The sequence below is a fragment of the Streptomyces sp. NPDC030893 genome (genome assembly GCF_055571535.1).
In genome coordinates, this window is sequence record NZ_JBVIFC010000024.1 from 1 (window position 1) to 57,671 (window position 57,671).

General features: G+C 72.3%; 44 protein-coding genes, 9 tRNA genes and 1 riboswitch (1 of these 54 running past the window's edge). Of the genes, 24 read left to right on the forward strand and 29 right to left on the reverse strand.

Annotation, left to right across the window (positions count from 1 at the left end; genetic code table 11):
- Positions 1–371: 371 nt before the first annotated feature.
- Complete coding sequence (locus ACZ434_RS30440; protein ID WP_468461533.1) at positions 372–920, reverse strand: MarR family winged helix-turn-helix transcriptional regulator; 549 nt, start codon at positions 918–920, stop codon at positions 372–374.
- Positions 921–1,042: 122 nt separating this feature from the next.
- On the opposite strand from ACZ434_RS30440, the gene ACZ434_RS30445 reads away from it, so the two are divergent.
- Positions 1,043–2,323 carry an MFS transporter gene (locus tag ACZ434_RS30445; protein WP_468461626.1) on the forward strand — a complete coding sequence of 427 codons (1,281 nt, stop codon included), beginning with the start codon at positions 1,043–1,045 and terminating at the stop codon, positions 2,321–2,323.
- Positions 2,324–2,356: 33 nt separating this feature from the next.
- Here ACZ434_RS30445 and ACZ434_RS30450 read toward each other — a convergent pair whose 3' ends face one another.
- Complete coding sequence (locus tag ACZ434_RS30450; RefSeq protein ID WP_468461535.1) at positions 2,357–4,006, reverse strand: ATP-binding SpoIIE family protein phosphatase; 1,650 nt, start codon at positions 4,004–4,006, stop codon at positions 2,357–2,359.
- A 172-nt stretch (positions 4,007–4,178) separates the two neighbouring features.
- Entirely contained in the window at positions 4,179–5,558 is a 1,380-nt protein-coding gene (locus tag ACZ434_RS30455; protein WP_468461537.1) for an NAD(P)/FAD-dependent oxidoreductase, read from the reverse strand.
- Positions 5,559–5,936: 378 nt separating this feature from the next.
- Here ACZ434_RS30455 and ACZ434_RS30460 point away from each other — a divergent pair, with 378 nt between their 5' ends.
- The gene (locus ACZ434_RS30460; RefSeq protein ID WP_468461539.1) at positions 5,937–6,683 is read left to right on the forward strand and encodes a TetR/AcrR family transcriptional regulator; all 747 of its coding nucleotides are present in this window, start codon (positions 5,937–5,939) and stop codon (positions 6,681–6,683) included.
- Positions 6,684–7,274: 591 nt separating this feature from the next.
- Here the strand turns inward: ACZ434_RS30460 and ACZ434_RS30465 are convergent.
- Positions 7,275–9,395 carry an asparagine synthase-related protein gene (locus tag ACZ434_RS30465; protein ID WP_468461541.1) on the reverse strand — a complete coding sequence of 707 codons (2,121 nt, stop codon included), beginning with the start codon at positions 9,393–9,395 and terminating at the stop codon, positions 7,275–7,277.
- Positions 9,396–10,134: 739 nt separating this feature from the next.
- On the opposite strand from ACZ434_RS30465, the gene ACZ434_RS30470 reads away from it, so the two are divergent.
- The 4 genes from ACZ434_RS30470 to ACZ434_RS30485 are packed head-to-tail and all read left to right on the forward strand — an operon-like array spanning position 10,135 to position 15,159.
- Entirely contained in the window at positions 10,135–11,559 is a 1,425-nt protein-coding gene (locus tag ACZ434_RS30470; RefSeq protein ID WP_468461542.1) for an MFS transporter, read from the forward strand.
- Positions 11,560–11,610: 51 nt separating this feature from the next.
- Complete coding sequence (gene lhgO, locus ACZ434_RS30475; protein WP_468461544.1) at positions 11,611–12,846, forward strand: L-2-hydroxyglutarate oxidase; 1,236 nt, start codon at positions 11,611–11,613, stop codon at positions 12,844–12,846.
- A 57-nt stretch (positions 12,847–12,903) separates the two neighbouring features.
- Positions 12,904–13,728, forward strand: a complete 825-nt coding sequence (gene trmB, locus ACZ434_RS30480) for a tRNA (guanosine(46)-N7)-methyltransferase TrmB (RefSeq protein ID WP_468461546.1) — start codon at positions 12,904–12,906, stop codon at positions 13,726–13,728.
- Between the two features lie 42 nt (positions 13,729–13,770).
- The gene (locus ACZ434_RS30485) at positions 13,771–15,159 is read left to right on the forward strand and encodes a PrsW family intramembrane metalloprotease (RefSeq protein WP_468461548.1); all 1,389 of its coding nucleotides are present in this window, start codon (positions 13,771–13,773) and stop codon (positions 15,157–15,159) included.
- 113 nt (positions 15,160–15,272) lie between these two features.
- Here the strand turns inward: ACZ434_RS30485 and ACZ434_RS30490 are convergent, their stop codons facing one another.
- The 5 genes from ACZ434_RS30490 to ACZ434_RS30510 all read right to left on the reverse strand — a co-directional run bounded on the left by ACZ434_RS30490 (position 15,273) and on the right by ACZ434_RS30510 (position 19,833).
- A complete protein-coding gene (locus ACZ434_RS30490) occupies positions 15,273–16,292 on the reverse strand; it encodes a M23 family metallopeptidase (RefSeq protein ID WP_468461550.1) in 1,020 nt (339 codons plus the stop codon).
- Positions 16,293–16,303: 11 nt separating this feature from the next.
- Positions 16,304–16,461, reverse strand: a riboswitch (cyclic di-AMP (ydaO/yuaA leader).
- A gap of 305 nt (positions 16,462–16,766) precedes the next feature.
- Positions 16,767–16,840, reverse strand: a tRNA-Met gene (locus ACZ434_RS30495).
- A 64-nt stretch (positions 16,841–16,904) separates the two neighbouring features.
- On the reverse strand, positions 16,905–18,038 hold the full coding sequence (locus ACZ434_RS30500) for a dihydrofolate reductase family protein (protein ID WP_468461552.1): 1,134 nt from the start codon (positions 18,036–18,038) through the stop codon (positions 16,905–16,907).
- 102 nt (positions 18,039–18,140) lie between these two features.
- A complete protein-coding gene (locus ACZ434_RS30505) occupies positions 18,141–18,800 on the reverse strand; it encodes a response regulator (protein ID WP_468461554.1) in 660 nt (219 codons plus the stop codon).
- A gap of 28 nt (positions 18,801–18,828) precedes the next feature.
- Positions 18,829–19,833 carry a HAMP domain-containing sensor histidine kinase gene (locus ACZ434_RS30510; RefSeq protein ID WP_468461556.1) on the reverse strand — a complete coding sequence of 335 codons (1,005 nt, stop codon included), beginning with the start codon at positions 19,831–19,833 and terminating at the stop codon, positions 18,829–18,831.
- Positions 19,834–20,250: 417 nt separating this feature from the next.
- On the opposite strand from ACZ434_RS30510, the gene ACZ434_RS30515 reads away from it, so the two are divergent.
- The gene (locus tag ACZ434_RS30515) at positions 20,251–20,559 is read left to right on the forward strand and encodes a DUF3040 domain-containing protein (protein WP_468461558.1); all 309 of its coding nucleotides are present in this window, start codon (positions 20,251–20,253) and stop codon (positions 20,557–20,559) included.
- Between the two features lie 83 nt (positions 20,560–20,642).
- On the opposite strand, the gene ACZ434_RS30520 is transcribed toward ACZ434_RS30515, so the two are convergent.
- The 4 genes from ACZ434_RS30520 to ACZ434_RS30535 all read right to left on the reverse strand — a co-directional run bounded on the left by ACZ434_RS30520 (position 20,643) and on the right by ACZ434_RS30535 (position 24,266).
- A tRNA-Lys gene (locus tag ACZ434_RS30520) sits at positions 20,643–20,715 on the reverse strand.
- A 167-nt stretch (positions 20,716–20,882) separates the two neighbouring features.
- A complete protein-coding gene (locus tag ACZ434_RS30525) occupies positions 20,883–23,060 on the reverse strand; it encodes a DEAD/DEAH box helicase (RefSeq protein WP_468461560.1) in 2,178 nt (725 codons plus the stop codon).
- Between the two features lie 248 nt (positions 23,061–23,308).
- On the reverse strand, positions 23,309–23,842 hold the full coding sequence (locus ACZ434_RS30530) for a hypothetical protein (protein ID WP_468461562.1): 534 nt from the start codon (positions 23,840–23,842) through the stop codon (positions 23,309–23,311).
- Positions 23,843–23,915: 73 nt separating this feature from the next.
- Positions 23,916–24,266, reverse strand: coding sequence for a metallopeptidase family protein (locus tag ACZ434_RS30535; protein WP_189557072.1), 351 nt, complete (start codon positions 24,264–24,266; stop codon positions 23,916–23,918).
- A gap of 84 nt (positions 24,267–24,350) precedes the next feature.
- Here ACZ434_RS30535 and ACZ434_RS30540 point away from each other — a divergent pair, with 84 nt between their 5' ends.
- From ACZ434_RS30540 to ACZ434_RS30570, 7 genes are all read left to right on the forward strand, one after another.
- The gene (locus ACZ434_RS30540) at positions 24,351–25,955 is read left to right on the forward strand and encodes a metallophosphoesterase family protein (RefSeq protein WP_468461565.1); all 1,605 of its coding nucleotides are present in this window, start codon (positions 24,351–24,353) and stop codon (positions 25,953–25,955) included.
- Positions 25,956–26,152: 197 nt separating this feature from the next.
- Positions 26,153–26,225, forward strand: a tRNA-Glu gene (locus ACZ434_RS30545).
- A gap of 37 nt (positions 26,226–26,262) precedes the next feature.
- Positions 26,263–26,337, forward strand: a tRNA-Asp gene (locus ACZ434_RS30550).
- A 24-nt stretch (positions 26,338–26,361) separates the two neighbouring features.
- Positions 26,362–26,435: transfer RNA gene (locus ACZ434_RS30555), tRNA-Phe, on the forward strand.
- Between the two features lie 121 nt (positions 26,436–26,556).
- Positions 26,557–30,537, forward strand: a complete 3,981-nt coding sequence (gene hrpA, locus ACZ434_RS30560; protein WP_468461567.1) for an ATP-dependent RNA helicase HrpA — start codon at positions 26,557–26,559, stop codon at positions 30,535–30,537.
- Positions 30,538–30,630: 93 nt separating this feature from the next.
- Positions 30,631–30,705: transfer RNA gene (locus ACZ434_RS30565), tRNA-Asp, on the forward strand.
- A 381-nt stretch (positions 30,706–31,086) separates the two neighbouring features.
- On the forward strand, positions 31,087–31,275 hold the full coding sequence (locus ACZ434_RS30570) for a DUF6274 family protein (protein WP_468461569.1): 189 nt from the start codon (positions 31,087–31,089) through the stop codon (positions 31,273–31,275).
- Positions 31,276–31,703: 428 nt separating this feature from the next.
- On the opposite strand, the gene bldC is transcribed toward ACZ434_RS30570, so the two are convergent.
- Positions 31,704–31,910: a developmental transcriptional regulator BldC gene (gene bldC / locus ACZ434_RS30575; RefSeq protein WP_003949541.1), complete on the reverse strand. Its 207-nt coding sequence runs from the start codon at positions 31,908–31,910 to the stop codon at positions 31,704–31,706.
- 539 nt (positions 31,911–32,449) lie between these two features.
- The gene (locus ACZ434_RS30580; protein ID WP_468461571.1) at positions 32,450–33,292 is read right to left on the reverse strand and encodes a DUF8083 family protein; all 843 of its coding nucleotides are present in this window, start codon (positions 33,290–33,292) and stop codon (positions 32,450–32,452) included.
- A gap of 219 nt (positions 33,293–33,511) precedes the next feature.
- Between ACZ434_RS30580 and ACZ434_RS30585 the strand changes: the two genes are divergently transcribed.
- Together ACZ434_RS30585 and ACZ434_RS30590 are read left to right on the forward strand one after the other, a co-directional pair.
- A complete protein-coding gene (locus ACZ434_RS30585) occupies positions 33,512–34,600 on the forward strand; it encodes a Leu/Phe/Val dehydrogenase (RefSeq protein WP_468461573.1) in 1,089 nt (362 codons plus the stop codon).
- Between the two features lie 319 nt (positions 34,601–34,919).
- On the forward strand, positions 34,920–35,165 hold the full coding sequence (locus ACZ434_RS30590) for a DUF3073 domain-containing protein (protein WP_078541017.1): 246 nt from the start codon (positions 34,920–34,922) through the stop codon (positions 35,163–35,165).
- Positions 35,166–35,297: 132 nt separating this feature from the next.
- Here the strand turns inward: ACZ434_RS30590 and purM are convergent, their stop codons facing one another.
- From purM to purS, 9 genes are all read right to left on the reverse strand, one after another.
- A complete protein-coding gene (purM, locus tag ACZ434_RS30595) occupies positions 35,298–36,365 on the reverse strand; it encodes a phosphoribosylformylglycinamidine cyclo-ligase (protein WP_468461576.1) in 1,068 nt (355 codons plus the stop codon).
- Between the two features lie 33 nt (positions 36,366–36,398).
- Entirely contained in the window at positions 36,399–37,925 is a 1,527-nt protein-coding gene (purF, locus tag ACZ434_RS30600) for an amidophosphoribosyltransferase (protein WP_468461578.1), read from the reverse strand.
- 62 nt (positions 37,926–37,987) lie between these two features.
- Entirely contained in the window at positions 37,988–38,773 is a 786-nt protein-coding gene (locus tag ACZ434_RS30605) for an META domain-containing protein (RefSeq protein ID WP_468461580.1), read from the reverse strand.
- Positions 38,774–38,832: 59 nt separating this feature from the next.
- Positions 38,833–39,630 (reverse strand): maleylpyruvate isomerase family mycothiol-dependent enzyme, encoded by a 798-nt coding sequence (locus ACZ434_RS30610; protein WP_468461582.1) that lies wholly within the window; start codon positions 39,628–39,630, stop codon positions 38,833–38,835.
- Between the two features lie 9 nt (positions 39,631–39,639).
- On the reverse strand, positions 39,640–40,476 hold the full coding sequence (locus tag ACZ434_RS30615; protein WP_468461584.1) for a M23 family metallopeptidase: 837 nt from the start codon (positions 40,474–40,476) through the stop codon (positions 39,640–39,642).
- A gap of 39 nt (positions 40,477–40,515) precedes the next feature.
- Entirely contained in the window at positions 40,516–40,998 is a 483-nt protein-coding gene (locus ACZ434_RS30620; protein ID WP_468461628.1) for an ArsR/SmtB family transcription factor, read from the reverse strand.
- A 136-nt stretch (positions 40,999–41,134) separates the two neighbouring features.
- Entirely contained in the window at positions 41,135–43,393 is a 2,259-nt protein-coding gene (gene purL, locus ACZ434_RS30625; RefSeq protein ID WP_468461586.1) for a phosphoribosylformylglycinamidine synthase subunit PurL, read from the reverse strand.
- Positions 43,390–44,070, reverse strand: coding sequence for a phosphoribosylformylglycinamidine synthase subunit PurQ (gene purQ, locus ACZ434_RS30630; protein WP_468461588.1), 681 nt, complete (start codon positions 44,068–44,070; stop codon positions 43,390–43,392). Before purQ ends, purL begins: the two co-directional genes overlap by 4 nt.
- A complete protein-coding gene (purS, locus tag ACZ434_RS30635; RefSeq protein ID WP_010045045.1) occupies positions 44,067–44,330 on the reverse strand; it encodes a phosphoribosylformylglycinamidine synthase subunit PurS in 264 nt (87 codons plus the stop codon). Before purS ends, purQ begins: the two co-directional genes overlap by 4 nt.
- A gap of 353 nt (positions 44,331–44,683) precedes the next feature.
- Between purS and ACZ434_RS30640 the strand changes: the two genes are divergently transcribed.
- From ACZ434_RS30640 to ACZ434_RS30675, 8 genes are all read left to right on the forward strand, one after another.
- Positions 44,684–45,001: a histone-like nucleoid-structuring protein Lsr2 gene (locus tag ACZ434_RS30640; protein WP_468461590.1), complete on the forward strand. Its 318-nt coding sequence runs from the start codon at positions 44,684–44,686 to the stop codon at positions 44,999–45,001.
- 258 nt (positions 45,002–45,259) lie between these two features.
- Positions 45,260–45,331 (forward strand) — tRNA-Gly (locus ACZ434_RS30645).
- 80 nt (positions 45,332–45,411) lie between these two features.
- Positions 45,412–45,484 (forward strand) — tRNA-Gly (locus tag ACZ434_RS30650).
- A 126-nt stretch (positions 45,485–45,610) separates the two neighbouring features.
- A complete protein-coding gene (locus ACZ434_RS30655; protein WP_468461592.1) occupies positions 45,611–46,573 on the forward strand; it encodes an ABC transporter ATP-binding protein in 963 nt (320 codons plus the stop codon).
- On the forward strand, positions 46,570–47,346 hold the full coding sequence (locus tag ACZ434_RS30660; RefSeq protein ID WP_468461594.1) for an ABC transporter permease: 777 nt from the start codon (positions 46,570–46,572) through the stop codon (positions 47,344–47,346). Before ACZ434_RS30655 ends, ACZ434_RS30660 begins: the two co-directional genes overlap by 4 nt.
- 32 nt (positions 47,347–47,378) lie before the next feature.
- On the forward strand, positions 47,379–48,644 hold the full coding sequence (locus ACZ434_RS30665; RefSeq protein WP_468461596.1) for a sensor histidine kinase: 1,266 nt from the start codon (positions 47,379–47,381) through the stop codon (positions 48,642–48,644).
- Entirely contained in the window at positions 48,641–49,261 is a 621-nt protein-coding gene (locus ACZ434_RS30670) for a response regulator (RefSeq protein ID WP_468461598.1), read from the forward strand. Before ACZ434_RS30665 ends, ACZ434_RS30670 begins: the two co-directional genes overlap by 4 nt.
- 22 nt (positions 49,262–49,283) lie before the next feature.
- A tRNA-Gly gene (locus ACZ434_RS30675) sits at positions 49,284–49,356 on the forward strand.
- A 78-nt stretch (positions 49,357–49,434) separates the two neighbouring features.
- Here ACZ434_RS30675 and ACZ434_RS30680 read toward each other — a convergent pair.
- The 5 genes from ACZ434_RS30680 to ACZ434_RS30700 form a co-directional block, all read right to left on the reverse strand.
- Positions 49,435–50,334 (reverse strand): phosphoribosylaminoimidazolesuccinocarboxamide synthase, encoded by a 900-nt coding sequence (locus ACZ434_RS30680; protein WP_468461600.1) that lies wholly within the window; start codon positions 50,332–50,334, stop codon positions 49,435–49,437.
- Positions 50,335–50,403: 69 nt separating this feature from the next.
- Positions 50,404–51,930, reverse strand: a complete 1,527-nt coding sequence (locus ACZ434_RS30685; protein WP_468461602.1) for a N,N-dimethylformamidase beta subunit family domain-containing protein — start codon at positions 51,928–51,930, stop codon at positions 50,404–50,406.
- Between the two features lie 282 nt (positions 51,931–52,212).
- Positions 52,213–54,036, reverse strand: a complete 1,824-nt coding sequence (locus ACZ434_RS30690; protein ID WP_468461604.1) for a M48 family metalloprotease — start codon at positions 54,034–54,036, stop codon at positions 52,213–52,215.
- Between the two features lie 446 nt (positions 54,037–54,482).
- The gene (gene purD, locus ACZ434_RS30695; RefSeq protein ID WP_468461606.1) at positions 54,483–55,745 is read right to left on the reverse strand and encodes a phosphoribosylamine--glycine ligase; all 1,263 of its coding nucleotides are present in this window, start codon (positions 55,743–55,745) and stop codon (positions 54,483–54,485) included.
- A gap of 135 nt (positions 55,746–55,880) precedes the next feature.
- Positions 55,881–57,671 carry the 3' portion of a DNA polymerase III subunit gamma and tau gene (locus tag ACZ434_RS30700; RefSeq protein ID WP_468461608.1) on the reverse strand. The gene runs 474 nt beyond the window's last position, so 1,791 of the gene's 2,265 nt are visible here — the last part of the coding sequence; the start codon falls outside the window, past its right edge; its stop codon occupies positions 55,881–55,883.

Here is a 57,671-nt window from a genome sequence, read left to right on the forward strand (position 1 = left end):
GAGTTCTCAAGGAACGGACGCTTCCTTCGTACTCACCCTCTCGGGCTTTCCTCCGGGCGCTTCCCTTCGGTGTTTCCGACTCTATCAGATCTTTTTCTCGACCTGACCCCCAGTCAGCGGGGTTTGTCTTCCCGGCCGTTGGGCCGTTCCGACGTCTCAAACCTTAGCGGCTTCCTCCGTGTTTCCCAAATCGGGGGCGGGAATTCGAATTCGGGCATGCCGAAATCGTTCCCGCTGGGAGGTCGTGCTGGGGTTTTGAGTGCCGCAGTCGCGGCGGAAGGTGCTACCGAAGAACCGTTACGGCTCCGTGGCAACCCGAAGAACTTTACGGACCGACCGAGCGGCTGTCAACCGGCCCAGGTCAAGATCTTTCAGTCCAGGTCCGTGAGGCGTCCGCCGGCGTCCGGCTGGGCGTCCTCCACCCTGCGCAGCAGGCGGGTGAGGACCTCGCCGAGCGCTGCCCGCTCGTCCTGGTCGAGGTCCTGGAGGAGGTCGCTCTCGAAGACGGTGGCCATCCGCATGACCTCCTGCCACTTCTCACGACCGGCCGGGGTGAGCTCCACGATCACGCGGACCCGGTTGCTCTCGTCCCGCTCCCGGGTCACCAGGCCCTCGGCGACCATCCGGTCGATCCGGTGCGTCATGGCGGCCGGGGTCAGGCCGAGTCGCTTGGCGAGGTCACTGGGGCCCATGCGGTACGGGGCGCCGGAGAGGACGAGGGCCTTGAGGACCTCCCAGTCGGCGTTGGTGATGCCGAGCTCGGCGGTCTGCCGGCCGTAGGCGACGTTCATGCGCCGGTTCAGCCGGGACAGCGCGTTGACGATCTGCTCGACCTGGGGGTCGAGGTCCTGGAACTCACGCTGGTAGGCGGCGATCTGCTCTTCGAGTGTCGGCTCGCCGATGCCGGAGGTGTCGCCCATGCCCGCAGTATGGCACGTCTCTTCTTTGCCTTGAAGTCCTTCGCTGTGTACTCTTTAGCCTCGAACTTTAGCTTCTAAGTCTTCAGGTCTAACTAGTGAGTGAGGTGAACGTGACCAGGGCGATGGGCGCTGCGATGCGCCGGATCCATGTGGGCAACGCACTCAGCGCATTCGGGCTGGGCTTCACGGTCCCGTATCTGTACGTCTACGTGGCCGAGGTGCGGGGACTGGGGTCCATGACGGCGGGTCTGGTACTCGCCGCCTTCGCCGTGGCCGCGTTGATCGTGCTGCCGTTCGCCGGGCGGGCCATCGTCCGGCGGGGTCCGCTGCCGGTGCTGCTCGTCGCCCTGGTCACGGCCGCGGTCGGCGCGCTGAGCCTGGGGCTGTCGAGCGGTGCGGCGACCGTACTGCTGTCTGCTTCGGTGCTCGGTGCCGGGCAGGCGGTGATGCAGCCGGCGCTCGCCACGATGATCGTGGACTGCTCCACCACGGAGACCCGCTCGCGCGCGTTCGCCATGCAGTTCTTCCTGCAGAACCTCGGTCTCGGTGTCGGCGGCCTCATCGGCGGTCATCTCGTGGACACGACGAAGGTCGGCTCGTTCACTCTCCTCTTCTCGATCGAAGCGGCGATGTTCCTGCTGCTGGTCGGGGTGATGGCGACCGTGCGGATGCCGCGCGCACCGCGCATCGCGGACACGCCGCAGCAGTCGGCCGGGACGGGCTGGAAGCAGCTGCTGGGCAACCGGGCCATGGTGCAGCTCTGCGTCCTGGGCTTCGTGCTGTTCTTCGCCTGCTACGGCCAGTTCGAGTCGGGGCTGAGCGCTTACGGCGTCGAGGCGGCCGGGATCTCCACCTCCGCGCTGGGGACGGCGCTGGCGGCGAACACGCTGGCGATCGTGGTGGCGCAGTTCGCGGTGCTGCGGTTCGTGGAGCGGCGCAAGCGCTCGCGCGTGATCGCGTCCGTGGGACTGATCTGGGCCGTGGCGTGGGCCGTGGCCGGATACGCGGGACTGGGCAACGGGAGCCAGGCGATGGCGACCGCCGCGTTCATATCGACGTACGCGCTGTTCGGGCTCGGGGAGTCGCTGCTGTCGCCGACGCTCGCGCCGCTGGTCGCCGATCTCGCGCCGGCCGGGATGGCCGGTCAGTACAACTCGGCGTTCGCCCTGGTCAAGCAGCTCGCGCTGGCCGTGGGTCCGGCGGTGGGCGGACCGATGGGTGCCTCGCTGCACGCGCCGTACATCGTCGTCTTCCTGCTGTTCTCGCTCGGCATCACCGTTCTGGCGGTGCGGCTGGGGCGGCAGCTCACCGACGTGCAGAACCATCCCTCCGCCGCGCGGAGCCGGGTGGTGGCGCAGGGCGGCGGCGCGGCCGCGCCGGGACAGGCCCCGGCACACGCCTGAGCCGGCTTCCGCCCACCGGCCGTCCGCCAGGGCCTAGGAGTCGGCGGCCTTCGGCAGGAGGAACTCGCACCAGACCGCCTTGCCGCCGCCGGGGGTGCGCCGGCTGCCCCAGGTGGAGGCGATCGTCGCGACGATGGCGATGCCCCGGCCCGACTCGTCGCCGGGCTCCGCGCGGCGGCGCCGGGGCAGGTGGTCGTCGCCGTCGGTGACCTCGATGATCAGGCGGCGGTCGGTGCGGCGCAGGCGCAGCCGCATGGGCGGCGTGCCGTGCTGGAGGGAGTTGGCGACCAGTTCGCTGGTCGCCAGGACGCCCAGGTCGTGCAGCTCGGCGGGGAAGCGCCAGCTGGTCAGCACTCCCGACGCGAAGGCACGCGCGCGTGGTGCCGCTTCGACGCCGCCGATCAGCTCCAGCGCGGCGTTGCGGAAGAGTTCGCTCTCCGCTCCCTTGCGGGCGGGGTGCTGGAGGACCAGGACGGCGACGTCGTCGTCGTGGTCCGGGGTCACCCCGGCCGAGCGGACCAGGCGGTCGCAGACGACCTGGGGGGTGCCGGTGGCTCCGGCCAGGGCGCGCTCCAGGGCCGCGATGCCCTCGTCCAGGTCCTCGTTCCGCCGTTCGACCAGGCCGTCCGTGTAGAGGACGGCGGTGGAGCCGGGGGCGAGGGGGACGGATCCCGAGGAGTGCATCCAGCCGCCGGTGCCGAGCGGGGGGCCGGTCGGTTCGTCGGCGCGCCGGACGGTGCCGGTCTCGTCCCGGACGAGGATGGGCAGGTGGCCGGCCGAGGCGTACACCAGGCGGCCCTCGTTGGGGTCGTGGATGGCGTAGGTGCAGGTCGCGATCTGGTTGGCGTCGATCTCCATGGCGAGGCCGTCGAGCAGCTGGAGGACCTCGTGCGGCGGGAGGTCGAGCCGCGCGTAGGCCCGTACGGCCGTACGGAGCTGGCCCATGACGGCGGCGGCCCGGACCCCTCTGCCCATCACGTCACCGATGACCAGGGCGGTGCGTCCGCCGCCCAGGGTGATCACGTCGTACCAGTCGCCGCCGACGGCGGCCTCGGTGCCGCCGGGGTGGTAGGTGGCGGCGATGCGCAGGTCGTCGGGTTCCTCCAGCTCCTGCGGGAGGAGGGAGCGCTGGAGGGTGACGGCGGTCTGGCGCTGACGGCGTTCGCTGGCGCGCAGGCGTTCCGCGGCCTCGGCGTGGTCGGTGACGTCGGTGGCGAAGATCAGCACCCCTCGGCCCTCGCCCTCGCTGACGGGGGTGCAGGTGAAGGTGTAGGAGCGGCCGTCGGGTGCCTTGCGGGACTTCACCGTGCGGGGCTTGCCGCTGCGCAGGACCTGGTCGAGGAGGGGCAGCAGGCCGAGCTCGTCGAGTTCGGGGAGCGCGCCCCGCGCGGGGGCGCCCACCGGGCGGACGCCGAAGGCCGCCGTATAGGCGTCGTTGACGTAGGCGATGCGGTGGTCGGGGCCGTGGACCAGGGCGACGAGGGAGGGGACGCGGTCCAGGACCTCGCGCACCCCGAGCTCGTCGACGGCGGGCACGGGCCGGGCGTCGTCGGTGAGTTGTTCGGCGCGGGCCGCGGGCACGGAGCCCTCTCCCCGCCGGTCCGGGGAGACCGCCTGCTCGGTCCGCGCTGCGGCGCGGCGCTGCGTTCCGGGGAGCCGGGCGCTCCAGCGCGTGAAGTTCACGAATCCTTGCCTCGTGTAGTTGTCGGCGGCCGGAAACCGGGACCGGCCGGGGCCCCGGGGCCGCACCGGGGTGGGCGGGGACCCGCCCGCGGTGGTGGACCAGTCTGGCAGGGTGCCGACCGGGCCGACATCCGTCAGACGCCGCTCCGGCCGCAGGAGTTCCTGAGTCCGGTCAGGACGACCCCTTCGGGTTGTGCGGGGGGTCGTGAGAAGGCTTTCCACCGGCCGCCAGTTCGAACTCCGCCCGAGGGTGTTCGAGTGATCCGAGGGACACGATCTCCCGTTTGAAGAGGCCCGCGAGGGTCCACTCGGCGGCCACCCGCGCCTTCCGGTTGAAGGTCGGCACCCGGCTGAGGTGGTAGGTGCGGTGCATGAACCAGGCGGGGAAGCCCTTGAGCCGGCGCCCGTACACCTGCGCGACCCCTTTGTGCAGCCCCAGGGAGGCGACGGAACCGGCGTACTTGTGGGCGTACGTCTCCAGTGGTTCGCCCCGCAGGGAGTGGACGATGTTGTCCCCGAGGACCCGTGCCTGGCGCAGGGCGTGCTGTGCGTTGGGGGCGCACTCCCGGCCAGGCTCCCGCGCGGTGACGTCGGGAACGGCGGCGGCGTCTCCCGCGGCCCACGCGTGTGCGGCACCGTCGACGGCCAGTTCGGCGGTGCACTTCAGCCGGCCCCGCCCGTTCAGCGGCAGGTCGGTGGCGGCGAGCACGGGGTGCGGCTTGACCCCGGCGGTCCACACGACCGTCCGCGTGGGGAAGCGCGATCCGTCGCTCAGCACGGCGACACGGTCGGCGCAGGACTCGAGCCGCGTCTCGAGGCGTACGTCGATGTTGCGCCGGCGCAGTTCGGTGACCGTGTACCGCCCCATCTCCTCACCGACCTCGGGCAGGATCCGCCCGGACGCCTCGACGAGGACCCACTTCATGTCCTCGGGCCGGATGTTGTGGTAGTACCGCGCGGCGTAACGGGCCATGTCCTCCAGTTCGCCGAGCGCCTCGACGCCCGCGTAGCCGCCGCCGACGAAGACGAAGGTCAGGGCGGCGTCGCGAAGCGCGGGATCACGGGTCGAGGAGGCGATGTCCATCTGTTCGAGGACGTGATTGCGCAGGCCGATGGCCTCTTCGACGGTCTTGAAGCCGATGGCGTGGTCGGCGAGACCGGGGACGGGCAGCGTGCGCGACACGGAACCGGGCGCGAGCACCAGCTCGTCGTAGGCGATCCGCCGCCCTCCCGTGCCCTCCTCCTCGGTGGCGAGGGTGCTGACGGTGGCGGTGCGCTTCGCGTGGTCGATACCGGTGGCCTCGCCGATGATGATGTGGCACCGGTCGAGTACGCGACGCAGCGGTACGACGACATGACGAGGAGAAATGGCACCGGCGGCCGCTTCGGGCAGAAAGGGCTGGTACGTCATGTACGGGTCCGGGGTGACCACGGTGATCCCGGCCTCGCCCCGTCCGAGTTCCCGTTTCAGCTTCCGCTGGAGCCGCAGGGCCGTGTACATCCCGACGTAGCCGCCGCCGACAACGAGAATGCGCGCACGTTCCTTCACCATCCCATGACGCACCCGCCGCTTCCGTTTGTCCACAGCCTCGACGAATTGTGTGACCGGACGTTCTTGGCGCCCGGGGTTGGCCGATTCACCGCCCCTCCTGCCATATTCGCAGGTCATCAGCCCTCTACCGGCGACCTCCCCGGGGTACATTCAGGACGTAAACGACTCGTGGTCCGATCGAGGGGCGCTCCGTGCGGAACGTGCCCCTTCTGAATTGACCCCCGCTCAACTATGTTCGTGTGTCGACGGGGTGTGGGGGGCTGTGCTCATCGGGTCCGCGACGGGCGGAACCGGCAAGCCGGGCCTCTTCCGAGCGCCCCGGCCATCAATGGCGGGGAGAAGTCTCCGGGGGGAGACGTCATTACCGGGGGAATACATATGCATGTTCAGGACTCTCATTGGTCTTCCGCCGTCGCGACAGGCGCCGCGCTGAGCGCTCACGCGGGCGGCGCACGCGGGGACGGCGGGCGCACGGCGCCGCTGCGCGTGGACGCACAGCGCAATCTGGAGCACGTGCTGCGTGCGGCGCGTGAGGTCTTCGGCGAGCTGGGCTATGGCGCGCCGATGGAGGATGTGGCCCGCCGGGCGCGGGTCGGTGTGGGCACGGTGTACCGGCGTTTCCCGAGCAAGGACGTCCTGGTGCGGCGGATAGCCGAGGAGGAGACCTCCCGGCTGACCGAGCAGGCGCGTGCGGCGCTGGGTCAGGAGGACGAGCCGTGGTCGGCGCTGTCCCGCTTCCTGCGCACCTCGGTCGCCTCCGGCGCGGGCCGGCTGCTGCCTCCGCAGGTGCTGCGGGTGGGCGTGGCGGAGGAGCACGGCCCGGCGGACCACGCGCGGCTGCCGCAGCAGCGGACGCAGGCGGCGGGGGAGCTGCGGCTGGTGCCGGAGGCTCCGCCGGCGGGCGTGGCCGATGAGACGGGGGCCGCGCAGCTGCTCGATGTGGTGGGGCAGTTGGTGGAGCGGGCGCGGGCGGCGGGGGAGCTGCGGCCGGATGTGTCCGTGTCGGACGTGCTGCTGGTGATCGCCACGGCGGCGCCGTCCCTGCCGGATGCTGCGCAGCAGGCGGCGGCGTCGGCGCGGTTGCTGGACATTCTGCTGGAGGGGTTGCGGTCGCGACCGGCGTAGTCCGGGGGCGCGGCCCGGTGCATGGCCGGTTGCCCGGCGTGAGTGTGGGCCGGGGGCTGTTGCATCCCGATGCTTACAGCGTGCCGCGGCTACCGGTACCGGCCGGGTGAGCCGCGCTGCACCATTGCCCGGCGCGGGTGCTGGCCGGGGGTGTTCGCGCAGCCCGGCGCTGCACCGTTGCCCGGTGTTGGTGTGGGCCGGGGGTTGTTCGCGCAGCCCGGCGCTTACGGGGTGCCGTCGCGCCCACCCGTGCCGCCCCAGCGGCACGACTGCCCGCGGAGAGCGGGGAGCGGCACGACTGCCCGCGGATCGCGCGGAGGGCTGCCCGCGGGCGCGTACGGCGATCGGGGTGGACGGCGCAGTGGGCGGCAGTGGGCGCGCGCGGCGGGGAGGGGGCGGGGCGGGGGTGGTCGCCCGCAGCGACTGGCGCGTCCGCGCCCCGAACCCCTACCGGCCGGCCTATTCCGCGCCAGTCCGAGGACGGCCACCCCCGACCCGGCCCCGACCCACCCACCGCCCGTAGGCGCTACGCGCACCCCCACCACAGGGACAGTGGCGCCGCAGGCATACGACCACCGGCCGGCACACGCCTCAACGTGTACCGCTCGCGCTCGCGCCCAGTGCTCCGCGCTGCGGTGCGATACCGCCCGGGACCGCCCGCTGGCGGGCCGGCGTGCCGGTCCAGCAGGTGCCACGGCGAGCCAGCAGACGCCGCAGCCACACCTCCAGGGCGACCAGATCCGCCAGACCGTCCAGCGGCAGCGGCTCCCCCTCGGCCGCCCCCCGCAGCGCCTTGCGCACCACCCGCGCCTCGACCAGCCCCGCCTCCGCCAGCAACGGCGTGTCGAACAGCGCCATCAGCGTGCCCGAAGCCACCCGCAGCCCCGACCGCGCCGCGGCCACCGACGTGGCCGCGCCCGGCGCACCCCACCCCGCCGGCAGCTCCCGCACCCCCGCCCCCTCCAGCACCGACCGCAGGATGGACGCCCGCGCCCCCGGCTGCACCCGCAGCGCCTCCGGCAGCGCCCGGCAAGCACGCACCACCTGGTTGTCGAGGAACGGCGCGTGCAGCCGCTGCGAGCGGATCTCGGCCGCCTGCTCCAGCACCCGCAGATCCGCCGCGTGCCGCGCCAGCGCCGCCCGCGCCCTGAAGTCACCGGGCCGCTGCCCCGGCCCCACGTCCGACCGCCGCGTCGACGCCTGGAGGCGAACCGATACTTCAGCCAGCGCCTCCCCGGTCAGCCACCGCGCCGCCGGCCCGGGTCTCCCCCAGGTCAGCGCGGCCAGCGAGGCATCCGCCGCTCCCGGCCCGTCGTCGTCGAGCCGCCGGTGCAGCAACCGCTCGGCGAGGCTCTCCAGCCCCGCCCGGTACGGCGTGCGCGCCAGCCGCCGAGCCGCCGCGTACACCCGCGCCGGCACCATCACGGACCCGTCGGCCTTCGCCAGCGCGGCGACCGGCCGCACGAGGTGCCGCCGCTTGCGGTCCATCAGCAGATCCGCCAGCCGCGCCGGATGCGCGTCCAGCACCTGTTTCGCCCCGTACCCGGTGAAGTGGTCCGCGCTCCCCGCGGCCAGCCGTGCCCGGTGCCGGGCGGCGGACACCAGCGAGGGCCCGGGCTCGTCCGTCAGCGGCACGTCCAGTTCGACGTACGGGAGCGTCGACTCCCCACCGGCCACCACCACATGGTGCAGCCGCGGATTGGCCGCGAGCGCCCCCGCACGCTCCAGTTCGCCCTCGTCGCGCCCCCCGGCGGAACCACCGGCCAGGTCGTTGAAGGTGACGGCCAGCAGCCGCTCCCCCGCTCCCGTCCCGTGCCCGAGCACGGTCCCCGGCCTTCCCGGCAGCCCCGCCGCCAGCAGCGCCAGCGCCCCGGACGCCGGCCCGCCGGACAGGTCCGCCCCGATCCCCGGCACCGGCGTCCCCCGGGCGGCCCGCCGCTCGGCGGGCCCCATCCCCGGTACGGGCCCGGGGTCGATGTCGGCGCCCGGGACGTGCCGGGGGGCGGCGAGCCGGGTCCGTACGGCTTCCACCAGCGCGTCGCGCACGGCGTCCACCGCGTGGCCGGGGTCGGCGGGCGGTGCGGCGACGACGAGCGAGGCGGCGGGTTCGTACCCGGCGATCTCGCGCGCCCCCGCGCGGAGGATCAGCGCGTGCCCCGGCGGAATGCGTTTCACGCCGTCGTACGGCGTGGAGTCGTGCAGCGCGGCGGGCACGTCCGGTGCGGCGAGCAGCGCGGCGAGGTGGCCGAAGTCGAGGTTGGCCTCGACGAGGTCGGCGAGCGGCAACGCGGCGGTGGCGTACGCCGTTCCGCCCGCCCAGGGGGTGTGGAACACGGGCCGGGCGCCGGCGAGGTCGCCGCACACGGTGATCCGGCGCCCCACCTGCACGACCGCGGTGTAGCTCCCGGCCCAGGCGGTCAGGTGGCGCAGCGCACCGCCCCGGGCGGCGAACAGCGCGACGCGCAGCTGTTCGTCGGTGGCGCCGCAGGTGCCGAGGACGGCGATCCGGGTCTGTTCGTCGGCCGTGACCACGCGCACCTCGTCGGGGCGCCAGTCGCCGACCGCCCACAGCGGGTCGGGGTCGCCCCACAGCGGCTGGGAGCCCACGGGTTGCACGGTCTCGCCGTCGAACCCGGTGGCGCCGGCGGAGCCGGTGGGGCCGAACCCCATGGCTCCGGCGGCGGTGCTGCTCCATCCCACTAACCACCGCATCGCCGCCTCCACAGGCTGTGGACAACCAGTGCACCGTACGAACCGGTTCCCCATGCTGCCATGAAGGAGGCGCTCGGTAAGGGTGCCGGAGCCGTATGTGCTCCGCCGAATGCGCCCCGGCGGATACACCCGCCCTGAACGCACCCCGATCCGAACACCCGCCCGCACCCCACCCGCTGACGACCCGCCACCGCACCGGCGCCCCACCGCCCACCAGGCAGCTACGACGCGAATGCGCCCCCCGGGCGCGCCCCCGCAACCCCCAACGCGCCGTCAACTACCAGGGTAGAAGCGCTGATACACCCGAAGGAGCGGAGTCGATTTTCGGCCAAATCGGAGCGGTGAGAACCACCTCGAACACGCTCCGTACAGGCTTTGCGCACCGATGGACGGTCGCGCAGTCCGGGAGACGGGACACGCCTCCCGGACCGTTCCGCCGCCCGCGGGGATGTAGGCGGCGGTGTCCCCCAGCCCACTGGATCCAGTACAGCGGGCCGACCCACGCACCGACCATGGAACCGCTCCCCTGATGGCCGGAGAAGAGCGCACGGACGGGCGCACGGCCACACAACGGGAGCACGCGGCAACTGCGCGTATCGGACCCGTACTTCAGTACGGACCACAATCCCGCCATCCGGAAGAATGCCCCTTAACGCTTGGGATGCGGCGAACTACGCTGGGTTTACGAATGCCGCGTGGTTATGCCAGCGCGGCAGCCGTCTGTGTCGAGGGGTGGCGCATGTCCAGGGAGCAACGCGGGCCGAACGAAAAGCTCGGCGCCGTTCTCGCCCTCGCGGGAATCTCCAACGCAGGCCTCGCGCGGCGCGTCAACGACCTTGGCGCACAGCGAGGACTGACACTTCGCTACGACAAGACGTCGGTGGCGCGCTGGGTGTCGAAGGGAATGGTGCCGCAGGGTGCGGCGCCGCATCTCATCGCCGCCGCCATCGGCCAGAAGCTGGGCCGTCCCGTGCCGCTCCACGAGATCGGCCTGGCGGACGCGGATCCCGCACCCGAGGTGGGCCTCGCCTTCCCGCGCGACGTCGGACAGGCGGTGCGCACCGCCACGGAGCTGTACCGGCTGGACCTCGCCGGCCGCAGAGCCGGCTCCGGCGGCATCTGGCAGTCGCTCGCCGGGTCGTTCGCGGTGAGCGCGTACGCCACACCCGCCTCGCGATGGCTGATAACCCCGGCCGACAGCTCGGTCGCGCGGGAGGTGAACCCCGCCGACGGCTCCGGCGCACCGCTCAAAGTCGGCCACAGTGATGTGCAGAAACTGCGGGAGGCCGCCGAGGACGCCCGGCGCTGGGACTCCAAGTACGGCGGCGGGGACTGGCGTTCGTCGATGGTGCCGGAGTGCCTCCGGGTGGAGGCGGCCCCGCTGCTGCTCGGCTCCTACTCCGACGACGTGGGCCGCTCGCTCTTCGGCGCGGCGGCGGAACTGACCCGTCTGGCCGGCTGGATGGCCTTCGACACCGGCCAGCAGGAGGCCGCACAGCGGTACTACATCCAGGCGCTGCGCCTGGCGCGCGCGGCGGCCGACGTCCCCCTGGGCGGTTACGTACTCGCCTCGATGTCCCTCCAGGCGACCTACCGCGGCTTCGGGGACGAGGGCGTGGACCTGGCCCAGGCCGCGCTGGAGCGCAACCGGGGGCTGGCCACCGCCCGCACCCTGAGCTTCTTCCGCCTCGTCGAAGCCCGCGCGCACGCACGCGCGGGGGACGCGCAGGCCGCCGGTGCGGCCCTGAAGTCGGCGGAGAGCTGGCTGGAGCGCTCCCGCCCCGGCGACAGCGACCCCGTCTGGCTCGGCTTCTACTCCTACGACCGCTTCGCCGCCGACGCGGCGGAGTGCTACCGCGACCTGAAGGCACCCCGCCAGGTGCGCCGCTTCACCGAGCAGGCACTGTCGCGGCCGACGGAGGAGTTCGTCCGCTCGCACGGACTGCGCCTGGTCGTCTCGGCGGTCGCCGAACTGGAGTCGGGCAATCTGGACGCGGCCTGCGAGCAGGGCGTGCGCGCGGTGGAGGTCGCGGGCCGTATCTCGTCCGCCCGCACCACCGAGTACGTCAAGGACCTCCTGCACCGTCTGGAACCGTACGGCGACGAGCCGCGCGTGGTGGAGCTGCGCGAACGCGCCCGGCCGCTGCTGATGACCACGGCCTGATCCCGTACCGCCCTTTCGCGGAGTCGTTGTCAGTGGCACGGTGCACTATCGATGCGGGAGGTGGTGCGGGTGGTGAGGGCACGGTCGTACGACTGCGACGTGCTGGTGGTGGGCGGCGGGATCGTCGGCCTGTCGACGGCGTACGCGATCGGCCGCGCGGCTCCGGGGGCCCGGGTGACGGTGCTGGAGAAGGAGCCGGGCCCGGCCCGGCACCAGACGGGCCGCAACAGCGGGGTCATCCACAGCGGGGTCTACTACCGCCCCGGCTCGCTGAAGGCGCGGTACGCGGTGCGGGGCGCGGCGGAGATGGTCAAGTTCTGCGCGGAGTACGGCATCGCGCACGCGGTGACGGGCAAGCTGATCGTGGCCACGGCCCGCGAGGAGCTCCCGCGGCTGCACGCCCTGGTCCAGCGCGGCCGGGAGAACGGCATCGCGGTGCGCGAGCTGTGCGGCGGCCAGATCGCGGAGTACGAGCCGGAGGTGGAGGGCCTGGCGGCCATCCACGTCGGCACGACAGGCATCTGCGACTTCGGGGCGGTCGCCCGCAGACTCGCGGAGGCGTCCGGCGCGGAGATCCGCTACGGGACACGGGTGGTGCGCGTCGACCGCCGCCCCGGCAGGGGGGTCGCCGTCCTGACGGCCGGCGGGGACGTCGTGCGCGGCCGGGTCCTGGTGAACTGCGCGGGTCTGCACTGCGACGAGGTCGCGCGCCTCACCGGGGACGATCCGGGCGCCCGGATCGTGCCGTTCCGCGGTGAGTACTACGAGCTGGCCCGGCCGGAACTGGTGCGCGGCCTGGTGTACCCGGTGCCCGACCCGGCGTTCCCCTTCCTCGGCGTCCACCTCACGCGGGGCATCGACGGAGGCGTCCACGTCGGGCCGAACGCGGTGCCGGCCCTGGCCCGCGAGGGCTACGACTGGCGCACGGTGCGCCCGCGTGAGCTGGGCGCGACCCTGGCCTGGCCGGGCTCCTGGCAGCTGGCCCGCCGCCACTGGCGGTACGGCGCCGGAGAGCTGCACCGCTCCCTGTCCCGAGCGGCCTTCACCCGGGCGGTGCGCCGGCTGCTGCCGGCCGTGCGGGACGAGGACCTGGTGCCGGCGCCCGCCGGGGTGAGAGCGCAGGCGGTCCTGCGGGACGGCACACCGGCCGACGACTTCCTGATCCAGGAGACCCCCCGCGCGGTGCACGTGCTGAACGCGCCCTCGCCCGCGGCGACGGCGTCCCTGCCGATCGGCCGGGAGATCGCGGGGCGCGCGATGGCGCAGCTCACGGAGGAGGGAAGGTGAGGGCAGGCCGGACCGTGCCCGCGCCCCCGTAAAATCGACAGCACTGTGTCTGACTCCGTGAGCACCCCCGAAGCACCGCACCCGGCACCCGCGCCCGGTGTGTCGATCCGCCGTACCCGGGCCAAGGGCGAGCCGCGGTTCCCGGACGGTCCGAAGGCCGATCCCGCCGGGTCGCACTTCGAGCGGCGGATCCGCAGCTTCCAGCCGCGCCGCAGCCGCGTCACCGCCGGGCAGGCGGACGCGCTGCAGCGGCTGTGGCCGCTGTGGGGTTTCGACATCGACGGCAGCCGGCGGCTGGATCTCGCCGAGTTCTTCGGCAACGGCAACCCGGTCGTGCTGGAGATCGGCTTCGGCATGGGCGAGGCGACCGCGGAGATGGCCGGGGCCGACCCGGACACCAACCTCCTCGCGGTCGACGTGCACACCCCCGGCCAGGGCAATCTGCTCAACCTCGCCGAACAGCACGGGCTGGCCAACGTCCGGGTGGGCAACGGCGACGCGATCATCCTGCTGCGCGAGATGCTCGCCCCGGACTCCCTGGACGGACTGCGCGTCTACTTCCCCGACCCGTGGCCCAAGAAGCGGCACCACAAGCGGCGGCTGATCCAGCCGGAGTTCCTCACCCTCGCCGCGGCCCGGCTGCGGCCGGGGGCGGTCGTGCACTGCGCCACCGACTGGGAGCCGTACGCGGAGCAGATGCTGGAGGTGCTCACCGCGCATCCCGCGTTCGAGAACACGCGGGCGGAGGGCGGTTTCGCGCCGCGTCCCGGGTTCCGTCCGCGCACTCGTTTCGAGGGGCAGGGACTGGACAAGGGACATGTCGTGAACGACCTGCTCTTCCGCCGCGTACCGCACGAGGAGCGGGCCGGGCACCGAGCCTGAGACCGCACGCCGTCCTGCCCCTGCGTCGTTAGGGTCGATCCCGTGGTCACCAGCCCTCCGCTCCCGGCGCAGCCGGACGGCCTTCCCGGCGGGCCGGCGCGGCACGCGCACTGGTGGCAGCGGCCCTGGGTGCGCTACGGCGCGCTGATCACCCTGCTCACGCTCTCCGGCCTGGTGATCCTGGCCCTGGTCCGCGAGCAGACGGGGACGGAAGGTTTCCTGGTCGGGCTCGGTCTGGCCGTGCTCCCGGTGCCGCTGCTGCTGGCCGCCTTCCGCTGGCTGGACCGCGTGGAGCCGGGACCGTGGCGGAACCTGCTGTTCGCCTTCGCCTGGGGAGCGTGCGCGGCGGCGCTGATAGCGATCGTCGCGAACAGTTTCGCCACGCGGTGGATAGCGACGGCGACGGCCGATCCCATCGGCGCGGACACCCTGGGCGCGACGGTCATAGCGCCGGTCGTGGAGGAGTCCGCGAAGGCGGCGGCCGTCCTGCTGGTCTTCCTCTTCCGCAGACGCGACTTCACCGGGATCCTCGACGGCGTGGTGATCGCCGGGGTCACCGCCACCGGGTTCGCGTTCACCGAGAACATCCTCTATCTCGGCACGGCCTTCGGCACCGACCAGCTCACCGGCGGCAGCGGTGTGGCCTCGGTCACCGCGGCGACGTTCTTCGTCCGCATCGTCATGTCGCCGTTCGCGCATCCCCTGTTCAGCGTGCTCACCGGGATCGGCTTCGGCATCGCCGCGCTGTCCACGGACCGGCAGCGGTGGCGGCGGGTGCTGCTGCCGCTCGCCGGGCTGGTCCTCGCGATGGGCGTGCACGCGCTGTGGAACGGCTCGGCCACCCTCGGCCAGTACGGCTTCTTCGCGGTCTACGCGGCGTTCATGCTGCCGTCGTTCGGCCTGCTGACCTGGCTGGTGGTGTGGACCCGGCAGCGGGAGCTGCGGACCGTGCGGGAGGAGCTGCCCGCCTATGCGGTCGCCGGCTGGCTCACCCCGGCGGAGCCGTTCGCGCTCGGTTCGATGCGGGCGAGGCGCCTGGCCCGCCAGTACGCGCGCCGGTACGGCGGGAGACCGGCGGCGCGCGCGGTCGCGCAGTACGAGGCGTACGCGACGTCGCTGGCGTTCCTGCGGCACCGGGGCCGGGCGGGGAAGGCCGGGACGGACTTCGTGACCCGGGAACGGGCGCTGCTGCTGGAGCTGTGGCAGCGGCGGGGAGCGGCCCGCCCGGCGCTGGACCACGCGGCCCGTCTCACCGCGCCGCCCGCCGCCGCACCGTGGCCGGTGCACGGGGCGTACGGGTGGCTTCCGTACGGGCCTCACCCGTACGGCACTCACCCCGCGGGCCCTCCGCCGTACGCGCATCCCGCGCACGGGCACCCGCCCTACGGGCACCCCTATCCGGCGTACGACCCGGACGCCCACCGTTCCTGACCGGTCCGGTCCCACGGAGCGGCCCCGAAAACACCTGACCGGCAGCCCTGACGTCGGGGGGTCGTCGTCGGGACTGCCGGGATTCAGGGGCGGCAGGGATCAGAGGGGGTGGCTCAGGGGTTGAGGCCCTTGCTCTGCAGCCACGCCATCGGGTCGATGCCCGAGGAGGAGCCGCCGGTGTGGACCTCCAGGTGGAGGTGGGCCCCGGTGGAGTTGCCGGTGGAGCCGACGCGGCCGATCACATCGCCGGTGTTGACCTTCTGACCGACGCTGACGCTGATGGAGGACTGGTGGGCGTACCAGATCTCGGTGCCGTCGTCGAGCGTGAGCACGGTCTTGTAGCCGTAGGAGCCGTCCCAGCCGGCGGAGGTGATCGTGCCGGTGTGGACGGCCTTGATCAGGGTGCCGGTGGGGGCGGCGAAGTCGAGGCCGGTGTGCTGGCCGGAGGACCAGTAGGCGCCGGACTGACCGAACGTCGAGGAGATGGTGTACGAGGAGGTCGGCAGCGTGTACTGCTTGGCCAGCTCGGCGAGGCGCTTGGCCTCGGCCGCCTTCGCGGCCTCCTCCTCCGCCTTCTTCTTGGCGGCCTCGGCCTTGGCCTTGGCCTCCTTCTCCGCCTTGGCGGCGGCCTCGGCGGCCTGCTTCTCGGCGGCGGCGAGGGCCTCGGCGGCGGCCTTGGCCTCGGCCTGCGTCTGCTGCTGCTCGACCTGGGCCATGATCCGGGAGCGCAGTGCCTCACCGGCGCCGGCGGCGCCCTGCTCGGCGTCGGCCTCCGTCATGCCGAGGGTGCTGAGCGGCGTGGCCGATCCCTTGGGCGTTTCCTCGTCCGAGATGAGGGAACCCACGTTGGGGAGGTCGGGCATGGAGATCGAGACCGGGGGCTTGCCGGTCTGCGCGGTGGCCATGCCGCCGGCGCCGACCGCGGCGATGACACCGACACCGAGGACGGTGGAGCTGCGGGCGAGTCCTCCGCCGCGCTGCTTGGCGACGCGATGCCGGCCCCGTACGGGGCGAATGGACTCCGCGGTGGGGTTCCACTCCTCGAAGGGGCCCTCGTCGGTGCGGACTCCGCCGTAGGCGAAGGTGTCGCTCGGCTTGAACGGGGCCTCGGGGGCAGGCGGGTTGGACGCCACGTGGGCGTACTCCTTTCCTTCCTTCTCGCCTACCGGGTTAGCTGACGGGTTCGGAGCAGGAAGGTCTCCTACGCGCGTCTGCGAGCCGTGTCTCCACGGCCGCATCCACGCGATTCACCCCAAGTTGTTGGTTCCCCGGTTCCCTTGCGGGATTCGGCGCGTGCGCACGGAGCCGCCTTCTGTGACGGCTGGGACGACCGCGCTGCGTTATCGAACGTTAATAGACGCGAGGGCCGGATTCCAAGCCGTTCCTCTTGATCATTAGCGAATCCCGGGGGGACTTACCCGCCACCAGCGGGCAAAACCGGGCGAGTTGACCCCGCTTCAGATGCCGGCCCATTCCTGACGGTTCGTCAGTTGTTATGCGCTGCGGGACGGCGCGATCACCGTGAGTGAGAAGGCGGCCGGAGGGCGGAGCGCACGGAAAACACCGAGGGCCGGAATCCTTGTCGGATTCCGGCCCTCGGCCTTCAGTAGCGGGGACAGGATTTGAACCTGCGACCTCTGGGTTATGAGCCCAGCGAGCTACCGAGCTGCTCCACCCCGCGTCGTTGAAACCAGTGTACGTCATCCGCGGGACACCACGCACACCCGTGACCGGCGGCCCCGTTCTCAGCCGCCGGTCAGGTGCCGGTTCGGCGCCTTGGCCCGCTCCTCGTGCTCCGGCAGGACCACGACGGTGGCTCCCCCGTCCTCCAGTACGCCGCTGCCGTCGGCGTCCGCCACGAACGTGTCCGGCTCCCGCCAGGCCGTGACCACCCGCCGTACCCCCGCGTCCAGGATCAGCCGGGCGCAGGGCGCCGGGCGGGACGCGCGCCGGGCGCACGGCTCCAGGCTGGAGTACACGGTGGCGCCGGCGAGGCGGGGGTCCGTGGGGTCGGTCTTGGCGAGCGCGGCCTCCTCCGCGTGCACCACCGGGTCCGTGCCCTCCCGGGAGTGGCCGCGCGCCAGCTCCGTACCGTCGGCGGCCACCACCACCGCGCCGACACTGAACGCGGTGTCGGAGGGCGGGCACTCGGCGGCCAGCTCGCAGGCGAGGGCCAGCCAGTGGTGGTCGGCGGCGGAGGGCAGCGCACCCGTGCCGGGCGCGGTGGGTTCGTAGCGCGTCAGGACGACGTCGCCGACCTGGCGGGTCTCCACAAGGCGCAGCCGGCCGCCCTGGTAGGAGCCGGGGCCGAAGAGGCGGGGGGCCTCCGGGTCGCCGACGAACAGCGGGGCGAGGACCAGCTGGAGTTCGTCGGCGAGCCCCTGGGTGATCAGCTGGGTGTGGATCAGGCCGCCGCCCTCCACCATCAGCCGCCGCACCCCGCGCACGGTGTACAGGTGCTCCAGCAGCCGCCGCCAGTCCAGTGCGGGGCCGAGCGGGACGACGTCGGCGGCGAGGCCGAGGGCGTGGGCCCGCTCGGCGCCCTCGTCGGTGGTGTAGAGCACCTTCTCGCCGCCGGTGTGCCAGAACCGCGCCGCCGGATCGAGGTCGCCGGATCCGCTGACGGTGACCTTGAGCGGGTACTCGGGCCTGCCCGCGCCGATCCGGGCGGCACGCCGCTCGGGCGAGTTGACCAGCAGCCGGGGGTTGTCCGCGCGGATCGTGCCGGCGCCGATCAGGATGGCGTCCACCCCCGCCCGTACCTCGTCGACCCGGTCGAAGTCGGCCGGGCCGGACAGCAGCAGCCGGTCGGGGCCGGTGTCGTCCAGGTAGCCGTCGAGGGAGACGGCGGCGGACAGCAGGACGTACGGACGGCGCATCGGCGTACTCCGGGTGAGGGTGGGGCGGCGGGCGCGGCCAGGGTCCGGCCGGCCCCAGTCTGACAACCCGCCGGGCGGCCGGGCGCCCGCGCCCCTGACGGGTCAGGCCTCGATGAGGCCCACGCGGATGGCGTACCGGGTGAGTTCCAGGCGGTCCTTCAGGCCCAGCTTGGCCAGCAGGTTGGCGCGGTGCCGCTCCACCGTCTTGGGGCTGATCACCAGGAGGTCGGCGATCTGCTGCGAGGTGTTGCCCTCGGCGACGAGCTTGAGGATCTCCTCCTCGCGGTCGGTGATGGCCTTGGCCGGCAGGGTCCGGCCCTCCCGCGCGAGGTCGAGGTAGTTGTGGATCAGGGCGTTGACCGCTCCGGGGTAGAGGAACGGCTCCCCGCGCATGGTGGCGTGACAGGCCTCGACGAGATCCTGGTCGGCGACGGACTTCAGCACGTACCCCGAGGCGCCGGCGGCGAGCGCCTCGAAGAAGAACTGCTCGTTGTCGTACATGGTCAGGATGAGGATCCGCGTCTCCGGCAGCGTGCGGGAGAGCTCGCGGGCCGCCTGCAGCCCGGTCAGACGGGGCATGGCGATGTCGAGGATGGCCAGGTCGGGGCGGTGCTCACGGGCCCGTTCGAGGGCTTCGGCACCGTCTGCGGCCTCGGCCACGACGGTCAGATCCGGTTCGCTGTCCAGGATGAGGCGAACCCCCCGGCGGACCAGCGCGTGGTCGTCGGCGAGGAGGATACGGGTGGGGGCCTGCTCGGTCATGTCAGCGTTTCCGGTCGGGGGACATCGGTCACGGGGGCGGGGAGTGGGCGGGCGAGGACGGGCCCCGCAGCGGAACGAGGGCGTGCGCGGGGAAACGGGCGGGGACGGGCACGGCCAGGCGCACCTCGGTGCCGCCGCCGACGGGGGACTCCACGGTCACCACGGCGCCGACGAGCAGCGCGCGCTCCCGCATCCCGCGGATACCGGCGCCCTCCTGGGCCGGGCCGGTACCCCGGCCGTCGTCACGGACCCGCAGCTCGACACCGCCGGGCGCCCGGTACAGGGCGAGCTCGGCGCGACGGGCGCCGGAGTGCCGGGCGGTGTTGGTGAGGCCCTCCTGGGCGACCCGGTAGATGACCAGCTCCGTCTCCCGGTCCAGCTCCGGCAGGTCGGGGGCGAGGCTGTGCTGGACGCTCAGCCCGGGGCCGCCGAACTCGGTGGCGAGGGCCTTGAGGGCGCTGGCCAGGCCCAGCTCGTCGAGCACACCGGGGCGCAGCCGGCGGGCGATGCGCCGGATCTCGTCCAGGCTCGCGCGGGTGGTCTCCTGCACCATCCGCAGCTCCTCGCGCAGCTCGGGCGGGGCGTGGTCGGCGGCTCGCTTGAGCTGGAGCAGCACGGCGGTCAGGGACTGGCCGACCTCGTCGTGCAGCTCCTGGGCGACGCGGCGGCGTTCCCCCTCCTGCGCGGACAGGGCGCGGGCGCTGCTGGTGGCGCGCTCGTCCTCCAGCCGGTCGAGCATGGTGTTGAACGTGGTGATCAGTTCGGCGATCTCGCCGCGCCCGCCGACCGCGGGCCGGTGCCCCGGGCGGAGCAGGTCGGTGGTGGTCATGGCGCGGGTCAGCCGCTGCAGCGGCGTGAGCCCGACCCGCAGCAGCAGCGCGTTGGCGACCAGCATGGCGCCCAGGCCCACGGTGAGGACCGCGGCCTCGGTGAGCAGTACGGGGGTGGATACGGTGACGGGTCCCAGCAGAAGGGCCGTGGCAACGACGAGCACGACGGCGTTCAGCATGAAGATCCGCCAGAACAGAGGCACCCGCCTACCGCCTCCTCACCATGGCCGCTCGCCCGGGCTCCCGGTGCGGCGGAAGCCCGCGACGGACCCGCGGACCGGGGGCGCGGCGCGGGCCGTCAGGATCCAGCGTGTCCGCTGAAAGGGTCTGGTGCCATCGGTGACAACCCCCATTTTTCCCCCGCGGCCCCGACCGGCCGGGGCCGCGTGTGCGCTCCGTTCCCCCTGGGGGATGGGGCCCGCGACCGATGGACCGGACGGGTGCCGGCGGGCGACCCTGGATGTTCCGGTACCGGACGGATGAGACGTCGGCACACGGGCAAACTCCTTTATAGCGGCCCGAGTTCGCAGCAGACCGGCGGACCCTCCACCCGTCCGGCGGTACCGGAACGACGGCCGCCGGCTTGTGACCGTGCGGCCACCCCCTGGGAAGGAGGAGCCGTGCCCCGCCCCAACGACGACCGCCTGGTCGCCCTGGCGGCCCGCCTCGAGCACGACGACCCCCGGTTCGCCCGTTCACTGTCCACCGGACAGCCGGCCCGCCCCCGTGAGTACCGGCGCGCCGGTGCCTGGTGGGCGCTGGTCATCGGAGTGGTCATGCTCATCGCGGGAGTGATCGTTCCCGACGGACTGCTCATCGCGGCGGGCCTGGTGCTCTCCGGCATCGCCGTGCAGCTCCTCGACCCCGACCGCCGCCGGACGGGCCGCCCCCCGCGCCCGCTCCGCACCCCGCGTCCGCCGCGCCCCTGACCCCACGGGTCCCGGGGCCCGCCCGGACGCGACACAGCCCCCGCCCCGCGGTCGTCACCGCGGGGCGGGGGCTGTCCGTTCGGTAGGCCCTGTGGGACTCGAACCCACAACCAATGGATTAAAAGTCCACTGCTCTGCCAATTGAGCTAAGGGCCCCTGGCGATGTTGCCTCCCCGAGCATAGCGGGACGTGGCCCGGTCTCCGATCGGGTATCGGGGAGGCGGGTCGGGATGTGTCCCGCTCACGGACGCGGAAGGGCCCGCGCGACGGGTGTCGTGCGGGCCCTTCCGGTCGGCTCGGTGAGCGAGCGTCAGCGGAACGCGTCAGCCGTTGCGCTTCCAGCGCGGCTTGTCCTCGCGGCGGCCGAAGGAGCCGCCGCCGCGGTGGTCGTCACGACGGCCGTACGGGCGGTCGTGGCCGCCGGAACGGAAGCCCGGGCGGTCGCCCTGGCGGTCGCGGTTGAACGGGCGGTCGCTGCCGCGGTGGCCGCCCCGGTCGTCCCGGCGGAAGCCGCCGCGGTCGCTGCCGCGGTCCCGGTCGCGGTTGAAACCGCCCCGGTCGTCACGGCGCTCGAAGGAACGCCCGCCACGGTCGCCCCGGTCAGCCCGGTCGTCGCGACGGAAACCGCCACGGTCACCCCGGTCGTCCCGGCGGAAACCACCGCGGTCGTCACGGTCGTCCCGGCGGAAACCACCGCGGTCGTCACGGCGGAAGCCGCCCCGGTCGCCGTCACGGCGCTCGAAGGAACGCCCGCCACGGTCACCCCGGTCACCCCGGTCGTCACGGCGGAAACCGCCGCGGTCGCGGTCACGGTCCCGGTCGCGGTTGAAACCGCCCCGGTCGTCACGGCGCTCGAAGGAACGCCCGCCACGGTCACCCCGGTCAGCCCGGTCGTCGCGACGGAAACCGCCACGGTCACCCCGGTCGTCACGGCGCTCGCGCCGCTCGAACGGCGCCGGGGAGTCCGTACGCTCCACGCGCTCGGTCCGCTCGACGTCCCGCGCGGTCGGCTGCTCCGGCAGGGCGACCTCGGCCTCGGCCGACGCCACGACGGCCGCCTCGGCCACCGCCGTCTCCGGGTCCTCGCCACGCTCCCGCGCGGCCCGGGCCACCAGACGGTCGGCCTCCTCGCGCAGCTCCGAGGCGCGGCGCTGGGCCCGCTCCAGCTCCTTGGTGAGCTGGACGACCTCACGCTCGGCCTGCTGCGCCGCGTTGCCCGCCGACTCGGCCTGGACCTCGGTCATCGACCGGGCACCGGTGATCTCGGCGACCTCCGGGTCGAAGGCCGCGCCGCCCTGGATGATGTGGCGCGTGGCGTCGACGCCCGCGTCCTCCATCAGGCGGAAGATCTGCCGCCGCTGGTGCGGCAGCGACAGGGAGACGACGGTGCCGGTGCGGCCGGCGCGCGCGGTGCGGCCCGCGCGGTGCAGGTAGTCCTTGTGGTCGCCGGCCGGGTCCACGTTCAGGACCAGGTCGATGCCGTCGACGTGGATGCCGCGGGCGGCGACGTCGGTGGCGACCAGGACGTTGACGTAGCCGTCCTTGAAGTCCGCCAGCGTCCGGGTGCGGGCGCCCTGGGTCATGCCGCCGTGCAGCGCGTCCGCCTTCGCACCGGCGTCGCGCAGCTGCTCGGCGACGCGGTCGGCGCCCAGCTGGGTGCGGACGAAGATGATGGTGCGGCCCTTGCGGGAGGCGATGGCCGCGGTGACCGGCGCCTTGTCCTTGGGCTTCACGACGAGGATGTGGTGCGACATGGTCGTCACCGCGCCCTGCGCCGCGTCCACCTCGTGCGACACCGGGTCGTTGAGGTAGCGGTCGACGAGGGTCTTGATCTCGTTCTCCATGGTCGCGGAGAACAGCATCCGCTGGCCGCCCGCCGGGACCTGGTCGAGGAGCTCGGTGACCTCGGGCAGGAAGCCCAGGTCGGACATCTGGTCGGCCTCGTCGAGGACCGCGATCTGCACGTTCTCCAGGGAGCAGGCGCCGCGGTTGATGATGTCGCGCAGACGGCCGGGGGTGGCGACGAGGATGTCGACGCCGCGCTCGAGGGCGTAGATCTGGTTGCCCATCGAGGTGCCGCCGCAGACGACCTTCATCTTGAGGCCCATGACGTCGCCGTACGGCTGGAGCGCGTCGGCGACCTGCATGGCGAGCTCACGCGTGGGCGTCAGGATGACGGCGCGCGGCTTGTGCTTCTCGGTGCGGCCGCCGGCCAGCGTGGCCAGGGTCGGCAGTCCGAAGGAGAGGGTCTTGCCGGAGCCGGTGCGGCCACGGCCGAGGATGTCCTTGCCGGCCAGGGCGTCCGGGATGGTCGCGGCCTGGATCGGGAAGGGGGTGGTCACGCCGTTCTGCGCGAGCTTGCGCACCACGCCCTCGGGGAGGCCGAGGTCGGCGAAGGTGAGTTCGAGGGCCGCCGGCTCGGCGGTGACGTCGATGTCGGTGTCCGCCGCGTTCTCGGCGTTCTCGGGCACGACGACGTGATCAGTACTGGCGATGGGCATACGAATGCGAAACCTTCCGGAGTCTCTTCGGCACGCGCCCGTCAACTCCGTGATTCGCGATTCGCAAATAACGACCGCCTCGATGCGGTCCACCACGGTAAGGGAGAGTACGCGCCACACGGCGCGCTCTGCAGTGGCGCCGGGCAAATAGGATCAAACGATCTGCCACCATACGCACCCCGGCGCCCCGATAGCAAATCGGCAGGTGAGCGTGGGGGCCGGGCGCGTACGGAAGCACGGGCGGGGTCTCAGGCGGGCGCCCCCGCTTCCGGCGCGGGCTCCCGCTGCGCCAGCTGGGTCCCGGGCGGCTGGTGCGCCGACGAGGACGGCTCCGCCTCGGTCGGCTCCGGCGGCGGCGACGGCTCGGGCGGCTCCGGCGTGGGCTCCGGGTCCAGCGACCCGGAGGGCTCGGGCGCGGCGGGGCCCTCGTCGGGGACCGGCCCCGGGGTGCCGCCGCCGGCCGGGGCGGACCGGCTCGCCCCCGCGGACGGGGAGGCCTCGGCCGGCTCCGGCTCCCCCGGCCCGTCCTTCCCGCCCTTGCTCCTGCGCCCCTCGTCCCCGCCGCCGTCCGCGCGCTCGCCGTCGGCCGCCGCGGCGCCGTACCCGGCTCCGCCGCCCGGCCCGGCCGGGCCTCCGTCCGGCGCCTCACCGCCCGTCCTCCCCGTGGAGTGCGACGGTCCGGCGGCACCGCCACCGTCCTCACCCACGCTCACACAGCCGGCGGCAGCGGCGACGGCGGCAACCGTGACGGCCAGGCGGACGGGTACGTACAAGCGGCGCACGGGGCCACCTCCGTTGGGAGTACAGGGTCAACCTCCCCAACTCCCGCCACCCGCAAGAAGACACGCGTACGGCCTACCCGTACCCGAGCGCGTGCAGTCGGGCGTCGTCGATGCCGAAGTGGTGCGCGATCTCGTGCACCACCGTGATCTCCGTTTCGGCGACCACGTCCTCCCGGGACTCGCACATCCGCAGCGTCGGCCCCCGGTAGATGGTGATCCGGTCCGGCAGCACCCCCGCGTACCACTCGCCCCGCTCCGTCAGCGGCGTCCCCTCGTACAGCCCGAGCAGCTCCGGATCGTCCGCCGGCGGCTCGTCCTCGACGAACACCGCCACGTTGTCCATCAGCCGCATCAGCTCCGGCGGAATCCGGTCCAGCGCCTCGGAGACCAGCTCCTCGAACATCTCGCGCGTCATCTCCAGCACAGGCCCATTGTCGGGCACGGGCCGTCCGTACGAGATGCGCGGGGCACCCGCATATCCGGACGGCGACTTGGGCATACGGGATCAATGGCCCGCGTCCCCTCCGCCGTCACGAACGCCGTCCACCGCATCCGACGGGTCCCGCGGGCCCTCACCCGCCGCCACCGCTCACGGCGGCCCGGGCCCACGCCGACGCGCACGGCCACGACGGTCGCCCTCGTTCCCGGACGGCGCCCCTGGACGCGCGCCCTCGCCCTCGTCGCCGTGGTCGTCCTCGGCGCCTGGCTCGGACTGCTCGTCGTCGGCAATGTGCGCGTCCCCGTCGGCCCCATGAACACCACGATGACCCTGCGCCCCTCCCTCACCGGCGGCACCAAGATCAACGTCTCTCCGCTGGGCGCCCTGCAACTCGACAGCCACACCGCCCCGGTACGCCTCGACGTCAACGTCGACCAGCTCGACCCCGAACGCTCCCAGGCCCTGGTCGACCACCCCGAACGCCTCTCCGGCCTCCAGGACGAGGTCACCGAGGACATCGCGCACGGCACCGCCGACCTCGCCGTGCGTTCCTGTGTCGCCGTCGTCACCGGCGCCACCGCGCTCGGCCTGGTCGTCTACCGCCGTCCGCGCCGGGCCCTCGCCGCCGGCGGTCTCGCCCTCGTCCTGCTGGCCGCGTCCGGCGGCACCGCCTACGCCACCTGGAACCCCGACTCGGTCCTGGAGCCGAAGTTCTCCGGTCTGCTCTCCTCCGCCCCGTCCCTCGTCGGCGACGCGCGCAGCATCGTCACCGAGTTCGACGTCTACCAGAAGGAGTTGGCCCGCCTGGTCACCAATGTGACCAAGCTCTACGACGCCACCTCCACCCTCCCCGTCTACCAGCCGGACCCGACCACGATCCGCGTCCTGCACGTCTCCGACATCCACCTCAACCCCGCGAGCTGGAAGATCATCGCCTCGCTGGTGGAGCAGTACCGGGTGGACGTGATCGTCGACACCGGCGACACCATGGACCACGGCACCGCCGCGGAGAACGGCTTCCTGGACCCCATCGAGGACCTCGGCGCCCCCTACGTATGGGTCCGCGGCAACCACGACTCCCGCGTCACCCAGCGCTACCTCGAGGACCTGGAGAACGTCCACGTCCTCGACGACGGCAGGGCGAGGACCGTGGCCGGCCTGCGCTTCGCCGGCATCGGCGACCCGCAGTTCACCCCCGACCGCTCGAAGAGGAACGGCGCCGAGCAGTCGCAGGAACTGGCGGGCGCCCGTCTCGCCTCCGCCCTGCGCGACCAGCGCACCGCCGGCACCCCCGTGGACGTCGCCCTCGCCCATGAACCGTCGGCCGCCCGCGAGGTCGACGGCACCGTGCCCCTGGTCCTGGCCGGCCACCTCCACCGTGAGGAGACCGAGGTCATGCGGTACGGCACCCGGCTCCGGGTCGAGGGCTCCACCGGCGGCAGCGGGCTGCGCGCCATCGAGGGCACGTACCCCGACCCCATCGAGACGTCGATCCTCTACTTCGACCGTGACAGCCGTCGCCTCCAGGCCTGGGACTCCATCGAACTGGGCGGCCTCGGCCTGACGACGGCCGAGGTCAGCCGCCACCTCCCCGAGGAGAACCAGCCGGGCGCGGACCCCTCGCCGGCGGACGGGGAATCCTCACCGGCGGAGAGCACCCCGGCCCCTCGGTGACCCGCGACTATTCGGTTTGGTCGCGTCCCGGAAGCCGTAGTACAGTCTGGTCGTGCCCAAGGGCATCGGTCAGGGCTTGACCGTCCCGAACCCCGTACGGGGCCAGGGAGAAGCGGAACCTTTCGGGGGGATGCGCAGTCACATGCTTCTCACGTCTCCGGCTGCGGAGCCGCACAGCGAAGCAACGCGCTGGGTCCGCCCTCATCGTCTAGTGGCCCAGGACGCCGCCCTTTCAAGGCGGTAGCACGGGTTCGAATCCCGTTGGGGGCACGCACCACCTTGTGCGACACTGTCGTACGACACGCTTGGTCCTGTGGAGCAGTTTGGAGTGCTCGCCACCCTGTCAAGGTGGAGGCCGCGGGTTCAAATCCCGTCAGGACCGCTGGTGTTTCACGTGAAACACCGCGGCTGGGTAGCTCAGTTGGTACGAGCGATCGCCTGAAAAGCGATAGGTCGCCGGTTCGACCCCGGCCCCAGCCACAGCAAAGGCCCCGATCATTGATCGGGGCCTTGTTGTGTGCACCGGTACATCCGTCCAGCACATCCGCCCCGGCAAAATCATTCGCCGCGAATTTCCGCAGGATGAGATCCTGGAGTCCGTATGTCTACGCACTCTGCCCCCGCTCTCGGCTCCCTCGCCTCCCGTCTCACCGAGCTCTCGCTGCGCGACGCGCACCGGCTCGGGCGGAGGCTGGAAGGCGCACGCAAGATCCGTAAGCCGGAGGCCCGCGCCGCCGTGCTCACCGAGATCGAGGCGGAGGTCGCCGCGGCCGAGGAGCGGATGGCGGGGCGGCGCGCCCGGGTCCCGGAGGTCCGCTACCCGGAGCAGCTGCCCGTCAGCCAGAAGAAGGACGCGATCGCCGAGGCGATCCGGGATCACCAGGTCGTGATCGTCGCCGGTGAGACCGGTTCCGGCAAGACGACGCAGATCCCGAAGATCTGCATGGAGCTGGGCCGGGGCGTCCGGGGCATGATCGGGCACACCCAGCCCCGGCGGATCGCCGCCCGCACGGTGGCCGAGCGGGTCGCCGAGGAGCTGGACACCCCGCTCGGGGAGGCCGTCGGCTGGAAGGTCCGCTTCACCGACCAGGTGAACCCGGACGCCACGTTCGTCAAGCTGATGACGGACGGCATCCTCCTCGCGGAGATCCAGACCGACCGCGAGCTGCGCGCCTACGACACGATCATCATCGACGAGGCGCACGAGCGGTCGCTGAACATCGACTTCCTGCTCGGTTATCTCGCGCAGCTGCTGCCGAAGCGGCCGGACCTCAAGGTCGTCATCACGTCGGCGACCATCGACCCCGAGCGTTTCTCCCGGCATTTCGGCGACGCACCCATCATCGAGGTCAGCGGGCGTACGTATCCGGTGGAGGTGCGCTACCGGCCGCTGCTGGAGGAGGACTCCGAGGACGCCGACCGGGACCAGATCACGGCGATCACCGACGCCGTCGAGGAGCTGATGGCGGAGGGGCCCGGGGACATCCTGGTGTTCCTCTCCGGCGAGCGGGAGATCCGGGACACCGCGGACGCGCTGACGAAGAAGCGGTACCGGTCGACCGAGGTGCTGCCGCTGTACGCCCGGCTGTCCCACGCCGAGCAGCACCGGGTGTTCCAGCAGCACACCGGTCGCCGGATCGTCCTCGCGACCAACGTGGCCGAGACGTCCCTCACCGTGCCGGGCATCAAGTACGTCATCGACCCCGGGTTCGCCCGTATCTCCCGCTACAGCCATCGCACCAAGGTGCAGCGGCTGCCGATCGAGCCGGTGTCGCAGGCGAGCGCCAACCAGCGCAAGGGCCGTTGCGGCCGTACGTCGGACGGCATCTGCATCCGGCTCTACAGCGAGGACGACTTCCTCACCCGTCCCGAGTTCACCGACGCGGAGATCCTGCGCACCAACCTCGCCTCGGTCATCCTGCAGATGACGGCGGCCGGCCTGGGGGAGATCGAGAAGTTCCCGTTCATCGACCCGCCGGACCACCGCAACATCCGCGACGGTGTCCAGCTGCTCCAGGAACTGGGCGCGCTGGACGCGGCGCAGAAGGACCCGCGCAAGCGGCTCACCCAGACCGGACGGAAACTGGCCCAGCTGCCGGTGGACCCGCGGCTGGCGCGCATGGTGCTGGAGGCGGACCGCAACGGCTGCGCCCGTGAGGTCATGGTCATCGCGGCGGCACTGTCGATCCAGGACCCGCGCGAACGGCCGGCCGACAAGCAGACGCAGGCCGACCAGCAGCACGCCCGCTTCCGGGACGAGTCCAGCGACTTCCTCGCCTTCCTCAACCTCTGGCGGTACGTCCGCGAGCAGCAGAAGGAGCGCGGCTCGTCGTCGTTCCGGCGGATGTGCAAGCAGGAGTACCTGAACTTCCTGCGGATCCGCGAGTGGCAGGACATCTACACGCAGCTGCGGACGGTCGCCAAGCAGATGGGCATCCATCTGAACGAGGAGGACGCCGCCGAGGACCACATCCATGTGTCGCTGCTGTCCGGCCTGCTCTCGCACATCGGCATGAAGGACGTGAAGGAGTCCAAGGACTCCGGTCAGGGCGGCGGCCGCAAGGACGGCGGCCGGAACGAGTACCTGGGCGCGCGCAACGCCAAGTTCGCGATCTTCCCGGGCTCCGCCCTGTTCAAGAAGCCGCCGCGGTTCGTGATGTCGGCCGAACTGGTCGAGACGTCCCGGCTCTGGGCACGGGTCAACGCGAAGATCGAACCCGAGTGGGTGGAACCGCTCGCCGAGCACCTGCTCAAGCGCACCTACAGCGAGCCGCACTGGGAAAAGGACCAGGCGGCCGTGATGGCGTACGAGAAGGTCACGCTGTACGGCGTGCCGATCGTGGCGCAGCGCAAGGTGAACTACGGCCGGATCGATCCGGAGGTCTCCCGGGAGCTGTTCATCCGCAACGCCCTGGTCGAGGGCGACTGGCGCACGCACCACAAGTTCTACGCGGACAACCGGAAGCTGCTGACCGAGGTCGAGGAGCTGGAGCACCGGGCGCGGCGCCGGGACATCATGGTCGACGACGAGACCCTGTTCGACTTCTACGAGCAGCGGATCCCCGACCACGTGGTGTCGGGGGCGCACTTCGACTCGTGGTGGAAGCGCAAGCGGCACGAGCAGCCGGACTTCCTCGACTTCGAGCGGGAGATGCTGATCCGTGAGTCGGCGGAGGCGGTCACCAAGGCCGACTACCCCGACGCGTGGCGGCAGGGCCCGCTGAAGTTCCGGGTGACGTACCAGTTCGAGCCGGGCGCGGACGCCGACGGCGTGACGGTCCACATTCCGCTCCAGGTGCTGAACCAGGTGACGGACGAGGGCTTCGACTGGCAGATCCCGGGCCTGCGGGAGGACGTGGTCACGGAGTTGATCCGTTCGCTGCCCAAGCCGATCCGCCGCAACTACGTGCCGGCGCCGAACTACGCGAAGGCGTTCCTGGAGCGGGCGGTGCCCCTCCAGGAGCCGCTGACGGTCACGATGGCCCGTGAGCTCAAGCGCATGGTCGGAGTGCCGTTCGAGGCGGAGGACTTCGACTGGGCCCGTGTCCCCGACCACTTGAAGGTGACGTTCCGCATCGTCGACGAGCGGCGTCGCACACTCGCCGAGGACAAGGACCTGGAGGCGCTCAAGCTCCAGCTGCGGCCGAAGGCCCGCAAGGCGCTGTCCCAGGCGGCCGCCGCGACCGCGCAGCGCCAGGGCGGCGAGTCGCTGGAGCGCAAGGGGCTGACGGACTGGACGATCGGCTCGCTCACCCGGGTCTTCGAGACGCGTCGGGCCGGCCAGCCGGTGAAGGCGTATCCGGCGCTGGTGGACGACGGCGACACGGTCTCCGTCCGGCTGTTCGACTCGGAGGCGGAGCAGGCGGAGGCGATGTGGAAGGGCACCCGGCGGCTGATCCTGCTCGGGATCCCGGTGAACCCCGCGAAGTTCGCTTCCGAAAAGCTGACCAACCCTCAGAAGCTGGCGCTGTCCGCGAATCCGCACGGTTCCGTGCAGGCGTTGTTCGACGACTGCGCGACGGCCGCGGCGGACAAGCTGATCGCGGACTTCGGGGGGCCGGTCTGGGACGAGGAGTCGTTCCGGAAGCTGTTCGACAAGGTCCGCGCGGAGATCGTCGACACGACGGTCCGCGCGGTGGGCCAGGTGCAGCAGGTGCTGGCCGCGTGGCAGGCCTGTGAGCGCCGGCTGAAGGGCGTACGGAGCCCCGCGCTGCTCCCGAACCTGCAGGACGTACGCAAGCAGCTGGACGGGCTGGTGCGGCCGGGCTTCGTGACGGCCGCGGGGCTGCGGCGGCTGCCGGACCTGATGCGGTATCTGGTGGCCGCGGACCGCCGGCTGCAGCAGATGGCGGCGAACGCCCAGCGGGACTCGACGCGGATGGCGAAGGTCCACGAGATGCAGGACGAGTACGCGTGGCTGCTGGAGCAGATGCCGCAGGGGCGGCCCGTTCCGCAGCAGGTGCGGGACATCCGCTGGATGATCGAGGAGCTGCGGGTCAGCTATTTCGCCCACGCGCTGGGCACGGCGTACCCCGTGTCGGACAAGCGGATCGTGAAGGCGATCGACGCGGCGGTGCCGTAACGGCACTCGCACACAGGGTGAGTTCGACCAGGGGGCTCCTACTCCTGTACAGTCCTTCTCGCAGCGCACCGCACGAATCGCGCAGCGAAACCTGGTCCTGTGGAGCAGTTTGGAGTGCTCGCCACCCTGTCAAGGTGGAGGCCGCGGGTTCAAATCCCGTCAGGACCGCAGCAGATAGAAGGCCCGCACCCCGCAAGGGACCGCGGGCCTTCCGCGTACCCGCCGCACCTCAAAGGCCGCGCCCCGCGGCGGAGCCGCGCATGAACACAGCAAATCCCGTCAGGACCGCAACAAGCAGAAGGCCCGCTCCCCGCAAGGGACCGCGGGCCTTTCCCGTGCCCGCCGTGCCCCGCATGGGACCGCGAACCCTCCCCGTACCCGCCCCCGCGCGACCAACAGCCGCGGGAGTCCGGGCCTTCGGTCCCGGCCTGTTCCGTGCCCCCCGGCGTCGTACACCCCCCAGGGCCCCTCATGCCGTCTTGACGGGCCCGTCAGCCCTCGGTACTCCAGGAGCAGGGCACAACTCCGTGGGGCCCCTGGAGGTGGCGTATGGCGGCATCGGCTAGGCACGAGACGCGGGCGTTGCTCCGCGCGCACCTGTCGGCCGCGTCGTCGTACCGGCATCTGATGCGCCACTGCCCCATCTGCCACCGCCTGTTGCGGCTCGCGCTGGACTCCCCGCCCCGTCCGCCGGAACCCGCCGAGGAACAACCCGCGCCCAACGGGCGTTCTCTCTAGCGCATATGCCACAGGCTCAACAAGGCGAGCGTCGTGTGACGGGTGTCACCGCATGAGTTTTGGGAAGTGCGGTACTTACACCTCTCCTACAACTAGTCAATTTAATATGTGCCATTGCACCACTCGGAGAGGTCCGCACGGGCCGGCGCCCGGCCGATCCCACACCCACCCCCAGACTCCGACAAGCCCGCGCACGGACCCCCCGGCCGGGACGGCGGCGACCCCGACAGCAGCGCACAAAAAAGATCGCGCTGGACCCGGCGGAGTCCAGCGCGATCGACGACGCACCCTTGTTCAGTTGCCTGGAAAGCTCTGATCGGCTTGGGCGAGGGGCCTGTTGGGGCAGTCCCCGCGTCGCTTGGAGCCAGTGTTCCCGGGCGTCTCGGCCAGTGGGGGACCAGCCGGTGTCACCCGGTTCATGCGGTGGTTCAGGCCTCGCTGCGCTGCTGCGGAATGCCCGCGAGCAGTGCGCGGACCTCGGCTTCGCGGTAGCGGCGGTGCCCGCCGAGCGTGCGGATCGACGTGAGCTTGCCTGCCTTCGCCCAGCGCGTGACCGTCTTCGGGTCGACGCGGAACATGGTGGCGACCTCAGCCGGGGTCAGCAGCGGCTCGGCATCAGGGGTGCGAGCGGTCATGAGCGGCCTCCTCGGGAGAACCGAACCTTCTCGGTTCTTTCCTCTAAATTCTGCACCTTGACCCGCGTTGCCCGAAATGGCGGACGCGAGTCGAGTCGGTTATAGGACGAACGGCTTGTCCTCGGCACTACAACTACACCATCTGTCCAGCCACGTCGGCCAAACCGATGGAATTGCCCTCCCAGGTGTTCATCAGCCGCGGAAGCCGATGGACCATGCCATAGCGGACAGTCACGCCGCTGTGACGATCAGTCACACCAGCGATCAGGAGTCACCAGACCCCCCAAAGCGTGCAATGCTGAGAATCCGCCCATAGTCGAGCACAGCAGGACGGAGGAGCCCTCCCCGGACTCCTTGTCCTATTTTGGCATGAGGGTGGGCAAGGGGCGCAAGGGCCGTGTAAGTGCGGTCCGTCACGCTTGACGCGCTTGAGGCATACGCCCGGATCGGCAGCTACGTCCGTTGTCGGGCTCGCGCTGACGGAATCTCAGGATGCTCAGGGCGAAGACAAAACCCCAAGAAGGGCGTTTGGTCAAACGTCAGTTCGCCGAGCGCAGGTCACGCACCGACCGCCAGCGCTCCACGAGCCGTCCGTAGGCCGCCCCGGCGCCCTCCTCGTCGCCGCGCCGCAGCGCCGCGATCCCTTCGGCCACGTCCGCCGCGGAGTGGTCGTCCTCCAGGGAGCCGGCCGGCAGCGCGTGCACCAGTCCGCCGTAGTCCAGCTCGACCAGCGAGCGCGGGTGGAACTCCTCCAGCCACCGCCCGACCTCCACCAGCCCGTCGATCAGCAGGCTCTCCTCCATCGCGTCCCGCAGCGCGCGCAGCCCCCGCGCCACCCGCCGGCGGGCCTGGACCATGGGCGTCCGGTACCGCAGGACGGGCGGCTCACCGGCGGCCCCCTTGCCGTACTCCCGCTCGCCGTCCTCGAACAGGACGAACCAGTTGATCGGCACGTGCCAGGTCGCGGTGCGGATCCAGGGCCGGGCGTCGGGGTGGCCGGACAGCCACCGTTCGTAGTCCTGGGTGGCCTGGTGCCGCACGACCGGGGGCAGCAGGGCGTCGAGGACCGGCAGCGGGAAGTCCTCGGCGAGCCCGCCCAGCGCCTGCCAGCCGCGCAGCCGGGTGCGCCAGGGGCAGACGCAGACCACGCCGTCGGCCTCCAGGACGAACGCGTCGTCGCTCTCGCGCACGGGCACCGGCACCGGCGGGGTGGCCGCCAGGCCCGCCAGCGACCGGCGGAGTTCGTCCTGGTAGGAGGGACGGTCGGAGCGGTCGGCGTAACGCCTCCAGTGACCGCGTTCCGGTTCCGGGAAGGCCGCCAGCGGTTCGTACACGCGCAAATAGGTCGCGTAGGGGACGATCACCGAGGACACCTTGGGCACGCCTGCTCCCTCCCCCGCCGACCGCCGCGAAAACCTGCCGGGACCCCGCCCGGACGGGTGGGAAACCACGGCAAACCGCCGCACGCGGTACTCCGGACGGAGGTGATATGGAACACGGTGCCGCCGTCGGACGCGTAAGGATCTACTCTCGTGCCACAGCCCCCGCCACCTCTACGGGAGCCGACCCCACCCGCCGCTACTGACTCAGGAGTCACCACAGTGACCGACGTATCTGACGGCGTCCTGCACACCCTGTTCCGCTCGGACCAGGGGGGACACGAGCAAGTCGTGCTCTGTCAGGACCGTGCCAGCGGCCTCAAGGCCGTCATCGCCATCCACTCCACCGCCCTGGGCCCGGCCCTCGGCGGTACGCGCTTCTACCCGTACGCCTCCGAGGAGGAGGCCGTCGCCGACGCGCTGAACCTCGCGCGCGGGATGTCGTACAAGAACGCCATGGCCGGTCTCGGCCACGGCGGTGGCAAGGCCGTGATCATCGGCGACCCGGAGCAGCTCAAGAGCGAGGAGCTGCTGCTGGCCTACGGCCGGTTCGTCGCCTCGCTCGGCGGCCGGTACGTCACCGCCTGCGACGTCGGCACCTATGTCGCCGACATGGACGTCGTGGCCCGCGAGTGCCGCTGGACCACCGGCCGCTCCCCCGAGAACGGCGGCGCGGGCGACTCGTCCGTGCTCACCTCCTTCGGTGTCTACCAGGGCATGCGGGCCGCCGCCCAGCACCTGTGGGGCGACCCGTCGCTGCGTGACCGCAAGGTCGGAGTCGCGGGCGTCGGCAAGGTCGGCCACCACCTGGTGGAGCACCTGCGCGCCGAGGGCGCCGAGGTCGTGATCACCGATGTGCGCGAGGACGCCGTGCGGCGCGTCCTCGACCGGCACCCCCGGGGCGTGTCGGCCGTCGCCGACACCGAGGCGCTGATCCGCACCGAGGGCCTGGACATCTACGCCCCGTGCGCGCTCGGCGGCGCGCTGAACGACGACAGCGTGCCGGTGCTGACCGCCAGGGTGGTCTGCGGCGCCGCCAACAACCAGCTCGCCCACCCGGGTGTGGAGAAGGACCTCGCCGACCGCGGGATCCTCTACGCCCCGGACTACGTGGTGAACGCCGGCGGTGTCATCCAGGTCGCCGACGAACTGCACGGTTTCGACTTCGACCGGTGCAAGGCGAAGGCGTCGAAGATCTTCGACACCACGCTCGCCATATTCGCACGTGCGAAGGAGGACGGGATTCCGCCGGCCGCCGCGGCCGACCGGATCGCCGAGCAGCGGATGGCGGAGGCGCGTCCGACCCGTTGAGAAGTGACGAGGGCGGCCCGGTCCGGGTCGCCCTCGTACGTTTGAGCGGTACCCGTCGGCGGGCACTTGGAGAGAACTCTCACTTCTCCCGGCGGGTCGACCGCCGATAAGTGGTTAAAATCGCGGTTGACCAGCGAGGACGGGGCGCCTCGACGGTCCTGGGCGCGGGCACCTGATGCGGGCGACGTACCGTATGGGCGCGGGCTCAGGTACCGTGGAAGCCCTACGGACCGGTCTCTCCACGGAGAGCCCGTTCTGGACCATGAACGCGTGTCAAGACTCTGGGGCCGTCGAGCCCCGTCGTTGAGGGGGTCGAGCCATGGGGCGCGGCCGGGCCAAGGCCAAGCAGACGAAGGTCGCCCGCCAGCTGAAGTACAACAGCGGTGGGACTGACCTCTCACGCCTGGCCGAGGAGCTGGGTGCATCGCCGTCGAATCAGCCACCGAACGGTGAGCGTTTCGAGGACGATGAGCAAGACGACGACCTGTACGCACGGTACGCCGACCTCTATGAGGACGACGACGAGGACGAGGACGGCCCGTCCTCCCAACGTCGCGGCGCTTGACCTTGCGCTGAGCATGAACCCGGTAGGTGACCCCGGTCACCGGCCGGGTTCAGTGCTGCCCGGGACCACCGGGCCGCTCTCACCACTCGGGATGCTGCCCGCGCGGTCACCGCGCGGGCAGCTTCCGCGTGCTCAGTTCGCGTAGTCACCGACGAGTGCCGCACCCGTGGCGTGGTCGTCACGGTCGGTGATCTCACCGGCCACCCAGGCGTCCACACCGCGGTCGGCCAGCGTCGCCAGCGCCACGTCGACGGACTCCTGCGGCACGATCGCGATCATGCCGACGCCCATGTTCAGGGTCTTCTCCAGTTCCAGCCGCTCGACCCAACCGGTCCGTCCGACCAGGTCGAACACCGGGGCGGGCGTCCAGGTGGAGCGGTCCACCGTCGCGTGCAGACCGTCGGGGATCACCCGCGCCAGGTTGGCCGCGAGCCCGCCGCCGGTGACATGGCTGAAGGCGTGCACCTCGGTGGTGCGCATCAGCGCCAGGCAGTCCAGCGAGTAGATCTTGGTGGGCTCCAGCAGTTCCTCGCCGAGGGTGCGGCCGAGCTCGTCGATCCGGGTCTCCAGGGCGAGCCCGGCGCGGTCCAGGAGCACGTGCCGGACGAGCGAGTAGCCGTTGGAGTGAAGGCCGGAGGCCGCCATGGCGATCACCGCGTCACCCGTACGGATGCGGTCCGGGCCGAGCAGCCGGTCGGCCTCCACGACGCCCGTACCGGCGCCGGCGACGTCGAAGTCGTCCGGGCCCAGCAGGCCCGGGTGCTCGGCCGTCTCGCCGCCGACCAGGGCGCATCCGGCCAGTACACAGCCTTCGGCGATGCCCTTGACGACGGCGGCGACCCGCTCGGGGTGGACCTTGCCGACGCAGATGTAGTCGGTCATGAACAGCGGCTCCGCGCCGCACACCACGATGTCGTCCATGACCATGGCGACCAGGTCGTGGCCGATGGAGTCGTAGACGCCCATCCGCCGCGCGATGTCGACCTTGGTGCCGACGCCGTCCGTGGCGGAGGCGAGCAGGGGGCGCTCGTAGTTCTTCAGGGCGGAGGCGTCGAAGAGGCCGGCGAATCCGCCGAGGCCGCCGAGGACCTCGGGGCGCCGGGTCTTCTTCACCCACTCCTTCATCAGCTCGACCGCGCGGTCGCCCGCTTCGATGTCGACGCCCGCCGCTGCGTAGCTGGCACCAGTGTTCTGGGACATGACTGTGAGAGCTTTCGTGTCGTCCGTCAGGGCTTACGGGCGGCGGATCGCGTCGACCGCGGCCGGGGCGGCGGTGCCGGCGGCCAGTTCGGTCTCCAGGAGCTGCTTGCCGAGGAGCTCGGGGTCGGGCAGCTCCATCGGGTACTCGCCGTCGAAGCAGGCGCGGCACAGGTTCGGCTTGGCGATGGTGGTCGCCTCGATCATGCCGTCTATGGAGATGTACGACAGCGAGTCGGCGCCCAGCGAGGTGCCGATCTCGTCGATGGTCATGCCGTTGGCGATGAGCTCGGCGCGGGTGGCGAAGTCGATGCCGAAGAAGCAGGGCCACTTCACGGGCGGCGAGGAGATCCGGATGTGGACCTCGGCGGCGCCCGCCTCACGGAGCATGCGGACCAGGGCGCGCTGGGTGTTGCCGCGGACGATCGAGTCGTCCACCACGACCAGGCGCTTGCCCTTGATGACTTCCTTGAGCGGGTTCAGCTTCAGGCGGATGCCGAGCTGGCGGATGGTCTGCGACGGCTGGATGAACGTACGTCCGACGTACGCGTTCTTGACCAGGCCGGCGCCGAAGGGGATGCCGGAGGCCTCCGCGTAGCCGATGGCGGCCGGGGTGCCCGATTCCGGGGTCGCTATGACCAGGTCGGCCTCGACCGGGGCCTCCGCGGCGAGGCGGCGGCCCATCTCGACGCGTGAGAGGTACACGTTCCGGCCGGCGATGTCGGTGTCCGGGCGGGCCAGGTACACGTACTCGAAGACACAGCCCTTGGGCTTCGCTTCCGCGAATCGGGACGTTCGCAGTCCGTTCTCGTCGATGGCGACGAACTCGCCCGGCTCGATCTCCCGCACGAAGCTCGCGCCGCAGATGTCGAGGGCGGCGGACTCCGAGGCGACGACCCAGCCGCGCTCGAGACGGCCGAGGACCAGCGGGCGGATGCCCTGCGGGTCGCGGGCCGCGTAGAGGGTGTTCTCGTCCATGAAGACGAGGCTGAAGGCGCCCCTGACCTTGGGGAGGACCACGTGCGCGGCCTGCTCCACGGTCACCGGCTCGCCGTCGGCGGCGCGCTGGCCGGCCAGCAGGGCGGTGATCAGGTCGGTGTCGTTGGTGGCCGCCACCTTGGGGGCGCGGCCGTTCTCCTTGGGGAGTTCGGCGACCATCTCGGCGAGCTGGGCTGTGTTGACCAGGTTGCCGTTGTGGCCGAGCGCGATGGATCCGTGCGCGGTGGCACGGAACGTCGGCTGGGCGTTCTCCCACACGGAGGCGCCGGTGGTCGAGTAGCGGGCGTGTCCGACCGCGATATGACCCTGGAGCGAACCGAGCGAGGTCTCGTCGAAGACCTGGGAAACGAGGCCCATGTCCTTGAAGACGAGGATCTGGGAGCCGTTGCTGACCGCGATACCCGCGGATTCCTGGCCCCGATGCTGGAGGGCGTAGAGCCCGAAGTACGTGAGCTTGGCGACCTCTTCGCCCGGAGCCCAGACACCGAAGACGCCGCAAGCGTCCTGAGGGCCCTTCTCGCCGGGGAGCAGGTCGTGGTTGAGTCGTCCGTCACCACGTGGCACGCCACCGAGTGTAGGCGAGATCGACCACTGGTCCGAATGCGGGATACGGGCGCCGGGGTGGATCAGCGCTCTGCGACGGCCCGGACACTGGTGCCGTTCTCGCTGGTCAGCGTGAGGGTCCGGCCTTCGATTTCGTAGCTCACGGTGCCGTTGAAGAGCTTCGTCAGAGTCCTCTCGCCGGCCATGAGTGAGTCTTCGCACATCATTCGGGTCAGACCCGGCACGCCCAGCGTGATACGGCCGTCGCGCACGGTGGCGCCGGCGTTGACCTGGTTGCAGCCGAGGCTGCCGGCGACGGTGCCCTCCTCCTGGTCGAAGGTGAGGTGGGCGCGGTGGTCGACGGCCGGCGTGGTGACGGTCCACTTGGTGCCGTGGAGCGGGCTGTCGCCGGTCCTGCTGAGGCGTACGGTGTCGCCGCCCTCGGTAGTGAGGGTGAGGCGGCCGTCGTTCACCTCGGTCGTCAGGGCTCCGTCGCCGAGGGTGCGGGCGAGGGTGCTTTCCATGTCCATGATCTGCTTTTCGCAGGCGCGGAGGGTGGTCTCCCGGTCGTCGAGCCGGATCCGGTCCCCCTCGAAGGTGACACGGCCCTTGAACAGGTTGCACCCGTAGTCACCGGTGGCCCGGCCGTCCTCGTCGAGGGTGAGGTGCGCGCCGTCGGGGGCGCGGTGGGTGGTGCCGTCGACGGTGACGCTGTCGACGGTCCAGCGGATGCCGGTGACCGGTTCGGCCGCTTCGGCGGTGCCGCTGCCGGCGCCCGCCTGCTCGCTGCCACAGGCCGCCGCGAGCGGGACGACGAGCACGGCGGCGACCGTCGTCAGGACCATGCGCTGCTGCTTCTGCCGGTACATGCCGGTTCGACGAGGGCGGGGAGCGGGTGGTTCCCCCAGGTCCCGGCGTTCCCGGAGGTTCACGTCAGCAGGGGCAGGTACGGGCCGAGGTCGGCCCGTTCCCCGCTCGCGCTCACCTCGGCGCCGGCCACGGCGTCCTGCCAGGCCGTCCGTCCGCCGGCCAGCCTGATCCAGGTCAGCGGGTCGGTCTCGACCACGTTCGGCGGGGTGCCGCGGGTGTGCCGGGGCCCCTCCACGCACTGCACGACCGCGTACGGCGGGATGCGCACCTCCGTCGAGCCGCCGGGCGCCTTCGCGGCGAGCGTGTCGGCGAGGAGCCGGGTGCAGGCGGCGAGGGCCTGACGGTCGTACGGGATGTCGAGGCCGGGGACGGCGGCGTTCAGGTCGTCGGTGTGGACGACGAGCTCCGCGGTGCGGGTGACCAGGTAGTCGGCCAGGGGCAGCGCGCCCGCGCCGGTGGGGAGCAGCCGGCTGCCGGGGTGGGTGTCGAGCCGGGCGGTGAAGCGCCGCTCGGCGTCGGCGAGGTGGGCGTCGGGTTCGGGGTGGTCCGCCGCGAGCCGCCGCGCGGTGCCGGCGATGGTGTCCGCGTCGGCCGCGATGGCGGACGGCCAGTCGAGCAGGTGCCCGTCCTGCCGGGCCGGCTCGGGCTCGTCGAGCAGCCGGTCCACGGCGGTCAGCGCCGTCCCGATGTGCGCGACCAGTTCCCGTACGGTCCAGTCGCCGAGCCGGGTGGGCAGGGCGAGCTGCTCCGGGGTGAGGGTGCGGACCGCCGCCCGTACGTTCCCGAACTGGGCCAGGACGGCGGCGCGGGTCTTCGCGGGGTCGTAGGAGCGGGGGCGCTTCTTGGCCGGTGGCATGGCGGCAGCCTATGCGGGTCCGGCGGGTGCCGGTTCGGGTATGCGGAACACCTCGCCGCCCCGGGGAACGCCCGTGCCGTGCCAGGTGAACGGGATGCCGCGCGCGGTGTCCGGGTCGGGGCCGTCCATCAGCTGGAAGTGCAGGTGGGGCTCGGAGGAGTTGCCGGAGTTGCCGCAGGCGGCGACCACGTCCCCGGCGCGCACCCGGTCGCCCTCGCGGACCGTGAGGGAGCCGCGCCTGAGGTGGGCGTAGGCCGCGTGGACGCCGTCGCCGAGGTCCAGGACGAGGTGGTTGCCGAGGATCCGGTGGACTCCGGTCATCTCGCGCACCGAGCCCTCGATCAGCATCAGGTACAGCAGCGCGGGCAGCGAGGTGCGGCTGCGGTGGTCACGCTGCCGGTCGTCGGCGCGGACGACCGTGGCGTCGGCGACGGCGCGCAGCGGGGCGCCGAACGCCGGGAAGTCCTGGGGCCGGCGCGTGAGCGGCCAGAGGACGGAGAAGCCCGGGCGGGCGCCCGGCTCCGGCTCGGCGACCACATCGATGGCGTAGGTCTGGCCGTAGGCGTGCACCCCGTGGCTCGGGGTCCGGTCGGCCGGGCTGTTCAGCGCGGACCAGCGGCCGGTGACGGGCGGGGCCACCTCGACGGGCTCACGGGCGACGCGCGGGGCGTCCGGGGCGCCGCCCCACCTGTTCACCGTGATGACCACGGCGTAGGCCAGGGCCAGGGGCACGAGGTCCCACCACCAGCCGTAGTCCCAGCGGAAGGAGATGTGGGCGATCACCAGCGCGATGAAGCCGAGTTGCAGGCCCCGGAAGGTGATCATGGCGAGTTTGCGTGCGGACATGTTTCCCCCTGTTGTCCTGGGCGTCGGGCAGTGGTCGGGTCAGGGCCGGGCCGCCGACAGCGTCACCAGCAGTGGTACGGCCCGGCCGGGCGGCACCTCGTAGCGGCCCCGGCCGGTGGTGTGCAGCCAGCCGGCGCCCGTCAGCTGCCGCAGGTGGTGGTAGATCTGGCCGGTCGTGCCGATCCCCTCCAGCTCGGCCAGCTCGGCGGCGGTGCGCCGGCCGCCGACTATCTCGCGCAGCAGCCGGAGCCGCACCGGATGGCCCAGCGCGGCGAGCGCCTCGGCGGCGTCCGGCCACGCGTAGGCCAGCAGCCCCTCGGTGAGCGCGCCGTGCTGCCACTCGTACTGCTCACCGGTCGGCAGCCGGACCGCGCCGGTGAACAGCACGCCGCCGTCGGCGGCCCGCAACTCGGCGAGCTGCTGCTTCAGTCCCTCCAGGGCCCAGAAGTCGCCCTCGCCCAGCCCGGGAGCGGAGCGGCCGGCCGCTTCCAGCGCGGCCAGTCGGCGCTCGAGCTCGGTCATGCGTTCTTCGAGTTCCACGCCTTCGAGATTACGTAACTACGTAATTCTTCGCAAGAGGGATTCCGCGGAAACCGCGGCGCGACACGACGAAGCCCCCGCCCGGACCGGGCGGGGGCTTCGTACGAGGCGGCGGGGGTCAGGCCAGCAGGGCCGGGATCGTCGCCTCGTGGGTCTCGCGCAGTTCGGTCAGGGTGAGGGTGAACTCGCCCTGCACCTCGACCGTGTCGCCGTCGACGACGCCGATGCGGGTGGCCGGGAGGCCGCGCGCACCGCACATGTCGTTGAAGCGGACCTCCTCCGAGCGCGGCACGGCGACGATCGCGCGGCCGGCCGACTCGGAGAAGAGGAAGGTGAACGCGTCGAGGCCGTCCGGGACGACCAGGCGGGCGCCCTTCCGTCCGAGCAGCGCCGACTCGACGACCGCCTGGATCAGGCCGCCGTCCGACAGGTCGTGCGCGGAGTCGATCATGCCGTCGCGGGAGGCGGAGATCAGGATCTCGCCGAGCAGGCGCTCGCGCTCCAGGTCGACCTTCGGGGGCAGCCCGCCGAGGTGGTCGTGGACGACCTGGGACCAGGCCGAGCCGCCGAACTCCTCGCGGGTGTCGCCGAGCAGGTACAGCAGCTGGCCGTCCTCCTGGAAGGCGACCGGCGTGCGGCGGGCCACGTCGTCGATGACACCGAGGACCGCGACCACCGGGGTCGGGTGGATGGCGACCTCGCCCGTCTGGTTGTAGAGCGAGACGTTGCCGCCGGTGACCGGGGTGCCGAGCTGCCGGCAGCCGTCCGCCAGACCGCGCACGGCCTCCGCGAACTGCCACATGACCGCCGGGTCCTCGGGCGAGCCGAAGTTCAGGCAGTCGGAGACGGCCAGCGGCTTGGCACCGGTCGTCGCCACGTTGCGGTACGCCTCCGCCAGGGCCAGCTGCGCGCCCGCGTACGGGTCGAGCTTGGCGTAGCGGCCGTTGCCGTCGGTGGCGATCGCGACGCCGAGGCCGGACGCCTCGTCGATGCGGATCATGCCGGAGTCCTCGGGCATGGCCAGCACGGTGTTGCCCTGGACGAAGTGGTCGTACTGCTGGGTGATCCACTGCTTGGAGGCCTGGTTGGGCGAGCCGACCAGCTTCAGGACCTGGTCCTTCAGCTCCTCGCTCGTCCCCGGGCGGGGCAGCTTGTTCGCGTCGTCCGCCTGGAGCGCGTCCTGCCACTCGGGGCGGGCGTACGGGCGCTCGTAGACCGGGCCGTCGTGGGCGACGGTGCGCGGGTCGACGTCGACGATCTTGCCGCCGTGCCAGTAGATCTCCAGGCGGTCGCCGTCGGTCACCTCGCCGATGACGGTGGCGATGACGTCCCACTTGTCGCAGATCTCCAGGAAGCGGTCGACCTTCTCCGGCTCGACCACCGCGCACATGCGCTCCTGCGACTCGCTCATGAGGATCTCCTCGGGCGAGAGCGTCGAGTCGCGCAGGGGCACGTCGTCCAGCGTCACGCGCATGCCGCCGGAACCGTTCGACGCCAGTTCGCTGGTCGCACAGGACAAGCCCGCCGCTCCCAGGTCCTGGATGCCGACGACCAGCTTCTCCCTGAACGCCTCCAGGGTGCACTCGATGAGGAGCTTCTCCTGGAAGGGGTCGCCGACCTGGACGGCGGGGCGCTTCGACGGCTTGGCGTCGTCGAAGGTCTCGGAGGCCAGGATCGATGCGCCGCCGATGCCGTCGCCGCCGGTGCGGGCGCCGTAGAGGATGACCTTGTTGCCGGCGCCGGAGGCCTTGGCGAGGTGGATGTCCTCGTGCCGCATCACGCCGATGGCTCCGGCGTTGACCAGCGGGTTGCCCTGGTAGCAGGCGTCGAAGACGACCTCGCCGCCGATGTTGGGCAGGCCCAGGCAGTTGCCGTAGCCGCCGATGCCGGCGACGACGCCCGGCAGGACGCGCTTGGTGTCGGGGTGGTCCGCGGCGCCGAAGCGCAGGGGGTCCACGACGGCGACCGGGCGGGCGCCCATCGCGATGATGTCGCGGACGATGCCGCCGACGCCGGTGGCCGCGCCCTGGTAGGGCTCCACGTACGACGGGTGGTTGTGGGACTCGACCTTGAAGGTGACCGCGTAGCCCTGGCCGACGTCGACGACGCCGGCGTTCTCGCCGATGCCGACGAGCATCGCGTCCGACTCGGGGGCCTTCTCGCCGAACTGGCGCAGGTGGACCTTGCTGCTCTTGTACGAGCAGTGCTCGGACCACATCACCGAGTACATGGCGAGCTCGGCGCCGGTCGGGCGGCGGCCGAGGATCTCCACCACCCGCTCGTACTCGTCCTTCTTCAGGCCCAGCTCGGCCCAGGGCAGCTCGACGTCGGGGGTCGCGGCCGCGTGCTCGACCGTGTCCAGAGGCGTCCGGCTCATGCGTTGACCAGCTTCTTGAGGATCGACGTGAAGAACGGCAGGCCGTCGGTACGGCCCGTACCGATCAGCGGCTCGACGGCGTGCTCGGGGTGCGGCATCAGGCCGACGACGTTGCCGGCGGCGTTGGTGATGCCGGCGATGTCGTTGAGCGAGCCGTTGGGGTTGACGTCCAGGTAACGGAAGGCGACGCGGCCCTCCGCCTCCAGCTCGTCCAGCGTCCGCTGATCGGCGACGTAACGGCCGTCCATGTTCTTCAGCGGGATGTGGATCTCCTGGCCGGCCGTGTAGTCGGCGGTCCAGGCGGTGTCCGCGTTCTCCACCCGCAGCTTCTGGTCGCGGCAGATGAAGTGCAGGTGGTCGTTGCCCAGCATGCCGCCGGGGAGCAGGTGCGCCTCGGTGAGGATCTGGAAGCCGTTGCAGATGCCGAGCACCGGCAGGCCGGCCCTGGCCTGGTCGATGACGGTGTCCATCACGGGCGAGAAGCGCGCGATGGCGCCGGCGCGCAGATAGTCGCCGTAACTGAAACCACCGCAGAGCACCACGGCGTCGACCTGCTTGAGGTCCTTGTCCTTGTGCCAGAGGGCGACGGGCTCGGCGCCTGCGACACGGATCGCGCGCTGGGTGTCCCGGTCGTCGAGGCTGCCCGGGAAAGTGACGACGCCAATACGAGCGGTCACTTCACGGCCTCCGCGACTTCCTCGACACGGACGGTGAAGTCCTCGATCACGGTGTTGGCGAGGAAGGATTCCGCAAGATCGTGGATACGGGCGAGCGCGGCCTCGTCGACCGGCCCGTCAACTTCCAGTTCGAATCGCTTTCCCTGACGGACGTCCGAGATCCCTTCGAAACCCAGTCGCGGCAGTGCGCGCTGCACCGCCTGGCCCTGGGGGTCGAGGATCTCCGGCTTGAGCATGACGTCGACTACGACGCGTGCCACTGGCACTCCCGGTGTGTGGTGCTGAGCAGGTTCCTTCAGACTACCCGTACAAAATTTCTACGCGGGTAGAGTTGTAGGAATCTACGTGAGCACGATCACGATTCGGCATCGCGAGGAGGCCCTCGGGAAAAGATCCGGGAAAGATCCGCGTCCCCTCGCACATCTCTATTGCGCCGCGGACACGCGGGCAGATTTAGTCGGGCTTCACAATGCAATGCCGGGCACTGTACAAATGAATTGTCATTAGCAGATACTTTGCCCGATTACAGGCGGACAGCCGAGATCTCGGCGACGTACCGGCACGTCATCACGGACGTCCGGACGAGAGGTGCCGCACGAAGGGACCGATATTCGTGGCGCAGAAGGTCGTGGTCACTCTCTTTGACGACATCGACGGCTCGGAAGCGGCGGAAACGATCGCCTTCGGACTGGACGGCAAGTCGTACGAGATCGACCTCAATGAAGCCAACGCCAGGAAACTGCGGAAGGCGCTCGAGCCGTACGTGGACGCCGGCCGCAAGCGGTCGCGCTCCGGCAAGGCGTACCGGCAGACGGAGGTCGCCCCCGACCCGGCCGCCGTACGCGCCTGGGCCCAGTCGAACCGGATGGACGTCCCCGCGCGGGGACGAATCCCGAAGAAGGTCTACGAGGCGTTCGAAGCGGCGCGGTGAGTCCGGCCGCGCGTCCCCGGCCCGGCGGGGTGACGCCGGGGCCGTTGCGGTGACGCCGGGGCCGTTGCGGTGGCGCCGGGGCCGTTGGGGTGACGCCGAGCTCGCCGGGCTGACGTCTCCGGGCCCCGTCGGGCGACCCGGCCGACGGCCGGTCACCGGTCCCTCCCGGCAACCGACTTGCGCAACACCCCCGCTGATCAGCTAGAGTCTGGAGCACGCCGAGGGGCAAGGCCGAAAGGCCCGGCTCACGGAGTACATGCGGGTGTAGTTCAGTAGTAGAACATCCCCCTTCCAGGGGGAAGGCGCAGTGTGCAATTCCTGTCACCCGCTCTGCATCGCCGTACCGAGGATCCTTGTCGATCAGGTAGGCTGGTGCTCGCGCCGATCGGTGAGAGCTGATCGGATGCCATGCGGACGTAGCTCAGTTGGTAGAGCGCAACCTTGCCAAGGTTGAGGTCGCGAGTTCGAGCCTCGTCGTCCGCTCGGATAGGAGACCCCGGTCCATCGGACCGGGGTTTTTCGCATGTCACGGGCCCGTCTGACATTTGTCATGCCCGGTGATGACACCCCGCACTGCCCCTGCGCCTTCCTGACTTGCATGATCGAGGCATGGAAGCGAAGGAACACGAGCACGTGATCGAGGTCTCCGACCTGCGACGTGTCTACGGGGGCGGGTTCGAAGCCGTGCGCGGGATCGACTTCTCCGTGCGACGCGGCGAGATCTTCGCCCTGCTGGGGACCAACGGAGCGGGCAAGACCTCCACCGTCGAACTGCTGGAAGGGCTCGCCGCGCCGGCCGGCGGACGCATCCGGGTCCTCGGCCACGACCCGTACACCGAGCGCGCCGCCGTCCGGCCGCGCACCGGCGTGATGCTCCAGGAAGGGGGTTTCCCCTCCGAGCTGACCGTCGCCGAGACCGCCCGGATGTGGGCCGGCTGCGTCAGCGGGGCACGCCCGGAGCAGGAAGTGCTGACGCTGGTCGGGCTCGCGACGAAGACCGGTGTCCGCGTGAAGCAGCTCTCCGGCGGCCAGCGGCGCCGGCTGGACCTGGCGCTCGCGCTGCTCGGCGACCCCGAGGTGCTCTTCCTGGACGAGCCGACCACCGGGCTCGACCCGGAAGGCCGCCGGGAGACCTGGGAGTTGGTGAGCGAGCTGCGCGACCGCGGCACGACCGTGCTGCTCACCACGCACTACCTCGAAGAGGCCGAGTTCCTCGCCGACCGGCTCGCGATCATGCACGAGGGCCGGATCGCCGTCACCGGCACCCCGGCCGAGGTGACCGCCTCCGAGCCGTCCCGGATCACCTTCGACCTGCCCGAGGGCTACTTCGTGGGCGACCTGCCGCCGCTCGCCGAACTGGGCGTGAGCGACCACACGGTCGACGGCCGGACCGTCCGGCTGCGCACCCATGAACTCCAGCGGGCCGCCACCGCGCTGCTGGTGTGGGCCGAACGCGCCGGAGTGGAACTGAGCCGGCTGGACGTGCGCTCGGCATCACTGGAGGAGGCGTTCCTCGGGATCGCCAAGGAGGCGGCCGCGGGGACGGCCGAGACGAAGGAGTACGCGGCATGAGCACGACCGTCACCACCCCGGTGAGCCGGATGACCGCGCTCGCCCGCGCCGAACTGACCCTGCTGGGACGGGCCAAGGGCACCCTCTTCGCCGCCCTGTTCGTGCCGCTGGTGCTGCCGCTCAGCGCGCGCGAGGCGGCCAGGGAGATGGACCTCGCCGAGCACGGGCTCACCATCGGCACGATGGTGCTGCCCGCCGCCGTCGGCTTCTCGCTGCTGTTCGCCGTCTACACGGCGCTCGTCGGTTCCTTCGTCACCCGTCGCGAGGAACTCGTCCTCAAGCGGCTGCGCACCGGGGAGCTGCGGGACGCCGAGATCCTGGCGGGCTCCGCGCTGCCCGCGGCCACCACGGGCCTGGTGCAGTCGCTGCTCCTCGCGGCCGGCTGCATGGTCCTGCTGGACATGTCCGCCCCGTCGGCCGTGTACCTCTCCGTGCTGGGCCTGCTGCTGGGTGTCGTGCTGTGCGTGCTGCTCGCGGCGGTCACCGCGAGCTTCACCAAGACCAGCGAGAGCGCGCAGGTCACACCGATGCCGATGATGTTCCTGTCGATGCTGGCCTCCGGGATGATGTTCCCCCTGGAGATCCTCCCCGACCGGATCGCCACCTTCTGCGAACTGCTGCCGCTCAGCCCCGTCATGACCCTGGTGCGCGGCGGCTTCACCGGCGACCTGTCGGCCGGTGACACCCTGGGCGCCATCGCGGTCGCGGTGGCCTGGATCGCGGTCACGGTATTCGCTGTACGACGCCGGTTCCGCTGGGAGCCGCGGCGCTGACGCACGCCGGCAGGGGCAGGAGGCGCGAGCAGATGAGCAGGCCGGACGGCTGGTGGGGGCGGAAGAGCACACCGGCGAAGTTCGAGACGTACACCCGGTGGTCGTTCCATCTGCTCGCGCTGACCGAGCTCTCCGCGGCCGGCGGTCCGGTGATCGGCCGGGTCGAGCCGCGGTCGGCCGCCCTGCTGATCTCCGTGGCGGCCCTGCACAGCGCGGTCTACGCGGTGACCTCCTCGCGCGCCCTGGACTGGCAGCGCGGGCAGCGGGACCGGCCGGTCCGGACGATGTGGGCGTTCGGCGCGGCGACGGCGCTGATGGCCGCCGCCGCGCTCGTCGTCGCCCGGCACGACCCGGGCGAGGACGCCGCGGGTGCCGCCGGCGGGGTCTTCTCCATCGTGATGATCTTCGGCGCCGGTACGGCCGGCGTCTGCGTGCGCGGGCGGTGGCACGCGCTCGCCGTGACGGCGGGCTTCGCGGTGGCGTCGGCGGCGCTGTCGTACGCCATCGGGCTGCCGTGGCCCGCCACGCTGGTCACCAGTCTGCTCGTGCTGGCCGGCGGCGGGTTCTTCGCCTTCACGTACGCCTTCTCCGCCTGGCTGCTCAACTCCGTCTACGAACTGGACGAGGCCCGTGAGACCCGGGCCCGGCTCGCCGTCGCCGAGGAGCGGCTCAGGTTCGGGCGGGACCTGCACGACGTGATGGGGCGCAACCTCGCCGTGATCGCGCTGAAGAGCGAGCTGGCCGTGCAGCTGGCCCAGCGGGAGCGGCCGGAGGCCGTGACCCAGATGGTCGAGGTGCAGCGGCTCGCGCACGAGGCGCAGCGGGAGGTGCGTGAGGTGGTGCGGGGCTACCGCGAGGCCGACCTCGGCAGCGAGCTCGCGGGCGCCCAGGGCGTGTTGACCGCCGCCGGTATCCACTGCACGGTCACCGGACCGGTGACCGGATTCCCCGCTCCGGTGCAGTCCGCGCTCGGCTGGGCGGTGCGGGAGGCCGCCACGAATGTGCTGCGGCACGGGGACGCGCGGCGGTGCGCGATGGAACTCAGGGTGCGGGAGGGGCGCGTGGTGCTGACGGTGGAGAACGACGGGGTGCCGGAGTCCGGCGACGGCCCGGGCCGGGGGTCCGGTCTGGTCGGACTGCGCGAGCGGCTGGCGGAGATCGGCGGGACGCTGCGGGCCGGGCCCACCGGGGACGGGCGGTTCCTGCTGACCGCCGAGGTCCCGCTGCCCGCGCACTCCGGGCAGACCCCTCCCGCCGCCGCGCCCGCCCCCGACCCCGTGAATGAGGCGACACCATGACCGACGCCCGGCCCGTGCGGCTGCTGCTGGCCGACGACGAACACCTGATCCGGGGCGCGCTGGCCGCGCTGCTGTCGCTGGAGGACGATCTGACGGTCGTCGCCGAGGCGGCCTCCGGTCCCGAGGCGCTGGCGATGGCCCGGGCGCACGCCCCCGACGTGGCCGTACTGGATCTGCAGATGCCCGGCGCCGACGGTGTGAAGGTCGCCACAGCGCTGCGGGCCGAACTGCCCGGCTGCCGGGTCCTCATCGTGACCAGTCACGGCCGGCCCGGGCATCTGAAGCGGGCGCTCGCGGCCGGTGTGCGCGGGTTCGTCCCCAAGACCGTCAGTGCCCAGCGCCTCGCGGAGATCATCCGCACGGTGCACGCGGGAAACCGGTACGTCGACCCCGAGTTGGCGGCCGACGCGATCGCCGCCGGCGACTCCCCGCTGACCGTGCGCGAGGCGGAGGTGCTGGAGCTGGCGGCGGACGGCGCGCCCGTGGCGGAGATCGCGGAGCGGGCCGCGCTGTCCCAGGGGACCGTGCGGAACTACCTCTCCTCGGCCGTCTCGAAGCTCGGCGCGGAGAACCGTCATGCGGCGGTGCGCCTCGCACGGGAGCGGGGTTGGGTATAGTGGGTCTCACGCCACGGCGCATGCGAACGTAGCTCAGTTGGTAGAGCGCAACCTTGCCAAGGTTGAGGTCGCGAGTTCGAACCTCGTCGTTCGCTCCGTAGCAGAGGCCCCGGTCATCGACCGGGGCCTCTGTCGTGGTCGGCCGGGCCCGTGGGGCCCGGCCGGTCGTGCGTTCAGCTCCAGGTGGTGCCGGTCAACCGCTCGTACGCCTCCACGTACTTGGCCCGGGTGGCGTCCACCACGTGCTGCGGCAGCGGCGGCGGGGGCTGCTCGCCCGCGCGGTCCCAGCCCGACTCGGCCGAGGTGAGCCAGTCCCGTACGAACTGCTTGTCGTACGACGGCTGGGCGCGGCCCGGCTCCCACTGCTCGGCCGGCCAGAAGCGGGAGGAGTCCGGGGTGAGCACCTCGTCGGCGATGACCAGGGTGTCGCCGTCGAAGCCGAACTCGAACTTGGTGTCCGCGAGGATGATGCCACGGTCGCGGGCGATGTCCCGGGCGCGGGAGTAGGCGGCGAGGGTCGCCTGGCGCAGCCGGGCGGCGGTGTCGGCGCCGACCTGGCGCGCGACCTCCTCGTAGGGGACGTTCTCGTCGTGTTCGCCGACGGCGGCCTTGGTGGCCGGGGTGAAGATCGGGGCGGGCAGTTCCGAGCCGTCGACCAGGCCCTCGGGGAGGGCGAGCCCGCAGACCGTACGGGACTCCTCGTACTCGGCGAGACCGGAGCCGGTGAGGTAGCCGCGGGCCACGCACTCCACGGGGACCATGTTCAGCGACTTGCAGACGAGGGTGCGGCCGGCCCAGTCGGCGGGGGCGCCGTCCGGGACCTCGGTGCTCAGGACGTGGTGCGGAAGCAGGTCGGCGAGCTGGTCGAACCACCACAGGGACAGCTGGGTGAGGACCCGGCCCTTGTCGGGGATCTCGGTCGGCAGCACCCAGTCGTAGGCGGAGATGCGGTCACTGGCGACCATGACGAGGTCGCCCGCCTCGTTCCGGTACAGCTCGCGCACCTTGCCGGTGTGCAGATGCACCAGGCCCGGAACCTGGATCGGTTCGGGCTTTTCGACGAATCCGGACACGGTGCCTCCCCGTGGTTCTGTCCATGTCCGTCGATTCTCCCGTACCGGGCGGGCGGGCGCGGCCGCGGGTCAGTCGCGTTTGCAGATGCGGTCCAGGAGGTTGGCGGTGGCGCGCTGGACGCGGGGGTCGACGTGGCCCGGGCGGTCCAGCGCCGGGGACCAGGCGAAGGTGCCGGAGGCGAAGACCCAGGCGCCGGAGGGGGCACGGTAGAGGGAGGTCTCCTGGTGGCGCCGCGCGCCCGCCCGGTCGGTGTAGGGGGAGTGGGCGAGCAGGACGCGCTCCTCGTACTCGGGCAGGGGGGTGCGCGGGTAGTAGCGGTCGGCCTCGCCGGCGACCAGGCCCTCGATGCCGTCGCCCTCGTGGGCGCCGGTCGCCTCCCACATCCAGTGGCCGGCGTTGCGGACGATCAGCGGGTGCGGGCTCGGGACGTGACCGGCGTACTGGATGCCGAGCAGCTGCTGTTCCGCGCGGTCGATCTCCCGCCACAGCACCGGTTTGCCGGGGCCCTGGCGCTTGCGGCAGGTCAGCAGGCGGTCGGGGCCGGACGGGGAGGGGGCGAGCTCCACCTGCCAGTAGAGGGTGTTGGCGGAGAGGAAGACGAGGGAGGTGCCGTGCGCGCGGGCGCGTTCCACCGCGGTGCGCATCGGCACCGACCAGTACTCGTCGTGGCCGGGGAAGATCAGACCCCGGTAGCGGGCGGGGTCGACGCGGCCGGCGTGCAGGTCGCGGGCGTCGGCGTAGGCGAGGTCGTAGCCGTAGCGCTCGGCCCAGCGGATGACGTCGTAGGCGTGCCCGACGTGCAGCGGCAGGCCGGCGCCCGCGTAGGGGCGGTCGAAGGAGACGGTGGTGGCGGCCTCGGACTCGCCGAGGAGCCTGCCCTCCTCGTCCCAGGCGTGGTAGAGGCTCGCGCCGGTGCGGCCGTCCTCCGGGTAGAGGTTGTAGGCCTGCCAGGTGACGTCGGGCAGGACGAGGAGGAGGTCCGCGGGGCGGTCGTCGCGGACGGTGAAGGGGATGTGGGAGCGGTAGCCGTCGGCCGTGGTGAGCACGGCGACGTACGCGCCGACGCTCCAGTACGACGGGACGGGTAACCGCCAGGACAGCCACCAGTGGTGGCAGGAGACGGTGCGGTCGGCGGTGAGCGGCGGGGGCTGCACGATGCCGGAGAGGCGGGGGCTGGAGGTGATCTTCGTGGCGCCGTCGCCGGCGTAGTGGCCGATGCGGTAGACGTCGACGTCGAACTCCTGCGGCGGGTCGACGGTGATGTGGAAGTCGATGGAGTCGCCGGGGGCGACGGCGCCGGTGGAGGCGAAGCCCTTGATCTGGCGGCGTACGTCGTCGGCGGCGCGGGGTCCGACGGAGGAGCGGGGGGCGGGAATCCTGGGGCCGCCCTGCCGGGGGAGGCGGGCCGCCGTCCGGTCGGCCGGGTGCGGTGCGGGGTCCAGGTCGGTGTCCACGTACCAGGGGACGACCTGGCCGGTGTCTCCGAAGTACGTCTCGCTGCCGCGCAGCCACGGGAGCGGCCCCTGCCCGAAGGGGTCGTTCACGGCGTGCGCCAGAGCTCCCGACTCCCAGCGGCGAATCTGCTCCGAGCCCATGATCGCTCCCCTCCCTCGTGCCCCGGTTGCGATGCGGTGCGTGGTGCTGTCCGGCAGTCGCCGGACGGGTGAGGCCTGGCGCCAGTTATGTGTTTGTCGTATGTCGCGAGCTCTTGCCAGCGAACCCGAACGGTCCAAGCACATCACATATCGCGCGCAGTCCGTCACCGTTCGTTTTGAATTGACCGAAAGCGGAGGGTTGGACTCCGGGGGCTCCGGGGTGGTCGGGACCGGCGGGGTCGTGTGGGGCTGCCGGTCTGCCGGTCTGCCGGTCTGCCGGTCTCAGACGAGCCGTACCGGCTTCTCGGGGCGTATGCCGTGCCGGGACAGCCAGAGACGCAGGTCGGTGGGGTCGCCGTCCTCGATCAGGGCCAGGACCTGCGAGGACAGGTCGGACGCTCGTACGCCGTCCAGGAGCAGTGCCGGTCCGTCGAGCCAGTCGAGCCCGGGGACGGCGCCCGCGGTGTCCATCGCCGCGCAGCAGACCATCGCCGTGATGTGGTCGGCGAGCAGCTCACGCGCGGTGCGCGGGGACTGGAGCGGGAAGAGGGGAAGCGGCCGGTCGTCCCGGAAGGGCGCGGCCGGATCCGGGGTGGCGGAGGGGGCGGCGCCTTCCTGGCCGGCGGTGGCGGCACGGGCCCCGGCGGAGGCCGCCTCCTCGCGGGCGAGTTCGGCGCTCAGCCGGGCCGCCAGGGCGGCACTGCGGGCGGTGGTGCCGGACAGGTCCCCGTCGTCGTCGGCGTCTTCGTCGTAGTGCGCCGCGGGTACGGGGGGACGGGCGGGCGGCTGCGGGGCCGCGGGCGGCTCACCGGGGGCCTCCCGGGTCGTCAGGTGGGCCAGGACGCGGGTCAGGGTCGGGCCGTCCGGGGCGGGGGGTTCGCCGGGGGCCGGGGGGACGTGGAGGGAGTCCAGGACGCGGTGGAGGCGGGCGGCGTCGGTGCGCCACTTGCGGTCGACGACCTCCTCCGGGTAGTCGCCCCAGTGCACCGGGGACCAGTCGGGCCCCGTCTCGGCGGGCCCCCCGTGGAAGAGCCGGGCGGCGAGCAGCGAGGCGGCCTGGTCCACCGCGCCGGGCTCCTCGAGCAGGTCGCAGGCGGGACGCTCACCGAGGCGGGAGGCGAACCCCTCCGCCAGCCGGTCCCGCCGGGACAGCTCGGTGAGCGCCGACACCACGCCCGCGTTGAGCCGCGAGGGCCAGCGGCCCATCCGCCAGGCGGGCAGCGCGACCCGGGTGAGCAGCCGGTCCCAGCCCGCGTACGCCAGGCCCACCTGCTCCTGGGCGACGATCCGCACCCCGTAGTCCACAGCCTGTGCACGGTCGGCCGCCGCCGCCGCGACCCCCCGCTCCATCTCGGCCGCGTGTCCCCGGCAGCCGCGCAGCAGCAGCCGGGCCACCCGGCCGACGCCCGCGAGCACCCCACGTGCCACGGGACCCCGGTGCGGCGCCGAGGCCACGGCCACCGCGGCGTCCAGCCCCTGCACGAACCGCCGGGCGGCGGCTATGTCGGGGTGCGCGGACGGTCCCGTACCGGCGACGACCGGGGCGAGGACCGCGCGCAGCTCGCCCACGCGCATCCACCACAGGAACGGGGAGCCGATCACCAGCACGGGCGCGGCGGGCGCCCCGCGCGGAGGCCGTCCGCCGCCCGCCATGTCGTCGTACCTCTCGGCCGGCGGCGGGCCGTGGGCGGGGTGGGTGCGGTCCTCCAGCCAGCTGTCGCAGTCCGGGGTGAGCGCTATCGCGGAGGGGGCCGGGACGTCGAGGCGGTCGGCGAGGTCGCGCACCATCCGGTACAGATCGGGTGCCGCCTCCTCGGCGACCGGCACCGTGGGGCTCATGGCGGGCCGGGCCCGGGCGACGACCAGGGCGACCCCGGCGGCGAGGAGCAGGACGAGCACCGCGACGGGCGTGAGCACGCGCCGGGCGAGGTCCCAGCCGGCGCCCGTGAGATGGCCGGTGGAGCCGCCGGCGAGCAGGATCACGGCGACGGCGGCGGGCAGCAGCGCGACGGCCAGCGCGCGGCTGCGGACCCGCAGCACGGCGAGCGCCCGGGCCCGCGCGCCCGGTCCCCCCGGCTCCGCTGCTCCCCTCGCGCCTGCGCTCATGGCCCGACGTCACCCCCTCCCGGCTCCGGACGCTGTCCTGGCGTTGCCCATGCCCCCACTGTGGCACCCGCCACTGACATCGCAATGCCGATGGGCCAAGTGCCGGAACGCTTGCGCGGCACCCTAGTTGGGGCCCCGGGTCACGTCAGCCGGATGGCGTATCGCTCACTCGATGGAATGGCTTTGGGGAAAGGTGGATGACGGACGGCAAGGGTCAGGCCCCGGATCCTGAGACGGTTCCGGGGCCTGCGGGGTTCAGGGGTCGTCGGTGCGGGCGGGCCGGGCGCCTCGCGCGGAACGCGGTGCCGGGGCGGATCGCGACCCAACGCGGATCGCGATCCAACGCGGATCGTGTGCCGCGCGGATCGTGTGCCGCGCGGATCGTGTGCCGCGCGGATCGTGCGCCGCGCGGATCGTGTGCCGCGCGAACTACAGGACTACGCGGATCACGCGTCCTGTGCCGCCTTCGCCGCCTTCTCCGCGATGTCCGTACGGTGCTGGGAGCCGTCGAGGCCGATCCGGGACACCGCGCGGTAGGCGCGGTCGCGGGCCTCCGTGAGGTCCTTGCCGGTCGCCGTGACGGACAGCACGCGCCCGCCCGCGCTGACGACCGCGTCGCCCTCGCGCCGCGTCCCGGCGTGCAGGACGTACGCGTGCGGGGCGTCCTGGGCGGCGACCTCGTCCAGGCCGGTGATCGGGTCGCCGGTGCGCGGCGTACCGGGATAGTTGTGCGAGGCGACGACCACGGTGACCGCGGCCTCGTCGCTCCAGCGGGTGGGCTCCACGTGGGCGAGATTGCCGGTGGCCGCGGCCATCAGCAGGCCGCCCAGCGGGGTCTTCAGCCGGGCCAGCACCACCTGGGTCTCGGGGTCGCCGAAGCGGGCGTTGAACTCGATCACGCGGATACCGCGCGAGGTGATCGCCAGACCGGCGTAGAGCAGGCCCGTGAACGGGGTTCCCCTGCGCCGCATCTCGTCGACGGTCGGCTGCAGAACCGTCTCCACGACCTCGTCGACCAGCTTCGGATCGGCCCACGGCAGCGGGGAGTACGCCCCCATGCCACCGGTGTTCGGGCCCTCGTCGCCGTCCAGCGCGCGCTTGAAGTCCTGGGCGGGCTGGAGGGGCACGACGGTCTCGCCGTCGGTGATCGCGAAGAGGGAGACCTCGGGGCCGTCGAGGTACTCCTCGATGACCACGCGCTCACAGCCGTCGGCGTGCACGCCGGCCACCTCGATGTCGCCGGTGACGACGACGCCCTTGCCGGCCGCGAGCCCGTCGTCCTTCACGACGTACGGGGCGCCGAACGCCTGGAGGGCCGCGGCGACCTCCTCGGGCGTCGCGCAGACGTAACTGCGGGCGGTGGGCACTCCGGCCCCCGCCATGACGTCCTTCGCGAAGGCCTTGGAGCCCTCGAGCCGCGCGGCCTCCTTGGAGGGGCCGAAGGCCGGGATGCCCGCGTCGCGCACGGCGTCGGCGACACCGGCGACGAGGGGCGCCTCCGGGCCGACGACCACGAGGTCCGCACCGAGGCGTACGGCCAGCTCGGACACGGCGGCGCCGTCGAGGGCGTCGACCTGGTGCAGCTCGGCGACCTCGGCGATGCCGGCGTTGCCGGGCGCGCAGTGCAGCGCGGTGACATCGGGGTCGAGGGACAGGGAGTGGCACAGGGCGTGTTCGCGGGCGCCGCTGCCGATGACGAGGACCTTCACGGGGTCAGCCTAACGGCAGACGGCGGGTCCCCTTTGTGCGGGCTTCCGAAGGAGGGCGGGGAGACGGTTTGTGGGTTCCTCCAGACGCGGCCCGCGGTGCGGGGCGCTCTCGGTACGTCTCGGGCCGCCCCGGGACTACTCGTTCGTGATCTCCTCGACGACCGTCGCTCCCAGTTCCCGTACGAGGAGTTCCTTCCCGGAGAGGGCGGACTCGTCCAGGTCGGGGTCGTCGTCCTCCGGGATGTCGTCCTCGGGCGAGACCGGGGGCGGAGGCTCCGGGGCGGACGGACGGGGGGCCGGTGCGGGCGCGGGCCGGGCGGCCGGGGCACCGGGCGGGCTCGCCGGCTGTGCGGGGGCGGCGGGAGGGCCGGCCGGAGACGCGGACGGGCGCTGACCGGCACCGGGGGTGCCGCCGCCGTACCCGGAGCCTCCGCCGTAGCCGCCACCGCCGTAGCCGCCGGGCGGTCCGGCGGGGGCGGGGGCCGGGGCACCGCCGCCGGACGGGTCCACGACCGCCTCGATCTTCCACTGCACGTTGAACTGCTCGGCCAGCGCCTGGCGCAGCACGTCCTCGCTGCCACTGCTGAGGAAGTTGTCCCGCGCGCCCGCGTTCACGAAGCCGAGCTGGAGGGTCGTGCCGTCGAAACCGGTCACCTGGGCGTTCTGGCTGAGCAGGATCCAGGTGAAGCGACGGCGGTTCTTGACCGTTTCCAGAATGTTCGGCCAGAGGTTGCGGGGGTCGAGACCGCCACCGCCGCCCGCCGGCGCGGGAGCCGAGGGTGCCGCCTGGGGGGCGGGCGCGGGGGTGCTCGGCGTGGAGGCGCTCGGCGTGGGGGCGCTCGGCCGCCCGCCGCCACCGCCCGCCGGTGCGGCCGTGGGCCAGCCGCCGGGCCGCCGGCCACCGGCGCCACCGGCGGGGGCGGCGGTGGGCCAGGCACCGGGCGCACCGGTCGGCGCGGCGGGAGCCTCGGCGGCCGGAGCAGGGGCCGGGGCAGCAGCGGGGGCCGCGGGAGGCTGGACCGGAGCGGGAGCGGGGGCGGGAGCGGGAGCCGCAGCGGCGGGCGTGGGCTGGGGCGCGGACGACGGCCCGGGTCCCCGTACCGCGGCCCGGGCGGCGGCCGGACCGCCTCCCGGCTCGACGGAACCCGCGGGACCCGCGCCCTGCGCCGCCCCTCCCCCATGGGCCTCCGGCCCGGGGACGTACCCCACCGCCGGCGTGCCGGCCGTCCCCGCGGAGAAGTTCACCCCGCGCTCGATCCGGTCGAGCCGGGCCATGAGCGAGCGCTCGTCGCCGTACGCGGCGGGGAGCATCACGCGCGCGCAGATCAGCTCGAGCTGGAGGCGCGGCGAGGTGGCGCCCCGCATCTCGGTGAGCCCCTCGTTGACGATGTCGGCGGCGCGGCTGAGCTCGGCGGGGCCGAAGGTGCCGGCCTGGGCCTGCATCCGCTCGATGACGTCGGCGGGGGCGTCGATGAGCCCCTTCTCGGCGGCGTCGGGAACGGCGGCGAGGATGACGAGGTCCCGCAGCCGCTCCAGCAGGTCCGCGACGAACCTGCGCGGATCATTACCCCCCTCGATCACCCGGTCGACGATCTCGAAGGCGGCGGCCCCGTCACCGGTCGCGAAGGCCTCGACGACGGAGTCGAGCAGCGATCCGTCGGTGTAGCCGAGCAGGGAGGTGGCCATGGCATACGTCACACCGTCCTCGCCGGCTCCGGCGAGGAGCTGGTCCATGACGGACATCGAGTCACGCACGGACCCGGCGCCCGCCCGCACGACGAGCGGCAGCACGCCCTCGTCCACGGGGATGTCCTCCTTGCCGCACACCTCGCCGAGGTAGTCCCGCAGGGTGCCGGGCGGCACCAGCCGGAACGGGTAGTGGTGCGTACGCGACCGGATCGTGCCGATGACCTTCTCGGGCTCGGT

Coding starts and splice junctions, on each gene's coding strand:
- ACZ434_RS30440 (WP_468461533.1), bottom strand. CDS start 920: ATGGGCGACACCTCCGGCATCGGCGAGCCGACACTCGAAGAGCAGATC.
- ACZ434_RS30460 (WP_468461539.1), top strand. CDS start 5,937: ATGCATGTTCAGGACTCTCATTGGTCTTCCGCCGTCGCGACAGGCGCC.
- lhgO (WP_468461544.1), top strand. CDS start 11,611: ATGCGGGAGGTGGTGCGGGTGGTGAGGGCACGGTCGTACGACTGCGAC.
- ACZ434_RS30570 (WP_468461569.1), top strand. CDS start 31,087: ATGGCGGCATCGGCTAGGCACGAGACGCGGGCGTTGCTCCGCGCGCAC.
- ACZ434_RS30665 (WP_468461596.1), top strand. CDS start 47,379: ATGAGCAGGCCGGACGGCTGGTGGGGGCGGAAGAGCACACCGGCGAAG.
- ACZ434_RS30540 (WP_468461565.1), top strand. CDS start 24,351: ATGGCCCGCGTCCCCTCCGCCGTCACGAACGCCGTCCACCGCATCCGA.
- ACZ434_RS30590 (WP_078541017.1), top strand. CDS start 34,920: ATGGGGCGCGGCCGGGCCAAGGCCAAGCAGACGAAGGTCGCCCGCCAG.
- ACZ434_RS30655 (WP_468461592.1), top strand. CDS start 45,611: ATGGAAGCGAAGGAACACGAGCACGTGATCGAGGTCTCCGACCTGCGA.
- ACZ434_RS30690 (WP_468461604.1), bottom strand. CDS start 54,036: ATGAGCGCAGGCGCGAGGGGAGCAGCGGAGCCGGGGGGACCGGGCGCG.
- ACZ434_RS30470 (WP_468461542.1), top strand. CDS start 10,135: ATGTCCAGGGAGCAACGCGGGCCGAACGAAAAGCTCGGCGCCGTTCTC.
- ACZ434_RS30605 (WP_468461580.1), bottom strand. CDS start 38,773: ATGTACCGGCAGAAGCAGCAGCGCATGGTCCTGACGACGGTCGCCGCC.
- ACZ434_RS30500 (WP_468461552.1), bottom strand. CDS start 18,038: ATGCGCCGTCCGTACGTCCTGCTGTCCGCCGCCGTCTCCCTCGACGGC.
- purL (WP_468461586.1), bottom strand. CDS start 43,393: ATGAGCCGGACGCCTCTGGACACGGTCGAGCACGCGGCCGCGACCCCC.
- purM (WP_468461576.1), bottom strand. CDS start 36,365: ATGTCCCAGAACACTGGTGCCAGCTACGCAGCGGCGGGCGTCGACATC.
- ACZ434_RS30610 (WP_468461582.1), bottom strand. CDS start 39,630: ATGCCACCGGCCAAGAAGCGCCCCCGCTCCTACGACCCCGCGAAGACC.
- ACZ434_RS30685 (WP_468461602.1), bottom strand. CDS start 51,930: ATGGGCTCGGAGCAGATTCGCCGCTGGGAGTCGGGAGCTCTGGCGCAC.
- ACZ434_RS30465 (WP_468461541.1), bottom strand. CDS start 9,395: ATGCGGTGGTTAGTGGGATGGAGCAGCACCGCCGCCGGAGCCATGGGG.
- ACZ434_RS30660 (WP_468461594.1), top strand. CDS start 46,570: ATGAGCACGACCGTCACCACCCCGGTGAGCCGGATGACCGCGCTCGCC.
- hrpA (WP_468461567.1), top strand. CDS start 26,557: ATGTCTACGCACTCTGCCCCCGCTCTCGGCTCCCTCGCCTCCCGTCTC.
- ACZ434_RS30455 (WP_468461537.1), bottom strand. CDS start 5,558: ATGGTGAAGGAACGTGCGCGCATTCTCGTTGTCGGCGGCGGCTACGTC.
- ACZ434_RS30615 (WP_468461584.1), bottom strand. CDS start 40,476: ATGTCCGCACGCAAACTCGCCATGATCACCTTCCGGGGCCTGCAACTC.
- ACZ434_RS30670 (WP_468461598.1), top strand. CDS start 48,641: ATGACCGACGCCCGGCCCGTGCGGCTGCTGCTGGCCGACGACGAACAC.
- bldC (WP_003949541.1), bottom strand. CDS start 31,910: ATGACCGCTCGCACCCCTGATGCCGAGCCGCTGCTGACCCCGGCTGAG.
- ACZ434_RS30525 (WP_468461560.1), bottom strand. CDS start 23,060: ATGCCCATCGCCAGTACTGATCACGTCGTCGTGCCCGAGAACGCCGAG.
- ACZ434_RS30620 (WP_468461628.1), bottom strand. CDS start 40,998: ATGACCGAGCTCGAGCGCCGACTGGCCGCGCTGGAAGCGGCCGGCCGC.
- ACZ434_RS30505 (WP_468461554.1), bottom strand. CDS start 18,800: ATGACCGAGCAGGCCCCCACCCGTATCCTCCTCGCCGACGACCACGCG.
- ACZ434_RS30445 (WP_468461626.1), top strand. CDS start 1,043: ATGGGCGCTGCGATGCGCCGGATCCATGTGGGCAACGCACTCAGCGCA.